Annotated in this window: 54 protein-coding genes and 1 riboswitch (2 of these 55 running past the window's edge); of the genes, 35 read left to right on the top strand and 19 right to left on the bottom strand. The window is 60.0% G+C overall.

What is annotated here, in order from left to right; all coding sequences use genetic code 11:
* A protein-coding gene (locus ABOK31_RS25900) for an ABC transporter ATP-binding protein (RefSeq protein ID WP_349959592.1) crosses the window boundary here: on the top strand, positions 1–1,606 show its 3' portion. The gene continues 116 nt to the left of window position 1, outside the view; 1,606 of the gene's 1,722 nt are visible here — the last part of the coding sequence; its start codon lies off the left edge, out of view; its stop codon occupies positions 1,604–1,606.
* 128 nt (positions 1,607–1,734) lie between these two features.
* Positions 1,735–2,922 carry a galactarate dehydratase gene (locus ABOK31_RS25895; RefSeq protein ID WP_174173130.1) on the top strand — a complete coding sequence of 396 codons (1,188 nt, stop codon included), beginning with the start codon at positions 1,735–1,737 and terminating at the stop codon, positions 2,920–2,922.
* Between the two features lie 88 nt (positions 2,923–3,010).
* On the opposite strand, the gene ABOK31_RS25890 is transcribed toward ABOK31_RS25895, so the two are convergent.
* The 3 genes from ABOK31_RS25890 to ABOK31_RS25880 all read right to left on the bottom strand — a co-directional run bounded on the left by ABOK31_RS25890 (position 3,011) and on the right by ABOK31_RS25880 (position 5,168).
* Entirely contained in the window at positions 3,011–4,321 is a 1,311-nt protein-coding gene (locus ABOK31_RS25890; protein ID WP_349959591.1) for an MFS transporter, read from the bottom strand.
* A gap of 92 nt (positions 4,322–4,413) precedes the next feature.
* Positions 4,414–4,620 carry a KTSC domain-containing protein gene (locus tag ABOK31_RS25885; protein ID WP_075854101.1) on the bottom strand — a complete coding sequence of 69 codons (207 nt, stop codon included), beginning with the start codon at positions 4,618–4,620 and terminating at the stop codon, positions 4,414–4,416.
* Between the two features lie 116 nt (positions 4,621–4,736).
* A complete protein-coding gene (locus tag ABOK31_RS25880; RefSeq protein ID WP_349959589.1) occupies positions 4,737–5,168 on the bottom strand; it encodes a VOC family protein in 432 nt (143 codons plus the stop codon).
* A gap of 70 nt (positions 5,169–5,238) precedes the next feature.
* Between ABOK31_RS25880 and ABOK31_RS25875 the strand changes: the two genes are divergently transcribed.
* From ABOK31_RS25875 to ABOK31_RS25805, 15 genes are all read left to right on the top strand, one after another.
* Positions 5,239–5,820 (top strand): TetR/AcrR family transcriptional regulator, encoded by a 582-nt coding sequence (locus ABOK31_RS25875; protein WP_174173133.1) that lies wholly within the window; start codon positions 5,239–5,241, stop codon positions 5,818–5,820.
* 202 nt (positions 5,821–6,022) lie between these two features.
* Positions 6,023–7,009: a BMP family protein gene (locus ABOK31_RS25870; protein WP_174173134.1), complete on the top strand. Its 987-nt coding sequence runs from the start codon at positions 6,023–6,025 to the stop codon at positions 7,007–7,009.
* Between the two features lie 15 nt (positions 7,010–7,024).
* Positions 7,025–8,449 carry an amidase gene (locus ABOK31_RS25865; RefSeq protein ID WP_349959588.1) on the top strand — a complete coding sequence of 475 codons (1,425 nt, stop codon included), beginning with the start codon at positions 7,025–7,027 and terminating at the stop codon, positions 8,447–8,449.
* Complete coding sequence (locus ABOK31_RS25860) at positions 8,446–9,972, top strand: ABC transporter ATP-binding protein (protein WP_349959586.1); 1,527 nt, start codon at positions 8,446–8,448, stop codon at positions 9,970–9,972. The genes ABOK31_RS25865 and ABOK31_RS25860 overlap by 4 nt, the downstream gene beginning before the upstream one ends.
* Positions 9,962–11,011: an ABC transporter permease gene (locus tag ABOK31_RS25855; RefSeq protein WP_349959585.1), complete on the top strand. Its 1,050-nt coding sequence runs from the start codon at positions 9,962–9,964 to the stop codon at positions 11,009–11,011. Before ABOK31_RS25860 ends, ABOK31_RS25855 begins: the two co-directional genes overlap by 11 nt.
* The gene (locus ABOK31_RS25850) at positions 11,008–11,949 is read left to right on the top strand and encodes an ABC transporter permease (RefSeq protein WP_174173138.1); all 942 of its coding nucleotides are present in this window, start codon (positions 11,008–11,010) and stop codon (positions 11,947–11,949) included. Before ABOK31_RS25855 ends, ABOK31_RS25850 begins: the two co-directional genes overlap by 4 nt.
* Positions 11,950–11,964: 15 nt before the next feature.
* Entirely contained in the window at positions 11,965–13,257 is a 1,293-nt protein-coding gene (locus ABOK31_RS25845; RefSeq protein ID WP_349959583.1) for an amidohydrolase family protein, read from the top strand.
* A 256-nt stretch (positions 13,258–13,513) separates the two neighbouring features.
* Entirely contained in the window at positions 13,514–14,398 is an 885-nt protein-coding gene (locus ABOK31_RS25840; RefSeq protein ID WP_349959582.1) for a dihydrodipicolinate synthase family protein, read from the top strand.
* 21 nt (positions 14,399–14,419) lie between these two features.
* Positions 14,420–15,079 (top strand): GntR family transcriptional regulator, encoded by a 660-nt coding sequence (locus ABOK31_RS25835; protein ID WP_349959581.1) that lies wholly within the window; start codon positions 14,420–14,422, stop codon positions 15,077–15,079.
* Positions 15,080–15,139: 60 nt separating this feature from the next.
* Positions 15,140–16,471, top strand: coding sequence for a sugar ABC transporter substrate-binding protein (locus ABOK31_RS25830; RefSeq protein WP_349959580.1), 1,332 nt, complete (start codon positions 15,140–15,142; stop codon positions 16,469–16,471).
* Positions 16,471–17,406 carry a sugar ABC transporter permease gene (locus ABOK31_RS25825; protein ID WP_349959578.1) on the top strand — a complete coding sequence of 312 codons (936 nt, stop codon included), beginning with the start codon at positions 16,471–16,473 and terminating at the stop codon, positions 17,404–17,406. The genes ABOK31_RS25830 and ABOK31_RS25825 overlap by 1 nt, the downstream gene beginning before the upstream one ends.
* 1 nt (position 17,407) lies before the next feature.
* Positions 17,408–18,223 (top strand): carbohydrate ABC transporter permease, encoded by an 816-nt coding sequence (locus ABOK31_RS25820; RefSeq protein WP_174173145.1) that lies wholly within the window; start codon positions 17,408–17,410, stop codon positions 18,221–18,223.
* 31 nt (positions 18,224–18,254) lie between these two features.
* Positions 18,255–19,313, top strand: coding sequence for a sn-glycerol-3-phosphate ABC transporter ATP-binding protein UgpC (gene ugpC, locus ABOK31_RS25815; protein ID WP_349959577.1), 1,059 nt, complete (start codon positions 18,255–18,257; stop codon positions 19,311–19,313).
* Positions 19,310–20,254 (top strand): sugar kinase, encoded by a 945-nt coding sequence (locus ABOK31_RS25810; protein ID WP_174173147.1) that lies wholly within the window; start codon positions 19,310–19,312, stop codon positions 20,252–20,254. The genes ugpC and ABOK31_RS25810 overlap by 4 nt, the downstream gene beginning before the upstream one ends.
* A 322-nt stretch (positions 20,255–20,576) precedes the next feature.
* Entirely contained in the window at positions 20,577–22,298 is a 1,722-nt protein-coding gene (locus tag ABOK31_RS25805; protein WP_349959576.1) for an ABC transporter ATP-binding protein, read from the top strand.
* A gap of 78 nt (positions 22,299–22,376) precedes the next feature.
* On the opposite strand, the gene ABOK31_RS25800 is transcribed toward ABOK31_RS25805, so the two are convergent.
* Complete coding sequence (locus tag ABOK31_RS25800; RefSeq protein WP_174173149.1) at positions 22,377–23,789, bottom strand: XRE family transcriptional regulator; 1,413 nt, start codon at positions 23,787–23,789, stop codon at positions 22,377–22,379.
* Between the two features lie 206 nt (positions 23,790–23,995).
* Here ABOK31_RS25800 and aceA point away from each other — a divergent pair, with 206 nt between their 5' ends.
* Both aceA and ABOK31_RS25790 read left to right on the top strand, forming a co-directional pair.
* A complete protein-coding gene (gene aceA / locus ABOK31_RS25795; RefSeq protein WP_174173150.1) occupies positions 23,996–25,285 on the top strand; it encodes an isocitrate lyase in 1,290 nt (429 codons plus the stop codon).
* A gap of 26 nt (positions 25,286–25,311) precedes the next feature.
* The gene (locus ABOK31_RS25790) at positions 25,312–25,557 is read left to right on the top strand and encodes a hypothetical protein (RefSeq protein WP_349959575.1); all 246 of its coding nucleotides are present in this window, start codon (positions 25,312–25,314) and stop codon (positions 25,555–25,557) included.
* A 68-nt stretch (positions 25,558–25,625) separates the two neighbouring features.
* Here the strand turns inward: ABOK31_RS25790 and ABOK31_RS25785 are convergent, their stop codons facing one another.
* Both ABOK31_RS25785 and ABOK31_RS25780 read right to left on the bottom strand, forming a co-directional pair.
* Entirely contained in the window at positions 25,626–26,588 is a 963-nt protein-coding gene (locus tag ABOK31_RS25785; protein ID WP_174173152.1) for an asparaginase domain-containing protein, read from the bottom strand.
* A complete protein-coding gene (locus tag ABOK31_RS25780) occupies positions 26,585–28,036 on the bottom strand; it encodes an amino acid permease (protein ID WP_349959574.1) in 1,452 nt (483 codons plus the stop codon). The genes ABOK31_RS25785 and ABOK31_RS25780 overlap by 4 nt, the downstream gene beginning before the upstream one ends.
* 275 nt (positions 28,037–28,311) lie before the next feature.
* On the opposite strand from ABOK31_RS25780, the gene ABOK31_RS25775 reads away from it, so the two are divergent.
* Positions 28,312–29,739 (top strand): aspartate ammonia-lyase, encoded by a 1,428-nt coding sequence (locus ABOK31_RS25775; RefSeq protein ID WP_349959573.1) that lies wholly within the window; start codon positions 28,312–28,314, stop codon positions 29,737–29,739.
* Here the strand turns inward: ABOK31_RS25775 and ABOK31_RS25770 are convergent.
* On the bottom strand, positions 29,711–30,424 hold the full coding sequence (locus tag ABOK31_RS25770) for a FadR/GntR family transcriptional regulator (RefSeq protein WP_349959572.1): 714 nt from the start codon (positions 30,422–30,424) through the stop codon (positions 29,711–29,713). The two genes, ABOK31_RS25775 and ABOK31_RS25770, sit on opposite strands and share 29 nt — an antisense overlap.
* Positions 30,425–30,613: 189 nt before the next feature.
* Between ABOK31_RS25770 and ABOK31_RS25765 the strand changes: the two genes are divergently transcribed.
* Positions 30,614–31,795, top strand: coding sequence for an MFS transporter (locus ABOK31_RS25765; protein WP_349959571.1), 1,182 nt, complete (start codon positions 30,614–30,616; stop codon positions 31,793–31,795).
* A 183-nt stretch (positions 31,796–31,978) separates the two neighbouring features.
* Here ABOK31_RS25765 and ABOK31_RS25760 read toward each other — a convergent pair whose 3' ends face one another.
* From ABOK31_RS25760 to ABOK31_RS25735, 6 genes are all read right to left on the bottom strand, one after another.
* Positions 31,979–33,199 (bottom strand): DUF1501 domain-containing protein, encoded by a 1,221-nt coding sequence (locus tag ABOK31_RS25760; RefSeq protein WP_349959569.1) that lies wholly within the window; start codon positions 33,197–33,199, stop codon positions 31,979–31,981.
* A 2-nt stretch (positions 33,200–33,201) separates the two neighbouring features.
* A complete protein-coding gene (locus ABOK31_RS25755) occupies positions 33,202–34,743 on the bottom strand; it encodes a DUF1800 family protein (protein ID WP_349959567.1) in 1,542 nt (513 codons plus the stop codon).
* A gap of 75 nt (positions 34,744–34,818) precedes the next feature.
* Positions 34,819–35,268: a periplasmic heavy metal sensor gene (locus tag ABOK31_RS25750; RefSeq protein ID WP_174173159.1), complete on the bottom strand. Its 450-nt coding sequence runs from the start codon at positions 35,266–35,268 to the stop codon at positions 34,819–34,821.
* Positions 35,265–35,717 (bottom strand): hypothetical protein, encoded by a 453-nt coding sequence (locus ABOK31_RS25745; protein WP_349959565.1) that lies wholly within the window; start codon positions 35,715–35,717, stop codon positions 35,265–35,267. Before ABOK31_RS25745 ends, ABOK31_RS25750 begins: the two co-directional genes overlap by 4 nt.
* The gene (locus ABOK31_RS25740) at positions 35,710–36,282 is read right to left on the bottom strand and encodes an RNA polymerase sigma factor (protein WP_349961311.1); all 573 of its coding nucleotides are present in this window, start codon (positions 36,280–36,282) and stop codon (positions 35,710–35,712) included. The genes ABOK31_RS25745 and ABOK31_RS25740 overlap by 8 nt, the downstream gene beginning before the upstream one ends.
* Positions 36,283–36,650: 368 nt before the next feature.
* Complete coding sequence (locus ABOK31_RS25735) at positions 36,651–37,484, bottom strand: EF-hand domain-containing protein (RefSeq protein WP_349959564.1); 834 nt, start codon at positions 37,482–37,484, stop codon at positions 36,651–36,653.
* A 498-nt stretch (positions 37,485–37,982) separates the two neighbouring features.
* Between ABOK31_RS25735 and ABOK31_RS25730 the strand changes: the two genes are divergently transcribed.
* Positions 37,983–38,624 carry a TetR family transcriptional regulator gene (locus ABOK31_RS25730; RefSeq protein ID WP_174173163.1) on the top strand — a complete coding sequence of 214 codons (642 nt, stop codon included), beginning with the start codon at positions 37,983–37,985 and terminating at the stop codon, positions 38,622–38,624.
* Between the two features lie 235 nt (positions 38,625–38,859).
* Here the strand turns inward: ABOK31_RS25730 and ABOK31_RS25725 are convergent, their stop codons facing one another.
* Positions 38,860–39,951 (bottom strand): porin, encoded by a 1,092-nt coding sequence (locus tag ABOK31_RS25725; protein ID WP_174173164.1) that lies wholly within the window; start codon positions 39,949–39,951, stop codon positions 38,860–38,862.
* 369 nt (positions 39,952–40,320) lie between these two features.
* Between ABOK31_RS25725 and ABOK31_RS25720 the strand changes: the two genes are divergently transcribed.
* The 8 genes from ABOK31_RS25720 to ABOK31_RS25685 all read left to right on the top strand — a co-directional run bounded on the left by ABOK31_RS25720 (position 40,321) and on the right by ABOK31_RS25685 (position 46,565).
* On the top strand, positions 40,321–40,470 hold the full coding sequence (locus tag ABOK31_RS25720) for a hypothetical protein (protein ID WP_350019285.1): 150 nt from the start codon (positions 40,321–40,323) through the stop codon (positions 40,468–40,470).
* Positions 40,471–40,569: 99 nt separating this feature from the next.
* Positions 40,570–41,313, top strand: coding sequence for a hypothetical protein (locus tag ABOK31_RS25715; protein WP_349959562.1), 744 nt, complete (start codon positions 40,570–40,572; stop codon positions 41,311–41,313).
* A 133-nt stretch (positions 41,314–41,446) separates the two neighbouring features.
* Positions 41,447–41,579, top strand: a riboswitch (TPP riboswitch).
* Between the two features lie 92 nt (positions 41,580–41,671).
* Positions 41,672–43,498, top strand: coding sequence for a phosphomethylpyrimidine synthase ThiC (gene thiC / locus ABOK31_RS25710; RefSeq protein WP_349959561.1), 1,827 nt, complete (start codon positions 41,672–41,674; stop codon positions 43,496–43,498).
* Between the two features lies 1 nt (position 43,499).
* Complete coding sequence (gene thiO / locus ABOK31_RS25705; RefSeq protein ID WP_349959559.1) at positions 43,500–44,477, top strand: glycine oxidase ThiO; 978 nt, start codon at positions 43,500–43,502, stop codon at positions 44,475–44,477.
* Positions 44,468–44,665 (top strand): sulfur carrier protein ThiS, encoded by a 198-nt coding sequence (gene thiS, locus ABOK31_RS25700; RefSeq protein ID WP_174173168.1) that lies wholly within the window; start codon positions 44,468–44,470, stop codon positions 44,663–44,665. Before thiO ends, thiS begins: the two co-directional genes overlap by 10 nt.
* A 3-nt stretch (positions 44,666–44,668) precedes the next feature.
* Positions 44,669–45,442 carry a thiazole synthase gene (locus ABOK31_RS25695; RefSeq protein ID WP_349959557.1) on the top strand — a complete coding sequence of 258 codons (774 nt, stop codon included), beginning with the start codon at positions 44,669–44,671 and terminating at the stop codon, positions 45,440–45,442.
* Positions 45,439–46,050 carry a thiamine phosphate synthase gene (locus ABOK31_RS25690; protein WP_349959555.1) on the top strand — a complete coding sequence of 204 codons (612 nt, stop codon included), beginning with the start codon at positions 45,439–45,441 and terminating at the stop codon, positions 46,048–46,050. The genes ABOK31_RS25695 and ABOK31_RS25690 overlap by 4 nt, the downstream gene beginning before the upstream one ends.
* A gap of 161 nt (positions 46,051–46,211) precedes the next feature.
* Positions 46,212–46,565, top strand: coding sequence for a hypothetical protein (locus ABOK31_RS25685; protein ID WP_174173171.1), 354 nt, complete (start codon positions 46,212–46,214; stop codon positions 46,563–46,565).
* Between the two features lie 101 nt (positions 46,566–46,666).
* Here ABOK31_RS25685 and ABOK31_RS25680 read toward each other — a convergent pair whose 3' ends face one another.
* Positions 46,667–47,527 carry a DUF1989 domain-containing protein gene (locus ABOK31_RS25680; protein WP_349959553.1) on the bottom strand — a complete coding sequence of 287 codons (861 nt, stop codon included), beginning with the start codon at positions 47,525–47,527 and terminating at the stop codon, positions 46,667–46,669.
* 126 nt (positions 47,528–47,653) lie between these two features.
* Between ABOK31_RS25680 and ABOK31_RS25675 the strand changes: the two genes are divergently transcribed.
* Positions 47,654–48,514 (top strand): LysR substrate-binding domain-containing protein, encoded by an 861-nt coding sequence (locus ABOK31_RS25675; protein ID WP_349959552.1) that lies wholly within the window; start codon positions 47,654–47,656, stop codon positions 48,512–48,514.
* A 41-nt stretch (positions 48,515–48,555) separates the two neighbouring features.
* Here the strand turns inward: ABOK31_RS25675 and ABOK31_RS25670 are convergent, their stop codons facing one another.
* A complete protein-coding gene (locus ABOK31_RS25670; RefSeq protein WP_349959550.1) occupies positions 48,556–49,560 on the bottom strand; it encodes a LacI family DNA-binding transcriptional regulator in 1,005 nt (334 codons plus the stop codon).
* 68 nt (positions 49,561–49,628) lie between these two features.
* Positions 49,629–50,513 (bottom strand): LysR family transcriptional regulator, encoded by an 885-nt coding sequence (locus ABOK31_RS25665; RefSeq protein ID WP_349959548.1) that lies wholly within the window; start codon positions 50,511–50,513, stop codon positions 49,629–49,631.
* A gap of 115 nt (positions 50,514–50,628) precedes the next feature.
* On the opposite strand from ABOK31_RS25665, the gene ABOK31_RS25660 reads away from it, so the two are divergent.
* Complete coding sequence (locus ABOK31_RS25660) at positions 50,629–50,814, top strand: 4-oxalocrotonate tautomerase (RefSeq protein ID WP_174173176.1); 186 nt, start codon at positions 50,629–50,631, stop codon at positions 50,812–50,814.
* Positions 50,815–50,860: 46 nt separating this feature from the next.
* Here ABOK31_RS25660 and ABOK31_RS25655 read toward each other — a convergent pair whose 3' ends face one another.
* Positions 50,861–51,127: a hypothetical protein gene (locus ABOK31_RS25655; protein WP_349959546.1), complete on the bottom strand. Its 267-nt coding sequence runs from the start codon at positions 51,125–51,127 to the stop codon at positions 50,861–50,863.
* Between the two features lie 144 nt (positions 51,128–51,271).
* Positions 51,272–51,733 carry an Lrp/AsnC ligand binding domain-containing protein gene (locus tag ABOK31_RS25650; RefSeq protein ID WP_174173178.1) on the bottom strand — a complete coding sequence of 154 codons (462 nt, stop codon included), beginning with the start codon at positions 51,731–51,733 and terminating at the stop codon, positions 51,272–51,274.
* A gap of 183 nt (positions 51,734–51,916) precedes the next feature.
* Here ABOK31_RS25650 and putA point away from each other — a divergent pair, with 183 nt between their 5' ends.
* The 3 genes from putA to ABOK31_RS25635 all read left to right on the top strand — a co-directional run.
* Complete coding sequence (putA, locus tag ABOK31_RS25645; RefSeq protein ID WP_349959543.1) at positions 51,917–55,621, top strand: trifunctional transcriptional regulator/proline dehydrogenase/L-glutamate gamma-semialdehyde dehydrogenase; 3,705 nt, start codon at positions 51,917–51,919, stop codon at positions 55,619–55,621.
* A gap of 304 nt (positions 55,622–55,925) precedes the next feature.
* Complete coding sequence (locus tag ABOK31_RS25640; RefSeq protein ID WP_349959540.1) at positions 55,926–56,882, top strand: LacI family DNA-binding transcriptional regulator; 957 nt, start codon at positions 55,926–55,928, stop codon at positions 56,880–56,882.
* A 45-nt stretch (positions 56,883–56,927) separates the two neighbouring features.
* Positions 56,928–56,948: the 5' portion of a sugar ABC transporter substrate-binding protein gene (locus tag ABOK31_RS25635; protein WP_174173180.1), read on the top strand. It continues 1,218 nt past the right edge of the window; the window shows 21 of its 1,239 coding nt (coding positions 1–21); it begins with the start codon at positions 56,928–56,930; the stop codon falls past the right edge of the window.

Here is a 56,948-nt window from a genome sequence, read left to right as displayed (position 1 = left end):
CATCGAGCCTGGAAAGACGCTCTGCGTCGTCGGAGAGAGCGGCTCGGGCAAATCGGTCACCGCACGCTCGATCCTGCAGATCGTCGACGCCCCTGGCCGCATCACCGGCGGTTCCATCATTTTGAATGGCGCTGGCGGCAGTTCGGTCGATCTCGTCAAGCTCAATCCGCGCGGGCGGCAGATCAGGTCGATCCGCGGGCGCGATATCGCCATGATCTTTCAGGAGCCGATGGCATCGCTTTCGCCGGTCCATACGGTCGGCGACCAGATCATGGAAGCGCTGCGCCTCCACACGAAAATGAGCAAGGCCGAGGCACGAGCCGAAACGATCTCACTTTTGAAACAGGTGGAAATCCCCTCCCCGGAAAAAGCGATCGACCGTTACGCTTTTCAATATTCGGGCGGCATGCGCCAGCGCGCCATGATCGCCATGGCGCTTGCCTGCAGGCCGCAGCTTCTGATCGCCGACGAGCCGACGACGGCGCTCGACGTGACGACACAGGCCGAAATCCTCGACCTTATTGCCCGGCTGCAGAAGGCCAACGGCATGGCGGTCCTGTTCATCACTCACGACATGGGCGTGGTCGCCCAGATCGCCGACGATGTGCTCGTCATGCACAATGGTGTCGTCAAGGAATACGGCCCGGTCGAGCAGATCTTCCATGCGCCGAAGGATGATTATACTCGCATGCTGATCGGCTCGGTGCTGAAGCTCGAGAGGAAGGCCGAGATTCGATTGGCGCGGCCGCCGCTCGACAAAACCGCTGCCCCGATCCTCGAGCTGCGCAACGTGTCGATGGCCTTTGGCGAGGTCCGTGCCCTCGACGATGTCTCGATCTCGCTTTTGCCGCGCGAAACGCTCGGCATTGTCGGCGAGAGCGGGTCGGGCAAGACCACGATGGGCCGCTCGATCATGCGCCTTATCGATCCGAGCGCCGGCGAAATCCTCTATCGCCGTACCGATGGCGACGTCACCGACTTGGCAAGCGCCAAAGGGACGGTCCTTGCGGCAGCGCGCCGCGAATTGCGCATGGTGTTCCAGGACCCGTTCGGTTCGCTCAACCCGCGCATGACCGTCTCGCAGATTATCGGCGAGCCATTGCTCGTCAACGGCATCGCCAAAGGCCGGGCGCTCGACGAGCGCGTTTGCCATCTGATGGAGCAGGTCGGGCTCGATCCGAGGGCGCGCGAGCGCTATCCTCATGCCTTTTCCGGCGGCCAGCGCCAGCGCATCGGTATCGCCCGCGCCATAACACTCAATCCGCGCGTGATCGTCGCCGACGAGGCGACATCGGCTCTCGATGTCTCCGTGCGCTCGCAAGTGCTCGATCTCCTGATGCGCCTGCAGGATGAGCTCGGTCTTGCCTATATCTTCATCAGCCATGATATCGGCGTCATCCGCTATATGTGCGACCGCGTCGGCGTCATGTACAAGGGTCGGCTGGTCGAGGTCGGCGATGCCGACAAGGTCTGCAATTCACCAGAACATGCCTATACGCAGGCATTGATTTCGGCGATCCCGCGCCCCGATCCCCGCGATCGGGATCGCTCGCGACGTTTCCGCTATGTCGAGCCCGAAACCGTGAAGAACGGCAGCGCAGCGTGATGGCTCCACTCGGTAGCGCCGTAACGCCCATGTGCCGCGGATCAGACTTCGCCGTGGCGCCGCAACGATTCCCCCACCTGCGGCACCTCCCATGCCGCATTCATAACCACCGATAGAAGGAAGATAAGATGAAGATCGACCGCATGCGGGTATTCATGACCCGCGACAAGGATCGCCCGCGCGTCATCGTGGCGCTGGATACGGATGACGGACTGACGGGCTGGGGCGAGTGCTACAATCACGGCCCCGATTTGGCACTGCCGCCGATCCTCGATTATCTCTACGGCTTCATCGCCGGCCAGGATCCGAGCCGCATCGATTATCTCATCAACCTCTTGATCCAGCAGAGCCGCTTCCCGCCGGGCGCGCTTGGCCTCTCGGCCATTTCCGCGCTCGACCATTGCCTTTGGGATCTCTCGGCAAAGGCCCTGAATGTTCCGGTCTATAAATTGCTCGGCGGCGCGGTGCGTGATCGCATCAAGGTCTATGCCGGCGTCTATACCGCACCGGACGCACCGGCTGCGCGCGACGAGCTCGACCGCTTGAATGCCGAATGGGGCTTTACCGCATTCAAACTTAGCCCCTGGCGCATCGACATGCACGCCCATCGCTGGGGCAACGTCGTCAAGGCATCGGCAGACTATTTCCGCTCGCTGCGCGAAACCGTGCGTGATGATTATGAGATCGCCTTCGACGCCCATGCGAAGATCTTCGAGCCGGTTGCAGCCCGCCAGCTCGGCAATGCGCTCGCACCTTATGACCCGCTCTTTTACGAAGAGCCGTTGCGCCCCGAAAATATCGAGATGTGGGGCGAGCTGAAGCAGGGTCTCAATTGCGTATTGGCGACGGGCGAGTCCCTTTATAACCGCAACGAGTTCCTGCGTCTGCTGCAGGTCAAGGGCGCCGACCTCATCCAGCCGGATATCTGCGTCGTCGGCGGCATCAGCGAGATGCGGCGCATTGCAACGATCGCCGAGGCGCATTTCGTCGGCGTTGCTCCGCACAACCCGATGGGACCACTCGCGACCGCCGTCAACGTGCATTTCTCGGCTGCCGCGCAGAACTTCAAGATCCTCGAATATCGTTTGCCCAAGGGTCAAGCCTATGTCTATGGCGGCAACGAGGTCGAACAGCGACAGGGCGAAACCCGTTATGTCGTCGATCCTTATCTGCCGAAGGACGGCTATCTCGAGCTTCGGCCCGACCGACCCGGTTGGGGTGTCGAGATGGATGAAAAGGCAATGGAAGAGGAAGGCTACATCCATTGGCAACGGCGCGTGCCTAAGCGCCCGGACGGTTCCTACGCCTTTGCGTAAGCTTGGTATCAGCAGCGATCTGAAAAATTGGGGCGGCCATCAGGCCGCCCTTCTCATTTGGAAGCTGCCTTTGCAAACCTGAGCGCAATCACTTCACGCGGGCTGCGTTCGGATTGCCAAGATCTTCCGGCTGCGGCGCACGCGGTATCATGCGTCCGATCACAAGGACCAACAGCACCGCAATCAGAAGGCAGGCAGCCAGGAAGAACATCGGTGCGATCGTGCTTCCTGTGGAATCCTTGATCCAAGGGACGACGTTCTGGGCGATGAAGCCGCCGAGATTGCCGACGGAATTGATCGCGGCAAGGCCCGCTGCGGCACCCGCTCCCTGCAGGAAGCGCGAGGGAAGACTCCAGAATACCGGCTGGCCCGCAAAGATGCCGGCGGCGGCAACGGAGAGGAAAGCAAATTGCAGCGTGTGGTCTGGAATAACGGCGGATAAGACCAGGCTCGCGGCACCGATCAGTGCCGGAATGACAATATAGGGCGTCTTGGACTCAGCCCTATCAGCCGCCCGCGGGACGGCATAAAGAGCGATGGCGACGAGAATCCAGGGGATGATGTTCAGGAATCCGTTCGTCGTATTGCTGACACCGAAATTCTTGACGATGGTCGGCAGCCAGTAGCTGAGACCATAGGCTGCCAGCGGAAAACCGATATAGCAAAGCGACATCAGCAATACGCGCGGATTGATCAGCGCCTTGAAGCCATCGGCGGCGTTCTGCTCCATGCCGGAATTTTCCGCCGCGATCCGATCCTTCAGCCAATTCTTTTCCGTATCGTCGAGGAACGTCGCCTTGGATGGCAGGTCCGGCAGATAAAACAGGGTGATGAAGCCGGCAATGATGGCGGGAATGCCGGTCACCAGAAAGACCCATTGCCAACCGGCAATACCATAGAGCCCATTCAAATCCAGCAGCACCCCGCCGAGCGGTGCGCCGATCGCATTGGCAAAGGCGCTGAAAATCATGAAAAGCCCGACCATCGTGCCGCGATAGGCCGAAGGATACCAAAGGGTCAGCAGATAGAGCACGCCTGGAAAGAAGCCGGCCTCGCAGGCACCGAGCAGGAAGCGCAGAATATAGAACATGGTCGCATTCTGCGTATAGGCCAGTGCGACCGTCACCGCTCCCCAAGAGATCAGGATACGCGCGAACCACTTGCTGGCTCCGAACCTGTCGAGAAGCAGGTTGCTCGGCACCTCGAAGATGAAATAGCCGATAAAGAACAGCGACGCGCCAAGGCCATAGGCATATTCGCTCATGCCGAGCGCATCGACCATCTCAAGCTTGGCGTAACTGACGTTCTGACGGTCGATATAGGCGATCAGGTAGAGGATGCCCAGAAAGGGCATGAGCCTCCAGGTGATCTTGGATATAAGCTGCTTCTCATCAATCACGCCTCTTCCTCCCTGAAAGATGGTTATGATTGATATAGATAGCGCAACTCAGCGTTTATCAATGCGCCAAGAAACAAAGCTCATCTCGCGCTTCAAGCGACGCGTTCGAACTGGGTGCGGATATGCTCGATATAGTGCTGGCCGGGCGACGACGCCTTCACCATGGCGATCGCCGCCTTCTGCGGAACGCCGGTGAATTGACGCTCCTCGCCATTTCTGAAGCGGATATAAAGCCGCCCGTCGTCCGGGCGAAAATAGACTGATTTGATGATTTTTGACGAAACCGGGAGCTCTTGCATGGGTCACCTTACCTTTGGCCGGTTTTGTCGCATGAAAAGCGAAATATTGGGTGAAGCGACCTAGTTAATCAAAGATAGAGTTGCATCGTTCGATTTTATCGATTGCACCCAACACTTTAACGATCCTGCGGCAAGGCATTCTCGGCATAGAGAGATGCGAACTCCGCGCTTGGCGGTATCGGCTTGATAATGTCGATCAAAACACCGTTCGGATCGGACGTTATGAAATGACGTTGACCGAAATCTTCGTCGCGGATGGCCAGCAAAATGGGCAATCCGGCTTCCCGCGCATGGTCATAGACCGTGTCGACGTCTTCCACTTCGAAATTGAGCAATAGTCCGGCCACCCGACCGCGCCCTCGCGGCGGAATCGTCTCATGCCGGCCATCCAGAATGGCAAGATTGATGCCGCTGTCTTCGGCCGATTGCAGATGGACGTACCAGTCGCTCGCGAAGTTTTCCTGAAAGCCGAAATGCTCGATGTAAAAGGCTGCGGTCTCCGCCACCTGCTCAGTTATGATGACAGGATAGTAGCTTGTTACCTTCATGCTTCACTTCCTCCCCGAAAAGACATACAATCTGTCTGTATTCTTTTCAAATAACATACAGGCTGCATGCATGCAAGATCCTCGCTCCAATCGTGAGAGAACCGAAAAGACCAAGGCTGCACTCATCGCGGCCGCACGCGCCTTGTTCGTGGAAAAGGGCTATGCCGAGACATCGACGCCGGAGATCGTTGCCGCAGCCGGCATCACTCGCGGAGCGCTCTATCATCATTTCGAGGACAAGCGTGCCCTCTTCCGGGCCGTCGTCAGGGAGGAGGCACTCGCAGTGACTACCGCCATAGAGAAGGCAACGCCTGACCATCTTGCGCCCCGCGCTGCCCTGATCGCCGGCAGCAATGCCTATCTCGAAGCGATGCGGGTTGTCGGCCGCACGCGACTTCTGCTGATCGAGGGGCCAACCGTCCTCGGCTTCGTCGACATGAAGCAGTTGGACGAAGAAACCACCACACTCACGCTGAAGCACGGGCTAGAAGCGGCGCTTAGTCGTGGTCGCGGACCAGATATTCCCGTCGATGCGCTTGCCGATATCCTGTCTGCCGCATTCGATCGTGCTGCCCTTGCCGTCGATGCGGGCGGCGATGCAGATCGCTATCGCACAGCCATTGCACATATGATCGAACGTATTGCAGGCTGATATTATGCTTGAGCGCCAGACCACAAGCGGTGCTAGCCTGAAAGACACTTGAATATGGGCCGCTGGGGCTATCTGTTAATACATGCGACGATCGGATATCGAGCGCTCTCGCATATTATTTAAGCACGGCTATTGCTTGACACTTTTTTAGCCCCCTCCTATGATTTTTTACCAAACGATCAAAAAGCAGGGGAACTAAAAAATGACCAATGAAATCATGATATCACGCCGCGCTATCATTGCGTCCGGCATCGCTCTCGGTGTCAGTGCGCTGGCGCCAGCCGCTCGCGCTGCTGCGCCGCTCAAGGTGGCGGGCATACACGCCTCGCCGGTGGAAAACGCCTGGAATTCCTGTCTTCACAAGGCGCTGCAGGACGCAGCCAAGGAAGGCGTCATCGAATATGTCTTTTCCGAGGGTGTTTCCGGCACCGACTATCCGCGCGCCATGCGCGAATATGCCGAACAGGGTAACAAGCTGATCATCGGCGAGGCCTATGCCGTGGAGAAGGAAGCACGTCAGGTCGCCGCCGATTACCCGGATACCGCCTTCGTTCTCGGCTCGAGCGGCGAGGCTGCCGGCAGCAATTTCGGTGTCTTCGGCACCTGGAACTATGACGGCGCCTATCTCGCCGGCATGCTGGCAGGCAAGATGACCAAGTCGAACGTCGTCGGCTCGGTCGGCGCCATCCCGATCCCCGAAGTCAACATGCTGATTAATGCCTTTGCTGCAGGCGTCAAAGCGGTCAATCCCGACTGCAAGCACCTCGTCTCCTTCATCGGCACCTTCTTCGATCCACCGAAGGCGCGTGAAGCAGGTCTCGCACAGATCGACGCTGGCGCCGACGTTCTCTTTGGTGAGCGCATCGGCACGGCGGACGCCGCCAAGGAGCGCCATATCAAGTCCGTGGGATCGCTGATCGACTACACACCGCGCTATCCGGATACCGTTTTTGCCAATGCCATGTGGTACTTCCGCCCCATTCTCAATGCGGCGATCGCCGATGTTGCCGCCGGCAAGCCGGTCGGCCGCAGCTACACGGCTTATGGCCTGATGAAGGAAGGCGGCAGCGACATCGTCTATGTGAAGGGCGTTGCCCCCGCAGAAGCGGAAGCTGCGATGGAGAAGGTTCGTGCCGACATCAAGGCCGGCACCTTCGAAGTGCCGAAGGTTATGGATCAGCCGAAGTAACCGCCAGGCTCGATCATGAGCAGCTCGTTATTCGCCGACGCCACTGAGCTGGCCGGCGCCATCAAATCCGGCAAGCTCACTTGCACGGATGCCATGCAGGCGGCTCTAGCCGCCTGCGCCAAGCACGAAGCGCTTGGCGCAATCACCTATCTCAACCCCGAGACGGGACTTGCCGCCGCGCAAGCCCTGGATCGGGAGGCATCGGAACGCCCGGAGCGCTTTGCGCAACGCGCGTTTGCCGGCGCGCCGACCGTTGCCAAGGATCTCGGCGGCCCCTTTCCAAGGCTGCCGGTAACGGCGGGGTCGCGCCTGTTCAGCCGTGTCGGTAAAGGTTCAGACAGCGATCTGGCAGCCCGTTTCCGCGACGCCGGCCTCTGCGCCTTCGGCTTGACTACCAGCCCGGAATTCGGCTTCTCGCTCGCATCGGAGCCGGCAATCGGTCCGATCTGTCGAAATCCATTGGATCGAAACAGGACCGCCGGAGGCTCCTCGGGCGGTGCCGCCGCCGCAGTCGCGGCCGGCATCGTGGCGATCGCGCATGCGACGGATGCTGGCGGCTCGATCCGCGTGCCGGCCGCCTGTTGCGGCCTCGTGGGATTGAAGCCGACGCGCGGCGCCGTGCCCGCCGGCCCCTCCTTCGGAAATCATCTCGGCGGCATCGCCAGCGAGCTCGCCGTCACCCGCTCCGTGCGCGATACCGAGCGGATCTTCGAGGTCGTGCGAGGTCGAACAAGAGGACCGTTCGCGGATATCGTCCAATCCCCGACCAAGACGGCTAAGCTGCGCGTTGGACTTTTGACGGACGCCGGACAGCACTACGCGATCGGACCAGACCGGGCGCAAGCCGTTGAAGCCGCGGCCGGCTTTCTGGAGAAGCGTGGAAACGATCTGGTTTCCCTCACCTGGGAGCAGATGGAAAGTGCCGTTCAGGCGAGCGCCCGCGCCTTTGGCGATATCATTTCCGTCAATATCGCCGGCTTGGTCGACGATCTCGGACTGGATATTCTTGCGGCCGAGCCGATGACACAGGCATTCATTGCACGCGGACGCGCGATGACAGCGACGAGGCTCTGGAGTTCGCTCAACGGAGCCGTTCAGGCAAGCCGCACTCTCTGGGATATTTTCGACGCGATAGACGTCATCATTATGCCGATGCTGGCGACGGCGCCCCCACCCATCGGATCCTTTCCGACCGATCATTCCGACACGGAATTGCACCTCGAGCGCATGACGGCTTTTGCCCCCTTTGCATCTCTGGCCAATATTTCCGGCTTTCCGGCACTGACGCTGCCCTTCGGCGAAGATGCCGACGGATTGCCCTTGCCGATCCAGATGATGGCGCCGATGGGTGAAGAAGCCTTGCTGCTTCGCCTTGCGGCCGAACTGGAAGCAGAGCAACGTTGGCAGCACCGCTTTCCGATTGCAGGATTTCCGGCATGACCGCACCCGTTCTCACCATCGAAGGCGTCAGCAAGCGTTTCGGCAGCACCATTGCCAACGACAATATTTCCCTCACCTTGGCGAAAGGCGAGATCGTCGCTCTGCTCGGCGAAAACGGCGCCGGCAAGACAACGCTGATGAGCATCCTTTTCGGCCACTATGTGCCTGACACCGGGCGCATCCTTGTCGATGATGCGGAATTGCCGCCGGGCAAGCCACGCGCCGCGATCCGGGCCGGTGTCGGCATGGTCCACCAGCACTTCTCGCTGGCGCCCAATCTGACCGTGCTGGAAAACGTCATGACCGGCACGGAACAGCTCTGGTCGCTCAGATCTCAAACGATGGCAGCCCGCAAGAAATTGCTATCGATCTCCGAGCGCTTCGGCCTGAAGGTCGATCCCGATGCACGCCTCGGCGACCTTTCGGTCGGCGAGCAGCAGCGGGTGGAAATATTGAAAGCGCTCTACAATGATGCCCGCATCCTGATCCTCGACGAGCCGACCGCAGTTCTGACGCAGATCGAAGCGGAGAAGCTGTTCTCGACGCTGAAGCAGATGGCGGCACAGGGCCTGTCTCTGATCTTCATCTCCCACAAGCTCGATGAGGTCATGGCCACGGCCGACCGCATCATCGTCCTGCGCGGCGGCAAGGTCGCCGCCGAGCGGCGGGCGGCCGAAACCAGCAAATCCGAGCTTGCCGAGCTCATGGTCGGCCATCGCGTGACGCGCCCGACCCGCGAAGCGGCAACGCCAGGTGAAATTGCGCTGGAAGCTCGCGATATCACCGTGAAAATTGGCGGTGTCGAGCGATTGAAACATGTGAGCTTTCATCTGCATGCCGGTGAGGTTCTCGGCATCATCGGCGTATCCGGCAACGGCCAGGCGACTTTGGGCCAGATCCTATCGGGCACGCTCGCCCGTTCATCCGGCGAGCTTCTATTGTTCGGAGAATCTGTCGGCGATCTCGACGTCGCCGCGGTCATCGATGCAGGCATCGGGCGCATTCCGGAAGACCGAAACCGCGATGGCGCGATTGGCGAAATGGCGATCTGGGAAAATGCCGTGCTGGAGCGCCTGTCCTCCTATTCGAAGCACGGCCTGGTCGACCGCAGCGCCGGCATGGCCTTTGCGCAGAAGATCATCGAAACGTTCGATGTGCGCGGCGGCAATGCAGCAAGCCGCATCCGGCTGCTATCCGGTGGCAACATGCAAAAGCTGATCCTTGGCCGCAATCTTTACGACCGCCCGCGCATCCTCATCGCTGCCCAGCCCGCACGAGGACTGGACGAAGGAGCGGTTGCCGCCGTTCACGGGCGCATTCTGGAAGCCCGTCGCCAGGGGACCGCCGTTCTGCTGATTTCGGAAGACCTGGACGAAGTCATTGCCTTGGCCGATCGCATCCAGGCGATCGTCGGCGGCCGCCTCTCCGCGCCGGTCGACGCTGGTGAAGCGGATGCACGCCTGCTGGGCCTGATGATGGCCGGAGAATGGAAAGAGAAGAGCGGAGCCGACAATGCGGTTTGAACGGCGCGAACACCGCCCAATCCACATGATGATCCTTGCCCCTCTGCTCGCGATCGTCGCAGCGCTCGCCTTAGCCGGCATCCTGATTGCGATTGCGGGCGCTCCGGTCCTGGAAGCCTACCGCAGAATCCTTTTGGGCGCCTTCGGTTCTCGGCTCTCGGCCACGGAGACGCTGACCCGCGCGACGCCGTTGATTTTGACGGGGCTCGCCGCCGCAGTCGCTTTTCGCGCCCGCCTCTGGAACATCGGCGCCGAAGGGCAATTCTATTTCGGCGCCATCGCCGTTGCAGCCTTCGGGTCGAAGATGCTCGCCGGAGTACCCGGACCTATCCTCATCCCGCTCCTGATGGTGATCGGCGCCATTGCCGGCATGATCCTGATCCTGGTGCCTTTATGGCTGCGACTTCGCTTCTCCGTCGATGAAGTCGTGACGAGCCTCATTTTGAATTTCATCGCCGTTCTCTTCGTCTCCATGCTGATCGACGGCGTGCTGAAAGACCCGACGGCATTCGGCTGGCCGCAGTCCCAGGCTCTTGTCGACCACGCCATGCTGCCAAAGCTGATCGCGCGCTCGCGCCTCCATATCGGTTTTGTGATTGCGATTGTCATTGCAGCGATCGTCTATTTCGTCCAGTCGCGCACCGTTTTCGGCATGCAATCGCGGGCGGCCGGCCTCAACCCGTCGGGCGCCGTCTTTGCAGGGGTTCGCCTCGGCTCGACCCTCGTCAAGGTCGCCTGTCTTTCGGGCGGACTTGCAGGCCTTGCCGGCGCGATCGAAGTGATGGGCGTCAAAGGCTATGTCACTACCGATCTGTCGCCCGGCTTCGGCTATGCCGGCATCGTCGTTGCGATGCTTGCAAACCTCAACCCGCTTGGGGTGGTGCTTGCGGCGATCTTCACCGCGACCATGTTCGTCGGCGCTGACGGCATGAGCCGCAGCCTCGGCATTCCCACCTATATCGCCGACGTCACGGTCGCCCTGTCGCTGCTGACCATGCTGATCGCCTTGTTCTTTACGCAGTACAGGATCCGCCGATGAGCACCCTGATCGACATCATTGCTTCAGCCGGACTTTGGGCTGCCGTATTGCGGATTGCAACGCCCCTGATCTTCGGCACGCTCGGCGCGCTGCTTTGCGAGCGAGCCGGCGTCCTCAATCTCGGCATCGAGGGCATCATGACCTTCGGCGCGATGATCGGCTGGCTCTCGGTTTATCATGGCGCGGACCTGTGGACCGGCCTCCTTGTCGCAGCGATCGCCGGCGGTATTTTCGGGCTTTTGCATTCGGTACTGACGGTCACGCTTGGCCTGTCGCAGCATGTCTCTGGCCTCGGCGTCACGCTTTTCGCATCCAGCTTCAGTTATTATGTCTTCCGGCTAATCGTGCCGGTTGCCGGAACGCCGCCAACTATCACGCCGTTCCAACCGATCGCCATTCCAGGGCTTTCCACCCTGCCCTTCATCGGTCCCGCGCTTTTCACACAGACGGCGCCAACCTATCTGGCGATCCTGGTCGCGCTCGTCATGGCCTATCTCATCTTCCGCACGCCGATCGGGCTTGCTATCCGCATGACCGGCGAAAATCCACATGCAGCGGAGGCTCAGGGCCTCAATCCGATGAGGATCCGCTATGGTGCCATCATTGCGGGCAGCGCCCTGATGGGCATGGGCGGCGCCTTCCTGACCTTGTCGGCCTTCAACAGCTTCTTTCCGACCATGGTGCAGGGCCGCGGCTGGATCTGCATCGCGCTCGTCGTCTTTTCATCCTGGCGGCCGGGCCGAGCGCTGTTCGGCGCCCTGCTCTTCGCCTTCTTCGACGCTTTCCAACTGCGCCTGCAGACCGCAGTCCAGGGCGTGCCCTATCAGATCTTCCTGATGACGCCATATATTCTGTCCATTGTCGCCCTTGCCATCATGAGCAGGCGAGCGCGCGTGCCGCAGGCGCTGATGCAACCCTATCGCCGTGGCGAGAGATAATCCGAGGAGCCTTTCATGTTCGATCTGATCATTCGCAATGCCAATCTGCCCGATGGCCGCAAAGGCATCGACATCGCGGTCAAGGATGGCAAGATCGCAGCAGTCGAAGCCTCGATCACCGCCGAGACGAAGGACGAAATCGATGCGACCAACCGGCTGGTGAGCCCACCCTTTGTCGATCCGCATTTCCATATGGACGCAACGCTTTCACTCGGCCTGCCGCGTATGAATGTTTCCGGCACGCTTCTGGAGGGCATCGCCCTTTGGGGGGAATTGCGCCCGATCGTGACGAACGAAGAGCTCGTCGAGCGTGCGCTGCGCTATTGCGATCTGGCCGTCACGCAAGGACTGCTGTTCATCCGCAGCCATGTCGACACCTCCGATCCCAAGCTGGTGACGGCTGAGGCGCTTCTGGAGGTGAAGGACAGGGTCAAACCCTATATCGACCTGCAGCTCGTGGCTTTCCCGCAAGATGGCTATTACCGTGCCAAGGATGGCGTAGCTTCCCTTGAACGCGCGCTTGACATGGGCGTCGATATCGTCGGCGGCATTCCGCATTTCGAGCGCACCATGGATGAAGGCAGAGCGTCGGTCGAAGCGCTGTGCAGGATTGCCGCCGACCGCGGCCTGCCTGTCGATATGCATTGCGACGAGACCGACGACCCGATGTCTCGCCACATCGAGACGCTCGCGGCAGAAACGGTCCGCTTCGGGCTGCAGGGCCGCGTTGCCGGTTCGCATCTGACCTCGATGCATTCGATGGACAATTATTACGTTTCCAAGCTTATTCCCCTGATGGCGGAAGCGAAGATCAACGTCATTCCCAATCCGCTGATCAACATCATGCTGCAGGGCCGGCACGACACCTATCCCAAGCGTCGCGGCATGACGCGCGTGCGCGAATTGATGGAAGCCGGGCTCAACGTTTCCTTCGGCCATGATTGCGTGATGGACCCCTGGTATTCGATGGGCTCGGGCGACATGCTCGAAGTCGGGCATATGGCCATCCACGTCGCGCAAATGGCCGGCATCGAAGACAAGAAGAAGATCTTCGACGCACTCACGGTCAACTCCGCCAAGACGCTTGGCCTTGAAGGTTACGGCCTGGAAAAGGGCTGCAATGCCGATTTCGTTGTGCTGCAGGCCGTCGATACGCTGGAAGCGCTCCGCCTGAAACCCAATCGTCTTGCCGTCGTCAAGCGCGGCAAGGTCATCGCCCGCTCAGCACCTCGTATCGGCGAACTCTTTCTCGATGGCCGACCGTCAAAGATCGATGGCGGGCTCGACTACGTGCCTGTCGGGAAATAGCCTCTCTTTTGCCTGATAGGCTATACCATTGCGATGTCGCTGATCGTGCTTCTTCACACGGCCGAGCTTAACATCGTCTGTTCCAAGGTTTCGATGGCAAGAACATGCCGCATATCCGATATTCGTCGCGGCGGACGTTCCTTCGCCGCCCTTTTTTCACAGCAGTAAATCACATATTCGTCACTGAAACGAACTTCACTTTACAACTAACATGTCAGTGTGATACGCACTAATCCCACAAGATCGGGAGGATCGTATGAGTGAGAATTTTGGCCTGTCGGCCGCCCTGACAACGCCCTTCGATGCGGATGGCGAGATCGCAATTCCGGGCGTGATCGAACAGGCGAAGCATAGTCTTGCCAATGGCTGCAAAAGCGTCACGCTTTTTGGCACCACCGGCGAAGGCGCCTCGATCGGGATGCAGGAGCGCCAGCAGGTTCTCGCCGCCATGATGGCCGCCGGTATCGCGCCTGAACAGATCGTCATGGGCGTGCTCGTCGATGCTGCCGAAGATGCCGCAGCCCAGGCTGGGCATGCGCTGGCACAGGGCGTCCGCAATATTCTTCTCGCACCGCCCTCCTACTTCAAGAACGTCAGCGACGATGGCCTCTTCAAATGGTTCGCAGCCGTTTTCATCATGCTGGGCACGCATGCCCGCGACGTGATCGTCTATAATATTCCGTCGGTGACGATGGTGCCGCTTTCCATTTCCCTCGTCGGCCGCCTGCGCACGGCATTTCCGGATGTCGTCGTCGGCGTCAAGGATTCCTCCGGCGATTGGCCCTATACCGAGGAATTGCTGAAAACCCATGGCGATCTCATCATTCTGATCGGCGACGAGAGGCACTTGGCCCGTGGAGTTCGCCTCGGCGGACAAGGTGCCATCTCCGGCATGGCAAATCTCCTTCCCCGCGAAGTCCAGGCTATGGCGGAAAAGGGCATCGATGACGCCAATGTCGAGCGCTTCGTCGAGCAGCTGCTGAACTATCCGATCATTCCCTCGATCAAGGCAATTCTCGCCCGTTTGACGGAAGACGATAGCTGGCTTGCCGTGCGCCCACCACTCGTGGCATTGAACAGTCAAGATTCTGACACGCTCTTTGCTTCCTTTGGCGCCTTGTTTCGCGCCAAGGCGGCCTAACCGAACAGCCCGGAGCTGCCGATGGACGGACCAGGCGAACAGCCGACGTTGAGAGAGAAGGCCTATGAGAGCTTCACGCGCCATCTTTTGGCGCGCGACGTTCGCCCTGGGCAATTCATCTCGCAACGACGGCTGGTCGAATTGACGGGACTGACGCTTGGCGCGATCCGCGAATTGATCCCGCGCCTGGAAGCGGAAGGGCTGATCAAGACGGTTCCACAGCGCGGCTTGCAGATCGCCCATATCGATCTCGACCTGATCCGTGAGGCCTTCCAGCTTCGTCTTTTTCTGGAGAAGGAGGCCGTCGCGCTGTTCACCTATTCGGCCTCCGACGAGACGATTGCCAAGCTTTTGAAGGACCATCGCGATATTGCCGATGCGATCCGTTCCGGCGACAATTCGCAGGAACTGGAGATCCATGCGCAGTCGGTGGATTGGGGCATGCATGACGCGTTCATCGACGCGCTTGGCAATACGATCATCTCGAATGCCTATCGGGTCAATTCGATCAAGATGCGGCTGATCAGCCAGGACAGGTTCCGCATCAACGGCCATGTCGGTCCCGTCATGGAAGAGCATTTGAAAGTGCTTGAGGCCATTGAGCGACGATCCGCCGAGGAAGCCGTTACCGCTCTCGTATCCCACATCAGCGGAGCACGGGATCGCGCATTGAAGATGTAAACAGCTTTGCATAACGACGCCGCGAATGAGGAGATTCTCGGCCAAAGGAGGAGGAACGGAATGTCATCATCATTTTTCAATCCGACACGTCGCGGCTTCATGGCCGGCACGGCAGCACTCGGAGCAGCGAGCCTTTTCGGTGCGCGCACCGCCTCGGCCGCCGTCGACTGGAAGCGCTTTTCCGGCACGACGCTCGAGGTCAATCTGATCAAAAGCCCGCGCAGCGAAACGATCCTCAAATATTTGAGCGAGTTCGAGGCGCTGACGGGCATCAAGGTCAACGCCGAGGCAACGCCGGAACAGCAGCAGCGCCAGAAGACCACGATCGAGCTCAGCTCCGGCAAGCCGAGCTTTGACGTCGTGCATCTGAGCTATCACGTCCAGAAGCGCCAGTTCGAAAAGGGCGGCTGGCTTGCCGATATCAGCGGCTTCATGAAGGACCCATCGCTCACCGATCCCTCGCTGACGGAAAGCGACTTTGCCGAGGCAGGCCTGAAGTTCGCCAAGGACTCCTCGGGCGTCATGCGCTCGCTGCCCTTCTCGGTCGACTACTGGATCATCTACTGGAACAAGGCCTTGTTCGAGAAGAAGGGCCTTGCCTATCCCGAAACTTTCGAAGATATGGCCAAGGCCGCCGAGGCGCTGACGGACAAATCGACCAACACTTATGGCTTTGTCGCCCGTGGCCTGAAGAACGCCAATACGCCGGTCTGGACGACCTTCATGCTCGGCTATGGCGCGACGCCACTTTCGGCCGACGGTAAGCTCCAGACGGAATCGCAAGGGGCCGTGGATGCTGCCAAGCTCTATCAGCGCCTGATGACGAAATCCGCACCTCCCGGCGTTTCGGGCTTCAACTGGGCAGAAGCGCAATCGGCCTTCCTGCAGGGCAAGATCGGCATGTGGCTCGATGGCGTCGGCTTTGCGCCGCCGATCGAAAACCCGGAAAAGTCGCGCGTCGTCGGCCAGGTCGGCTATGGCATCATGCCGAAGGGGCCGAATGCACAGGCAGCCGCCACGACCGGCGATGGCATCGGCGTCACTGCCGCCAGCCAGAAGAAGGAAGCCGCCTACCTCTTCTGCCAATGGGCGATCTCGCACGACATGGGCGCGCGCCTCTTGCAGGCCGGCGCCGGCGTTCCCTTCCGCCAGTCCATTCTGGAGGATCAGAAGGTTCGCGAGGGCGTGAAGATGCCGGGCGCCTGGCTCGATGCCGTCGCCGGCTCCGCCAAGGTCTCCCAGCTGGCATTACCCGTTATCATCCCGGTCACCGAGTTCCGCGACATCTATGGCGTTGGGCTGACGAACATGATCGGCGGTGCAGATCCGGCAGTCGAACTGAAAACAGCAACCGCCCAGTTCGAGCCGGTGCTGGCACGAAGCGAGGGATAATGGCCTCCGTGAGTATCGAAGATAACGCCGCCAAAGCGGCTGAAGGAAGGAGCAAGCCGCATCGGCTTGCTCCCAACTACTGGCCCTTCGTCGTTCCCGCGCTGATCGTGATTGCCGCCGTCATCGTCTTTCCCTGGGTCTTCACCCTGTGGATGAGCGTGAACAAATGGACGCTCGGCCAATCGCAGAGCTTCGTCGGCTGGGACAATTATGTCCGACTGGCGACCGACATGCGCTTCTGGGAATCGCTATGGCACACGGTGCTCTATACCGTGCTGTCCGTCGTCGGCCCGTTGATCTTCGGCACGCTGGCCGCGCTGATCTTCGATGCAAACTTTCCGCTGCGCGGATTCCTGCGCGGCATCTTCGTCATGCCGATGATGGCAACACCCGTCGCCGTGGCTCTGGTCTGGACGATGATGTTCCACCCACAGCTCGGCGTGCTCAACTACCTGCTGTCCCTGGTCGGGATCGGACCGCAGGAATGGATCTACAATCAGTCCAGCGTCATTCCTTCGCTCGTTCTGGTCGAGGTCTGGCAATGGACGCCGCTGGTCATGCTGATCGTGCTCGGCGGCCTCGCCTCCGTGCCGCGCGAACCCTATGAAAGCGCCGAAATCGATGGCGCCAATGCCTGGCAGAAATTCCGTTATTTGACGCTGCCGATGATCTCACCCTTCCTGATGATCGCCGTCATTATTCGCGGCATCGACGCGATCAAGAGCTTCGACATCATCTACGCGATGACGCAGGGCGGCCCGGGAACGGCATCCGAGACGATCAACATCTACCTCTATAATACCGCCTTTTCCTATTACGACATCGGCTATGGCTCGGCCATGGCGGTGGTGTTCTTCATCCTCATCGTCGCGCTCTCCTTCATCCTCCTGATGATGCGGCAGCGGACGAAATGGACGGACGCGGAGGGACATTGAGATGAAGCGCTCGACACTCAACCGCATCGGCCTGTTCTTCGTGGCCCTGGTCATCGTCTCGCCGGTTGTCCTGTTCTTTCTCTGGATGATCTCGCTGTCGCTGAAATATGAGATCGACAACGGGGCCTATCCGCCGATCCTCATTCCCGATCGCATTGCCTGGACGAACTACGTCAATGTCTTCCAGGAAAACAACTTCTTCCTTTATTTCTGGAACTCCATTCTTGTGACGGGAGCAGCCACCCTGCTCGCGCTTATCATCGGCGTGCCGGCCGGCTATGGCATTGCCCGGCTGAAGGCGGAAAAATCGGCAATCGTCATCATGATTGCCCGCATGACGCCGGGTCTTTCCTTCCTCATCCCGCTGTTTTTGCTGTTCCAATGGCTCAATCTGCTCGGAACGCTCTGGCCGCAGATCATCATCCATCTCGTCGTCACGGTCCCCATCGTCGTCTGGATCATGATCGGTTATTTCGAGACGACGCCGATGGAGCTCGAGGAGGCAGCAAGCATCGATGGCGCAACGCCATGGCAGGTTTTCCGTCTGGTCGCCTTGCCGATCGCCCGGCCCGGCATCGTCGTCGCGTTCATTCTCTCCGTGATCTTCTCGTGGAACAATTTCGTCTTCGGCATCGTGCTTGCGAGCCGCGAGACCCGCACATTGCCCGTTGCCGTCTACAACATGCTCTCCTTCGAGCAGGTGAGCTGGGGACCGCTTGCTGCGGCCGCCTTGATCGTGACGCTGCCGGTTCTCGTGCTGACGATGTTCGCGCAGCGCCAGATCATCGCCGGCCTGACGGCCGGCGCCGTCAAATGACCCGCCTCACCTTTTGGACAGGATCACATTCATGGCACCCGTCAACATACAGAATATCCAGAAGCGCTACGGTCAGGTGAAGGTCATTCACGATATCAGCGTCGATATCGCTGACGGCGAATTCGTCGTCCTCGTCGGCCCCTCGGGCTGCGGCAAGTCCACGCTGCTGCGCATGATCGCCGGGCTCGAAGAGGTCAGCGATGGTGAGATCCGCATCGGCCGGCGCGAAGTCAGCCATCTTCCGGCGCGCGATCGCGACATTGCGATGGTGTTCCAGAACTACGCGCTCTATCCGCATATGACGGTGGCCGAAAACATGGGTTTTGCGCTGAAGCTGAAGAAGGCAAATACTTCGGAGATCACCGCCAAGGTGCAAAAGGCTGCCGCCATCCTCGGCCTCGAAAATCTGCTGGATCGCCTGCCTCGCCAGCTTTCCGGCGGCCAGCGCCAGCGTGTCGCCATGGGGCGAGCGTTGGTGCGCGATCCGCAGGTTTTCCTGTTCGACGAACCGCTCTCCAATCTCGACGCAAAATTGCGCGTGCAAATGCGCGGCGAGATCAAGTCCATGCATCAGCGCATCGGCACCACGACGATCTACGTGACGCATGACCAGGTGGAGGCGATGACCATGGCCGACAAGATCGTCGTGCTGCATGGCGGCCTCATCGAGCAGGTCGGCGCGCCGCTCGATCTTTACGATCGACCCGCCAACCTTTTCGTCGCCGGCTTCATCGGTTCGCCCTCGATGAACTTCATCGACGGCAAGATCGAGGAAGGCGTCTTCCGCAGCGACAAAGGTCTCATCCTGCCCTTGCCGGAAGGCTTTCCGATCGCACAGCACGGTGGGCGTCCGCTCGTCTACGGCATCCGGCCCGAACATATCCGCGCTGCGGCAAGCGGCCTGTCCGCCCGTGTCGGCATTGTCGAAGGCACGGGGTCTGAGATCTATGCCAAGCTCGATTGCAGCGGCGAGGAAATCTCCTGCCTGTTCCGCGAGCGGCTGAACATCCGCTTCGGCGACAAGATCGAAATCGCCATCGACCCGACAAGTATCCATCTTTTCGACAAGGCGAGCGGAAAGCGGCTTTGAACGCTCCATCGATCCTCGATCCGCCGGCCGGCGATCCCAAGCATGTTCTATGCGTCGGCGCTGCCGTTCTGGATACGCTCTTTCGCGTCCGCGCCCTCCCCCAAGGTCAGGGGAAGGTGCTGCCTTACGACATGCTGCAGATCGCCGAAGGCATGGCCTCGAGCGCAGCCTATGCCATTGTCCGGCTCGGCGGTAAGGCAAGCCTGTGGGGTGCCGTTGGCCGCGACGATACTGGCGAGCGCATTATCCGCGATCTGGATGTCGCCGGCATCAATGTCAGCGGCATGTCGCAGGTGGAGGGCGCACGCTCCGCCGTCTCGACCATCCTGGTGGACGATGACGGCGAAAGGCTGATCGTTCCCTTCTACGATCCAAAGCTGCACCATACGGTGAAGGAATTCACGGCCGAAGATATCGCTGTATTCGATGCCGCGCTGGTCGACGTACGCTGGCCAGCATTGGCACTGCAGGTTCTCAAAGCTGCCAAAGCGATGGGCAAGCCGGCCATTCTCGACGGCGACGTGGCGCCTGACGGCATCATCGAGCAACTGGCGCCGGAAGCCACCCATATTGTTTTCTCCGAACCGGCTGCGCATCGCCTGACGGGAACGAGCGATGTGTCCGAGATGACGCATCTTCTGAAACAGCGCTTCAATCATGCTTTCATCTGCGTGACGGCAGGGGCGGCCGGTAGCTACTGGTTCGGCGAACAAAACAACGAAGTCGCGCATTGCCCGACCATTTCCGTCAAGGCCGCCGATACGCTCGCCGCCGGGGACATCTTTCACGGCGCCTTCGCTCTCGCAATCGCGGAAGGAATGCCGCCGGCAGATGCAATCCGCTTTTCCTCCATCGCTGCCGCCATCAAGTGCGAGATGTTTGGGGGAAGATCCGGGGCACCGACGCGGGCCGACGTGATCCGCCGATCTCATTCACTTTGAAAGCTAGAACGAGCCACATTCTCGTCGGCACATATTGCGAGTTCATGGTTGCAGGCAGAGATCCGTCACGGAGCAGCGCCGCCATTCAAAACGCACATCTTTCCGCCTCCAAACCGCAGTCTCCGCACGGCAGCAGTTACTCATCGTTATAAAGGTGACAAGGTTGCACGCCTCGGTTATACCAAACGCGCGACTCAAGCAGGAGGATCGCCAGATGAGAAATTTCGGCACCCACTGACGCTGAACGGCGACGCCGAATTCGGGCTGTCGTTCGGTCCGTTCTTGTCTCTTCTATCCTCTTCAATGCCCATGGAGGGCATTCATGCTACGTCGTTTCTTTTTCTATTATGCCCGCTACAAGACGCTGTTCTTCCTTGATTTCGGCTGCGCCGTGCTCGCGGGCCTGCTGGAACTCGGCTTTCCGCTGGCCATCAAGCTCTTCATCGATCAGCTCCTGCCAGGGCGCGACTGGGGTCTCATTTTTGCAACGGCAGCTGTGTTGCTTGTCGTCTATGCTGTGGCGACGGGCCTCTCGGCGATCGTCAACTATTGGGGCCATGCGCTCGGCATCTCGATCGAATCCGACATGCGCCGCCAGGCCTTCGATCATATCCAGAAGCTCTCCTTCCGGTACTTCGATAACAACCGCACCGGTCATCTGATCACCCACGTCACCAAGGATCTTGAGGAAGTGGGCGAGATCGCCCACCATGGCCCCGAGGACCTGTTCATCGCGATCATGACCTTCATCGGCGCTTTCCTGCTGATGTTCAGCGTTCATTGGAAGCTGGCGCTGCTGACGACGACCATCGTGCCGTTCATGACCTGGCTCGTCAGCCGCTACGGCTCGAAGATGACGCTGAATTCGCGCAGCCTGTTCGGCAAGGTCGGCAACTTCAATACGCGGATGCAGGAAACTGTCGGCGGTATCCGGGTGGTCAAGGCTTTCGCCAATGAACGGTATGAAAGCCAGCTGTTTGCCAGCGACAACGAGGACTACAAGGCGACCAAGCTCGATGGTTACGCCTATATGACTGCAAGCATCGCGCTTAGCTATTTCAGCACGCGTCTGGTGCAGCTTATCGTGATGATGGGCGGAACCTGGTTCGTCATATCGGGCGAACTGAGCTATGGCGGCTTCATCAGCTTCCTGCTGCTCATCAATGTCTTCTTCCGCCCGATCGACAAGATCACATCGGTGATCGAAACCTATCCCAAGGGCATTGCCGGCTTCAAACGCTTCCTGTCGCTGATCGATACGGAACCCGATCTTGCCGACCGGCCGAATGCGATCGCAGTCGATTATTTGAAGGGTGATATCGCCTATAAGCATGTCGGCTTCGGCTATTCCGACCATGTTGAAATCTTCCAAGATCTTTCTCTGACGATCGCGCCTGGCGAGACCGTCGCTTTCGTCGGCGCTTCGGGCACCGGCAAGACGACGATCTGCTCGCTGCTGCCGCGCTTTTACGACGTAACAGCCGGCAGCATCACGATCGACGGCATCGACATCCGCGACATGACGCAGGCCTCGCTACGCAACCAGATCGGTATCGTGCAGCAGGACGTCTTCCTGTTCGGCTCGACCATTCGCGAGAACATCGCCTATGGAAAGCTCGGCGCGACCGACGAAGACATCATGACGGCGTTGCAGCGCGCCTCGCTGGACGAATTCGTCCGATCCCTGCCCGCCGGCCTCGATACGCCGACGGGCGAGCGCGGCGTCAAGCTTTCCGGCGGACAGAAGCAGCGCCTCGCGATCGCACGCATCTTCCTGAAAGATCCGCCGATCCTCATTCTCGATGAGGCCACGTCCGCGCTCGATACAGCAACCGAATACGCAATCCAGCAGGCTCTATCGGAGCTTGCGAAAGGCCGCACGACCCTGGTCGTCGCTCACAGATTGTCGACGATCCGCAACGCCGACCGCATCATCGTCATGGGCGACAACGGCATTGTCGAACAGGGATCGCATGATGAATTGCTCGCCCGCCACGGCGCTTATGCGCGGCTGCATAATGCACAATTCGGGCTTTATGCCTGATTTGCCCGCACGAGCGGATAAGAAAGGAGCCGAGGCTTGGCGCCCGGCTCCCCTTCTGAACGACAATGATCAACGCAGTCACTGAAAATCGAATACACTCAGACCGGCCACCATTTCATCGAGACCAAGCGGACGCGTAACCGGCGGTTCGGCTCTTGCCAGACAGCCCTGACGTTCGCATAGGCGACAAGCAGGACCGATCATGACCTGATTGGTACCCAGCGCCTTTCCATAGATCACCTCGTCGCGATGGGCGATATCGCAGCCGATGAGAAGTGCCGTGCGGCGCACCCTTTCTCCGAAGTCGGCCCGCGGTCCCTCGATCGTCCTCGATACGGTCAGAAAGCCGGTACCGTCAGGCATCTGGGCAGCGTCCACCAATATCTGTCCGGGCTGAGCGAAGGCGGCGTGGATATTGAGCTTCGGACAGGCACCGCCGAAGCGCGCCTGTGGAAAGCCTTGTGCCCCGGCCTTGCGCAGGCGATGGCCGGCATTGTCGATCTCCATCAGGAAAAACGGAATGCCAGATGTGCCTGGACGCTGCAGGTTGGTCAGCCGCGTGGCGGCCTGCTCGTAGGAAACGCCGAAACGGGCACCTAGACCATCGATATCATAATGCATTCGCTGCGCTGCCGAGAGATAGGCGCCATAGGGCATAAGAAGCGCATGGGAAGCATAGCGCGCCAGCTCGAAACGGGCGATACGGTTGGCCTCAGGCGTCGAAAGCGCAAGGGTGTTCAGCTCGACGGCGATCTCCTCACGCAGGGCTAAAAGAGAAACTTCAGTCGCAATCTCCCGGATCTGATCGAAGGGCGACAGACGCTCCGACAAGAAAAGCCGCATCGAATGCCGGTCGTAGCGCCGCCGCAGGCCAGGCATGGAGCGGACCGGCAATAGGCGCACCGCTATGCCATGCTCACCCTTCAACCATGCCTTCAGCGCGCCTACGATATCGTCACCGGGCGACAGGCGTTCATGAAAGGTCTCTGCCGCATCTTCGATGCGAGCAAAGAAATTCGGACGCGACTGCAGCCGGTCGTGAACCTCGTCGAGCGGCAGACGCGGTCCGGCGACATCGGCAACCCTGCCCTCGCGCGACAGGAGCTCGGCGAGATCGGATAGCCTTGCCGCCTGCTCGCGATAGGCGCGGTAGAGCCGGATCATGCCGTTTGCCGCATTCGGCGCCGCGTCGGCAAGTTCGATCAGCTCCTGATCGCCTGGAATCTCCCCTGCAAGCAATGGGTCGGCAAAGACTTCCCGCAACTGCCCTGCGCTGCCGCCCTGCTCACCCTGCAATTCGTCGAGGTCGACCTTATAGACCGACGCCAGCTTCAACAGCAGTTGCACGGTCAGCGGCCGCTGATTGCGCTCGATGAGATTGAGATAGGACGGCGAGATATCAAGGGCCTGCGCCATCGTCGTTTGCGTCAGACCGAGACCCATGCGGATTCGTCGAACCTTCGGACCGGCAAAGATCTTGCGCTCAACCATATGTCATACCTTTTACAATTTTCCAGCCAACAATTTTTTACAATATTTACAACTTTACTGTGGACCAATGTCAACGATAACACATCATAACCCTTTTATCTAACGGGATTTTCTAGTTTCTCTCGCTCCCACAGCATCAATATTGTAAAACTAGTCATGCAATCGAGATCGATCGGAGGATCGAGAGGAAGTATCGGGAGAATCGCATGACAGATTTTTACAAACTGGTTCCCAGCGCCCCTGCCGGGCGTTTCGATGGTGTCGAGCGCCCCTATCAAGCCGCGGATGTGGAGCGGCTGCGCGGATCGATCACCATCCGCCACTCACTGGCCGAGATGGGTGCGAACCGCCTATGGCAGCTCATTCACAAGGAAGATTTCGTCAATGCGCTCGGTGCGCTCTCGGGCAACCAGGCTATGCAGATGGTTCGCGCCGGCCTGAAGGCGATCTATCTTTCGGGATGGCAGGTCGCAGCCGACGCCAATACGGCGTCCGCCATGTATCCGGATCAGTCGCTTTATCCCGCCAATGCAGGCCCGGAACTGGCGAAGCGCATCAATCGCACCCTGCAACGCGCCGACCAGATCGAGACCGCTGAAGGCAAAGGGCTTTCCGTCGACACCTGGTTTGCACCGATCGTTGCAGATGCCGAAGCGGGCTTCGGCGGCCCCCTCAATGCCTTCGAAATCATGAAGGCCTATATCGAGGCGGGAGCTGCGGGCGTCCATTTCGAGGATCAGCTGGCATCGGAGAAAAAGTGCGGCCATCTCGGCGGAAAAGTGCTCATTCCGACGGCTGCTCATATCCGCAATCTCAATGCGGCGCGGCTTGCCGCCGACGTCATGGGCGTGCCGACCCTCGTGGTTGCGCGCACCGATGCCGAGGCCGCCAAGCTTCTGACGTCTGACATCGACGAGCGCGACCAGCCCTTCGTCGACTACGATGCCGGCCGCACGGTGGAAGGCTTCTATCAGGTCAGGAATGGCATCGAGCCCTGCATCGCCCGCGCCGTCGCCTACGCGCCCAATTGCGATCTCATCTGGTGCGAGACATCGAAGCCGGATCTAGAGCAGGCGCGTAAATTTGCCGAGGGCGTGCATCGGGTCCATCCCGGCAAGCTGCTGGCCTACAATTGCTCGCCGTCATTCAATTGGAGGAAGAACCTGGATGACGCGACGATCGCCAAATTCCAACGCGAGCTGGGTGCGATGGGCTACAAGTTCCAGTTCATCACGCTTGCCGGCTTCCACCAGCTGAATTTCGGCATGTTCGAGCTTGCCCGAGGCTACAAGGCCCGCCAGATGGCCGCCTATTCCGAATTGCAAGAAGCGGAATTTGCGGCCGAAGCCAATGGCTATACCGCCACCAAGCACCAGCGCGAAGTGGGCACTGGCTATTTCGACGCGGTCTCGCTGGCGATCACCGGCGGCCAGTCATCCACGACGGCCATGCACGGATCGACCGAGCATGCCCAGTTCAAACCGGCAGCAGAGTGATATCGGGATCACAGAAGGAGAATGAAATGGCATCGATAGCACGCGTTCGCGAGAGGGCCGAGGAGCAGTCTCTCACCATGAATGCCGACCAGCAGGCCGTCATCCGCATGTTGGCCAATGAGTTGCATCGTCTCAACCAGGCCGTCATGAATGCCGTCGAAGCCGGTGTTTCGGTCGAACTCGTCCGCTCGGCCCGCCACCATGGCGGCAACGGCAACTGGGGTGATCTCCTGATCCCCGTCGTCGTCGCCAAGGCTGCGCACACGGCCTGACGAAGACACTACCCAGCCAATGTTCGGGCCGCGCCGTCATCGACGGCCGGCCCTTTTTCATGGCGCGATCAGGGCGTCGCGCTGCCGCTGAAGTCCGCAAACGCGTGCTCGATCGCCTCGGCGCCGGCACCGGATGCGACAAGCGCCGCCAGCAGGATTCTCGCCTGCCCCGGGCGCAGTGTGGAGGAATGAATTGCGCCGGCTTCGGCAAGATCATGTCCGCCACCACCACCGCCATAGCTTGAAACAAGGAACCCATCCGGCACGCGGCTGGAGACCACAACCGGCACGCCGACACCGGCACAGCGCCTGATGGCTTCGACCAGACGCGGATTGGCGTTGCCCGAACCGAGGGCCGCCAGAACGATACCATGCGCGTCGGCCCTGAGACTCGCATCTACATGTACCGAATCGCACCCCGGATAGATCGCAACGATATCGACACGCACGCTATCGAGGGCTGCCGCAAGGCGCGGGCTTGGCGGATTTTCGAGCGGCCGCGACTGCCTGAAGGCATCGCCGACATCCGAGGACCGCTTATAGAGTCCCCATGCGGGCAACAGCCGGCCGCCGAAACAGACGAGCACGCCACGGCCCGCATTCGTCGGCTCGATGGCGGCGGTAACGGCCGCTGCGAGGTTGGCAGGGCCATCGGCTCTGGGGTGATCGGCAGTGAATTGTGCGCCCGTGAACACGACCGGCTTGCTCAGTCCATGCTGCAGATGAACGAGCAGCGCCGTCTCTTCCATCGCGTCCGTGCCATGCAGAACGACGATGCCGCTGACCGCGGCATCGCCAAGCAATTCACCGACCTTGTCGCTGATCCCCTGCATGTCGGCGAGTGTGAGGCTCGCCGAATCCTTTGCCATCAGTTCAATGGGCTTGAGATCGACAGGCATGTCGGGAAGCAGCGCCAGCAGGCTTTCTCCCGTCAATGACGGGATGCTGGCGCCGCTGTCGGTGCGTTCGCTTGCAATGGTACCGCCGGTGGCAATGACTGCCACCAGCGGATTGACTTGCGCTGCCGTCACGACTGGCCCCGCTCGGCCGCGAGCCGATAGATGCGGTCACGCAACAGATACCAGCCGATGACGAGGGCCGGCGCGATCAGGACGAGGGACGCGATCGTCCAGGTGCCGACCGGATAATCGAGCGCCATCAATACCAGCACCGCAAAGAGGAAGATGAGCGTCAGGATACCGGTATAGGGCGCGCCGAACATGCGGAAATCCGGACGCGCCATCTCGCCGCGCTTGGAAAGCTTCCAGAGCTTCAGCTGGCACAATACGATCACGCCCCAGGCCGAAATGATCCCGAGTGCCGAGAGATTAAGGGCGATCTCGAAAGCAGCCGACGGCACGACAGCGTTCAATGCCACACCGATGACGGTGACGGCGGCCGTCACCGCAATGCCGCCATAGGGCACGCCGGCCTTGTTCATCTTGGCAAGCGCTGCCGGCGCCGAGCCGGAGACCGCCATCGAATGCAGGATGCGGCCGGTGGAGTAAAGGCCTGCATTCAGCGAGGAGAGCACGGCAGTCAGCACGACGAGGTTCATGATGATATCGGCGCCTTGGATGCCGATCGTCCCGAAGAAGGTGACGAACGGGCTCTCACCGGCCTTATAGGCCGTGTAAGGCAAAAGCAGCGACAGAAGCAGCACCGAACCGACATAAAAGATCAGCAGGCGCGCGACCACCGTGCGGATCGCACCCGGCATCACCTTGCGGGGATCCTCGGTTTCACCTGCCGTCGTGCCGATCAGCTCGATCGACGCATAGGCAAAGACGACGCCCTGAATGATGACGAAGGCGGGCAAAATGCCATTGGGGAAGAAGCCGCCGCTGTCGCTGATGATGCTGAAACCTGCTGAATGACCGGCAATCGGAGTGCCGGAGACGACAAAATAGATACCGATGACGAGGAAGCTGGCCAACGCCAGAACCTTGACCAGGCTGAACCAGAATTCCAGTTCGCCGAAGACCTTTACCGACAAAAGGTTCATGGCCAGCACCACCATCAGCGCAACCAGCGCAAAGACCCACTGGTCGATGCCGGCAAGCCAGGGAACATAGTGCTTGAAGAAGTTCATGTAGAGGGCGACGGCCGTCACATCGGCAACCGACGTCATGGCCCAATTCAGCCAGTACATCCAGCCGACCGCAAAGGCCATCTTCTCACCGTAGAATTCGCGGGCGTAGGAGACGAAGGAGCCGGAGCTCGGGCGGTGCATGATCAGTTCGCCGAGCGCGCGCAACACGAGGAAGGCGAAGAAACCGCACAGCGCATAGACGAAGATGAGCGCGGGGCCGGCTGCGGCTAGACGTCCGCCCGCACCAAGGAAAAGACCGGTGCCGATCGCGCCGCCGATGGCGATCATCTGGATCTGCCGTGGCTTGAGCGCCTTATGATAGCCAAGATCCTCATTGACCGGCGGCCGGCGATCCGCCGGGATATTTTGAATGGGGTCGACTGACATTGCTCCTCCCTTGAGCCGTTTGTCCGTGGACGGGTCCGGGGTGCTCGTTTGCACCCGACAGGATGCCGTTGCCTTCATCAGGCCGCCGATCGAGCCTAACGATCGCCGGTCATGCTGTAATGCTGTATGACAGATTTTTCCTCTTAGTGATAGAAACACCACCCTGTCAAGCCGGTTGCCACCTTATTGACGCAGTTCGATACAGCGGATAACAGACTAATAATCTGTCTTACAGCTTGACAGATATGACTTGATTTCGACCATAGGAGGATAATGTGGTCAAGACGCGAAGCGAGTATGACCTGCTGGGCGAAAAGGATATTCCGGCTGAGGTTTATTGGGGGGTACACACGGCAAGAGCGGTTGAGAACTTCCAGGTCACGGGAACGCCGATCGGACGCTATACGCATCTCATCCGCGGCCTAGCCTTCGTCAAAGAAGCAGCGGCCGTCGCCAATCATGAACTCGGCTTGCTCAGCAAGGAAAAGCTCGACGCCATCGTGCGCGCCTGCCGCGAAATCCGCGCCGGAGAGCTTCACGATCAGTTCGTCGTCGACGTCATTCAAGGTGGCGCCGGCACCTCCACCAACATGAACGCCAATGAGGTCATCGCCAACCGCGGGCTCGAATTGCTCGGCCATGCCAAGGGTGACTATGCTCACCTTCATCCGAACGATCACGTCAATCTCAGTCAGTCGACCAACGACGCCTACCCGACGGCCGTCAATGTCGCGCTGATCGAAGCGATCGATGATCTGGCGACAGCAATGGAGACGCTCCAGCAAGCTTTCGAGTGCAAGGCCAAGGAGTTCGACGGCATTTTGAAGGTCGGTCGCACTCAGTTGCAGGATGCCGTGCCGATGACGCTCGGCCAGGAATTCAGAACCTTCGCCGTCATGCTCGGGGAAGACCGGTCCCGCCTGATCGAATCGGCAGCCCTGCTGCATGAGGTCAATCTCGGTGCCACCGCCATCGGCACCGGCCTCAATGCGCCTGCCGGCTATGCAGCACTTGCGTGCACTCATCTGGCTGAGTTGACAGGCCGCCCCCTGGTCACGGCAAGCGACCTCATCGAAGCAACGCAGGATCCCGGCGCCTTCGTCCATCTCTCCGGCGTACTGAAGCGTGTCGCAGTGAAGCTGTCGAAGACCTGCAACGACCTGCGTCTGCTATCGTCCGGGCCGCGGGCCGGCATCGGCGAGATCACGCTGCCGGCGATGCAGGCGGGTTCGAGCATCATGCCCGGCAAGGTCAATCCGGTGATCCCGGAAATGGTCAATCAGGTGGCGTTCTCCGTCATCGGCAACGACATCACCGTGACCATGGCGGCGGAGGCAGGCCAGCTGCAGCTCAACGCCTTCGAACCGATCATCGTGCGTTCGCTGTCGGAAAGCATCGTGCATCTGACCGCGGCCTGCAATATCCTTGCCGAGCGCTGCGTCGCTGGCATCACGGCCAATCCGGCTCTGATGGCACAGCGCCTGCAGGAATCGATCGGCCTTGCCACGGCGCTCAATCCGTTGATCGGCTATCAGGCGGCGACCAAAGTTGCCCGCGAGGCGCTGGCAACGGGACGTACGGTGCCGGAAATCGTGCTCGACCATGGATATCTGACTGCCGAGCAGCTCTTCGAGGCGCTCCGGCCGGAGCGGCTCGCCAACCTGCCCGCCGCTCTCAATGATGCGGCTGACCCTCGCCGATGATGGTCGTCACAACCTGCTTGACCTGACCGAGATGGGCTTCCATCGCCGCGATGGCCTCCTCTTCCGATCCCGCCGCAATCGCCTCGACGATGCGGCGGTGCTCGACATTCGAGGCAACGCGGCGCTGCGCCATCATATTGACCAGCTCCGATTGCCGCATCAGCGCATCACGGGCATCGGCGACGATCTTGGCAAACACGGCATTTCCCGAGGATTGCGCGATCGTCGAATGGAATTCCGAGTCCAGGTTCACCCACTTCAAAGGATCTTCTTCCCGATCCATCTCATCGCAGAGTTCTAGCAGACGCGTCAGCTGCTGCTCCGTGCGCCGCAACGCCGCCCAGCCAGCGGCCGGAACCTCGATGAATGGACGCGCCTCTATCAGGTCGCGGGCTGAATAACCGCCGTAACGGAGCTCCGGACCTGACGTCGAGGTCACGACATATGTGCCGCTGCCGGTGCGCGTCTGGGTGAGACCGAGTGTCTGAAGCGAACGGAGCGCCTCACGAATGATCGGGCGGCTGACACCATAACGCGTCGCAAGCTGCGACTCGGCGGGCAGCCGTGTCCCGACCGCCAACCGTCCCGATGTGATTGCCGAACGAATATCCTCAAACACTGCCTCGGCAGCGTTTTTCCGACTGATCGGACTTGTATAAGATAACCAATCAGCCACCTCACTCATGACAGCCAAACTTCACAAACATTCTTCGCTTGTCAAGGATCGGTCCAAGAAATGGTGCATGTCCGCCTGGCTCAAAACCATTCGAAAGAGCCGGCTTTGTGTGGAGAGTATTGCCGGCGACAACTCGCACTTGATGTCCCCTTCATGGCAATATAAAGAAATCCTTATTCCTTTATATCGGAGCTGGACGTGCCCTTACCCCTCTTCGCCCTGTTTCTGGCTGCGTTCGCTTTCGGCACGACCGAATTTGTCATCGCCGGCATTCTTCCAGATGTCGCTGAGGGCTTAGGCGTCTCGATCCCTTTTGCCGGCTATCTGGTTTCCGGCTATGCGTTGGGAATTGCGCTCGGCGGACCTTTCCTCACCATGGCGACACGGCAGGTTTCGCGCCGTACCATTCTGCTCGCCCTTACGATAGCCTTTTGCCTGGGGCAGATCGCCTGCGCGCTCGCACCTGACTTCGCCACCATGCTCCTCTTTCGCGTCGCAACCGCCATCGCTCATGGCGCCTATTTCGGCATTGCCATGGTGGTTGCGGTCGGTCTCGTCCCGCAGGCATTTCGAGGACGCGCCGTCTCCGTCATCCTTGCAGGTTTGACGGTGTCTAATATCATCGGCGTCCCGGTCGGTGCGGCAATCGGTGGACTTTGGGGATGGCGTACGACTTTTTGGGCAATGACCTTGGTCGGCATTCTCGCATTGGTCGCGATATGGGCCTTGATCCCGCCAACGAAAGCAGAACCTCAGCAAGCCAGCCATTTGGGCCGTGAAGTGCGCGTTCTCGGCCGCCAGCAGGTCTGGACTTCACTCATCATGATGCTCGCCCTGATGATCGGCCAGATGGTGCCGTTTACCTACATAACACCGCTCCTGCGCGAAGTGACGGGCCTCGATGCCATGCTTATTCCCTGGGTGCTTCTGCTCAATGGCGTCGGGGCAACACTGGGCGTTTTCATTGGTGGCCGGCTGTCGGACTGGAAGCTGATGCCGTCGCTGATTGTCATGCTCGCCGTTCAGGCCGCCGTACTTGTCGCCCTTTACCTGGTGAGCCCCTATCCCTTGCCGATGAGCCTGACGATCTTCGTTTGGGGTGCCTTAAATTTCGCCATCGGCACTCCTATCCAGGCTCGCATCCTGATGTGGACCGCCGATGCGCCAAGCCTGGCTTCCTCGCTTATCCCGTCAGGCTTCAATATCGGCATTGCGATTGCAGCAAGCGTCGGTGCCGCCCTACTCGAGAGCGGATATGGCTATCGCAGTTTGCCCGTACTTGGCGCAGGCGCACTTGCCTTGGCCTGCGTGGTCGCCATCCTCTCGGCAGCGCGCGAGAGGCGTAGCGGCGTCCTCCCGCCGCATGCAGCTCTCACCTGATTTCGCCGGCTTCCAGATTTGGCGTGTTTGGCCAGGACATAGATCGCTTGCCAGCCCAAAGCGGTCGCTCGCATTCATGCAACGGGCCGCACCGCGCAGTGCCCGATCTATGCGCCAACTTCGTTGGCCGGCAATCTCTATTTGAAGGCAGCGGCCCTTAACACCGGGCCGCTGGTGCACCGATCAGACGATCAGCCCTTTCATCGGCAGGACATGGTCGGATCCGGGAAAGACATCCCGCGTCAAGACAGCCGGCGAGGCCCCCAACAGATCGACCGCGATCCCCTTGACGACAGCGCGCAGATCCGTGGTGGCGGCAAGATCGCGGCCATCGCGCAGCTGCGCCTGCTTGAGACCAGGCCAATCGGCAATCACCCGACCGCCCTTGATCGCGCCGCCTGCGAGGAAGGCGGCGGTGCCAGTGCCATGATCGGTGCCCTGCGTGCCATTGACCTGTGCGGTACGGCCGAATTCGGTCGCAACGAAGATGGCGGTATCCTTCCAGGCTGGGCCAAGTTCCTGCTGGAACGCCGCAAAGGAATTATCGAGCCCGACAAGAAGCTTGTTCAGCCGGTCCACCTCGCCGGCATGGGTATCCCATCCTTCGAAGGCCAATGCCGCGACGCGGGGGCCGTCGTCCTGCGCCAACAGCCGGGCGGCACCTCTCGCCATCTGTTCCATGCCGGTGGGGTCGCCGGGGCCGCCTCTTGCCTTGACATCAAGACCAGCGGCGATCTTGCCGGTCGAAATGCCTTCGGCGAGGATCTTTGCAAATAGCGGGTCGGTGTGATTGTAAAGATCCATCAGACGCGGCGGCAGATCGTCACTGACCGGCTGCAGATTGGACGGCGACCAGCCGAGCACCGGCGCCTTGCCGCGAATGACGAGCGGTGCGTTGGCACCGACGGACAGTCCACGAATCTCCGATGCGCCAGGAGAAACCTTGTCGCCCTTCGGCAGGCCCTCCAGCATCCGGTTCAGCCAGCCGGATTCAACGCGACCAGGCATTTCATAGCCCGATTCGAGCACGTCCTGGCCGTCGAAATGCGACCGGTCGCGATAGGGTGTCGCGCTGGCATGCACGACTGCTGCCTGCCCGGCTCGATAGAGCCGGTTGAAATTCGGCATCGACGGATGCAGCGCGAAGAAACTGTCGAGCGGAAGAGCCGCCTCCGGGCCGCTCGTCGTCATCGCGATCGACTGCCGCAGCGCCTGATAATCGGGGTCGCCGACCGGCGGAACAGCGGTCAGGCCATCGAGCGCACCACGCAGGATGATCGTGATGAAACGCGGGTCGCGTCCGCCGGCGGCATGGGCAAAGCGTGGGATGAAAGCCCAGGCAAACAAGGCGCCTGAAGCACCAAGCACGGCACGACGGGTGGGGGTCATGAGTTCGCAGGTCATGGTCAGCGCCTTTGAAATTCGGGGGAAAGATAAGCGATCGTCAGGCCTTGATTGCGGGTCTCCGCGCGCGATACCGCCTGCAGCGTTTCCTTCGAGAGAAGCGGCCCCAGGCTGTCTGAAACGAAGCGGCGCGGATCGATCTGGGGCGGCACCGCATTGGCGATCATATTGGCGACATCCATGCGCATGCTGAGGCTCTCGCTGGAGGCCCATACATCGACGGTATCGGCAAAGCCATTGGGACCCGCCGGCGCCCAGAAGGGCTGACCCATGGCGGTCAAAGCGCCGAGAATGACATTCGGCTTCGGCGTCTCGCCGCTTGCCCGCAGAAGCGCGGTCATGAATTCCAGCGGTGAACGCACCTTCGAAAGTGTCGGGTTCCATGCATCTTCGGAGCCGATGAGCGCCCGATAGACGGCCGAAAGATCACCGTCGGTCTTGCTGAAGGTCGCAGCGACGGCCTGCACGAGTCCCGGCGGCGGCGTGTCGGCAACGAAATGCCGGACAAGCTTGGTGGCGATATGCTGCGCCGTCGCCGGATGGCGGGCGAGATCGCGCAGCGCTTCACGCCCCTGCCCCACACCATTGTCGGCATAGGTGAGACCGAGCAACGTCTGGTCGCCGGGCTCGTGGGCGCCGGCGTTGAAGACGAAGGTGCCGGGTGTCCCAAGCTTGCCCTCGGCGCGTGCCACCGTCCAGCCCGTGATGATCTTGGCAAGCGTCGTCACGTCGGCCTGCGTGTAGCCGCCGTTGACACCGAGCGTGTGGAGCTCCAACGTCTCGCGGGCAAGATTCTCGTTCAGACCACGCTTCTTGTTGGCGTTAGCCTTGGAGTTCGGCCCGATCGATTGCTGGTTGTCGAGATAGCCGAGCATGGCCGGATGGGTCTCGACAGCAAGCAGCATATCGGCGAAACGCCCAAAGACGTGCGGCCGGATCGCTTCGCGCTCGAAGGCGCCGGCAACGATATGAACTTCCTCGCTCTTCGAGACGGCGACCGCGAAATGATTTGCCCAGAACATAGCAAGACGCTCGCCAAAGCCGATCAATGGCTGCCGGATGGTGCCGTTGAAGCGGGCATCCACTTCCGCCAGCAGGATTTGCTGTGGAAGGTAAGGCATTGCGGGCTTTTCCAGCTTCTCGACTGCTTTGCCGATGACAGCCGCCATGGCTTGGTTGTTCGGCTGAGTGGCCATTGCCTGGCTGCTCGGTTGCCCTGCCATGGCGCCGGAAGGCTGTACCGGCGGCTTCTGCGGCTGTTGCGGGCCTTGCATCTGCTTGTCCTGCGGCACGGCGGCGACAGCGGCCGAAGCCTGCTGTCTGGCTTCCTTGCGCTGTTCCTGGAATGCGTAGAGAGAAACGAGAAGATCGGCTGTCGATTGTAGCTGAGGCCCGACCGGAACCGGGACGAAGCGCTCGGTTATTTCTTCCAGCAGCGCACCGCGCGGATCGGCTGCGATCGACGTGGTGCCGTTATGGTCTGCCCCTAGCCCAAAGCGGGAAAGAGCGAGCGCGGCATAAACATCATTGGACTGCTCAGCCATGGCCTTGGCAACTCCTGATTCAAACATGCTCCTTTAACGCAGGCCTGGTTTCGATCCGTCGCTCGGCAACTATGATCATTTTGTGGCGGCTGCCTTGGGGACGACACGGCGGACCAGGCTTCCGGCAAGTGCCCGGCGCTCGTCATAGGAGAGCCCTGCTGCGAAATCGACCGCACGCTGCTCCAGCTTCGCCCTCAAGGCGATATCGGCGTCGCGCGCCCTTGCCAGCGCCGCCGAGAGTGCCTCTTTGTCCAGCGTCGGCTGCCCAAGAATGGAGGCGGCGTCGACCTTGGCCTGCTGTGCCTCGAGAATGATCTGACGTTCGTCCTTGCGTGCCTCATTGAGCGCCGCGCGCAAAGCCTTCTTCTGCGCCGAAGGCAATTGCTCGCCGGCTAGCGGCATCATTCCGGCCCGCGCCTGCGTCTTGCGTATCCAGGTCAGCCCGCCGCCGGCCAATGCCCCGATCAGGAAGGTGTTCAGCACCAAAAGAGAAATGACCACTATTCGAAAGCTGCGATCCGTCATTGGCTGTCCTGCTGCGCTATACCCGCGTCCGGCCCGATATCGCCGAACATGGTCGTGGTTCCGTCGGAGACGACTGAGGTATCGGACGTCAAGCTCGGGGCCAAGATGGCGATGGCAATGCTGCCGGCAAGCGCGCCGGCTATGCCGACCCCCACGAGGCCGATGCCGGCAGAGCCGAAGCGGAACCAGTTTCGTATCGTCAGGCGGCGAACGAGCTTTGCGAGGATTCGCTCTTCCAGGCCAGCGTGGCGAGGCTTCACGACGTAGGTGTCGAGCAATGCGTCGAGATCGGCCGCGCGTACCAGCATTTCGGTGGCGGCGTGGCTCCTGGCAAAATCCCGTGCGGCCGCGCGCTCCGCCTGCGGCCATCGGCCGATATCGCCGCCATAGGCCGCGGTCAGCGCCTCAAACCGTTCGGCATTCATCGGACCCGCGATATTCTCAACCATCGCCCTGTTCCTTCAACAAAAGCACCTGCAAGGAGCGCCTTCCACGCGCAAGCAGGCTTTCCAGTGCGTCGACGCTGACATCCATGACCTCAGCTGCCTCGGCATTCGACAGCGCCTGATAGTAAACCAGAATGATCGCCTCACGCTGCCTGGGCGCGATCATCTGCATGGCCCGCTCCACGCGCTTGGACGGATCGTCCTCGCTCATCAAACCCGCATCCGGCGCCGGCCCTTCATACTCGATATCGGGTGGATGCTCGGCAAGAACGTCTTTGCGACGCCGCAGGCGATCATAACAAAGGTTGGTCGCCACGCGATGCACCCAGGTACTGAAGCGGGCATTGCCCTGGCGCCAGCCGCCGGCATTCCGCCAGACGCGCAGGAACGTCTCCTGCGCCACATCCTCGGCCTCGGCGGCATCGCCAAGCATGCGGGTCGCCACGGCAACGATGCGCGGCAACTGCCGTGTTATCATCATGCGCATCGCTGGAACATCGCCCGCAGCGATACGACCGAGCAGGTCCTCATCCGGGTCGCCACTCTTGGGCACGCGATCCCACTTCATCGACAATCGCTACCGCTCCAGTTTCCTGCGATACCGGCATGACATGCGGGCCTTGACCTTTTGGCCGGCAGATCCCGCCTCGCCGCCAACTCCGGCAAGCGGCGCCATTCAGATCGCAGCATCTCGGTCAGCGTATCATCCTTCGACATCAAACACAGGCTCACAGGGATTGAACGCTGCACTTGCCGAATTCCGTCGCTTTCATGTCGAGGGTTTTCGAATTTTCTTTTCGAGCCCAAAGGCCATCTATCAGCTAAAAATATCAGGCAAAAACAGAAGAGCCGGCTCACCCGGAGGCGGGAGTTTGAACCTCCCCTACCCGGGCTTGCCGGCACTTCGCATGGTGAAATGCGAAAGCTCAAGCTCGATCAGAGCGTCAGCAGATCGCTCGTCGTCTGATCCTGTTCATTGTTCGAGTAGAAGCTTCCGAAATCCGGCATCTGCGATTGCTGTGCCTTCATGGCCTGTTCGAACTGGGTCTGCGTCAACGACCCGGAACCAGACGTGTCGAGGCTCTTGAACAGCGACGTTGCCTGATCTTCGCTTACGTCGGAAGGACGGGCAGCCACGAATTCGGATTCGCTGACGCTGCCGTCGCCGTTCGTATCCATGGAGGAAAACGCGGCAGAGAGGTCATCGTCGCTCATCTGGCCACCCGGCGGTGGTGGGGGTTGCTGCTGGCCCGCCTGCATGGCTTTCGCAAGCTGCGCTTCGGTGAGAGAGCCGGTATTGCTGGTGTCGAAGCTCTGGAACAATTGCTGCGCCTGAGTTTCGCTGACGTCCGACGGGCGCGCGGCCACGAATTCCGCCTCGCTGACATTGCCGTCGCCATTGGTGTCCATGGCGCTGATCATATCGCTTTGGCTGCTATCCTGGGTACCGGTTGCGGAAGCCTGCTGAGTGCTTGACGTCGAACTGGTGGAGTTGCTGTCGGAATCCGATGTCGAGCTATCGCTGCCGGTGCCGGCCTGCATATTGAGAATCATGTTCATCAGCTGCGCGACGAGCTGTTCTGCCGAAGCGATCTGAGACTGATCGTCCGAAGACGAAGAGGAGCTCGTGCCGGAAGAGCTGCCCGACGAATTGCCGGAGGAGCTGTCAGACAGCAGGGATGCGATGGAATCATCAGCCGTCGACGCTGTCGAGCGCGAGGTCTGGTATTGATAGTAATTGCTCGATGAGATCGAGTAGATGCTCGTCATTGGGGCCTCCAGATACGAGCGTTGAGAGGAACTCAGATGGCTTATGCTTACGCGACTTGAACACAATCGATGCCAGGCCCGGCCGCGTTGAGGCGGAGGCATGGCTTCGATAATCGATATGAGCGGATGGACTTGCGGATGCCCCGATCAAACGCGTCTTGCGCCCCAACTTGACCGACGCATCTTTTCCAGAGCAAGCGTACCCGGGATCACCCCACCAATATCTCTGTCGCCATCATGGCTATATTGGCATCTGCACATTTTCGATTTTCACTTCCCAACGTGGGGAAATTGCACAAGGAAACTTGCGCGTGGCTTATAGACGCTTGACGAACACATCCTGTTGCGATTTTCTTCCTCAATTTTTAGGGAATATATAAATTCCGCCACTCTGTTGAGCATTGCTGGTATATGGGCTCCAGCACTTGAGCGGCATTGATGGAAAACAATACGAAGAAGAGGGGCACAGCTTGAACATCGGTTTCTGTGGAGAGGTGAATGAGGCGAACTAAGGAGGAGGCGGCTGAAACGAGGAACGACATTTTGCAATCTGCAAAAGCTCTGTTTCTCGACAAGGGCTACGAGAATGTCAGCCTGGAAGAGATAGCCGTAGCCGCCGGTGTCACGCGGGGGGCAGTGCACTGGCATTTCAAGAACAAGCAGGGGCTGATGTTTGCGATTCGCGACGAGGCCCAGCAACCGTTTCAGGAATTGGCGGAGCGGATGTCCAAGGAGCTGCCGCCCAATCCACTCGACCTGATCGCCGATACCATAGCTGCGATATTCGACGACGTTCACGGCGATCCGCGCAAGCGCAGCATGTTGAAGGTGATGATGCATCTCGACATGGCATTTTGCGACGGGACAACAAGCCGGGCGAGCTCATTCCGGCATGACATGCATGAAAATTTCGAACGCATTTTCACCCTGATGGATGAAAAGACGAAACTTCCGGCTCCCTGGACGCCGGATACGGCCGCTTCCGCGCTGACGGCGGTCATCGGCGGCCTGATCACCGAATGGACGCTCGACCGGGGCAGTTTCGAGCTAGTCCCGTGCGGACAGATGTTCATAAGGATGGTGCTGAAGACCTGGTTCCCACTGGCCCAGACGCAGGAACTGGCGATTACCGCGATCTGACGATTCCGGGAAAAGCGCATAGCGGTTTTCCCTTCGGAATCTATGAAAACCAACGGGAGCGGCTTTAAGCTTCTGCCGAGAGCTGAACCGATTCCCAAAAGCTGGAAATAAAAAAGGATCCGGAGGGAAAGCCAGATCCTTTGCTTTGATCGGAGGTCAACCGATCGATGAAAGAAGCCTGACGGATTGGAACGTCAGGCTTCTCTTACCCGGCATTGAGCCGGATAATTCAATATTAGAAGGCGCGTTCGAAGCGCAGGATACCAGCCCACTGATCCTGGTTCACAGAATCGAAGTTGGTGTAGGAGACTTCCGGCTCGATGAGCAGGTTCTTGACCGGGTTGAACTTGAGGTTCGTGGTCGCTGCGAAGATCTTCGAGTCGGTGTAGGCGAGCTGGAGGTTCCACTTCAGCTTTTCGTTGATCGGAACGCCAACGCCGCCCCAAACTGCCCAGTCACCCCAGCCGCACTTCGACGGATCGTTAACAGGGCAAGCCGAACGATCGAGGTTGGTGCCTGCATACTTGTTCAGCTTGTCGCCGTTGGTGTTCCAGCCGCCCATCAAGAAGGCCGAGAACGTACCGAAGTCAGCATCGACGCGAGCCTTGACAGCGCCTTCTTCGACGATCGAGTCGTAACCGCCGACGACCTTGAAGCCCCATGCGCCGGACTTGAAGCCAGCACCGGCAACAACGTCAGGAGCGTAGTGGTTGCCCTTGTCGTCAGACCACCAGCTTGCGCCGTAAGAAGCGTCCGAGCCGCTGGAGTTCGAGTCTTCAACCGAGACCATGGCCGTGAAGCCGTTGCCGGCATCGTAGTTGTAGGTCAACTGGTTGAGTTCGTACGGACCGTCATAGATCACGTCGTCGTTGATGACGTCGCCGGCATAACCGATATAGGAATTATACTGCGAGTCTGCCTTACCGACGAGGAAACCACCCAGGCTGATGTTGGCGAACAGCAGCTTCGTGGAGGTGGAGTTGCCGTCGTTCCAGTCCCAACGGATGACCGTGTTGGTCTTCAGCGGGCCGTATTCGGTGTCGGTCGCGGTGTCGACGCTCAGCTCTGCACGGGTATGCCAGAGCGTGCCGTTCTTGCTGTTCGGGTTGTAGGCATCATACCACTCGCCTTCGGTACGGACGCGGCCGCCGATCTTGAGGCAGGTTTCGGTGCCCGGGATGAAGAAGTAGCCAGCGCCGTATGCATCGCAGATACGGACGTATTCCAGCGGCTCCGGCTCAGCGGCAACGATGGCGTCGGCCGCATGGGCACCGGAAACTGCTGCCAGCGCAGCAGCGGAGCCGAGAAGAAGGCTCTTGATGTTCATAATTAAACTCCTGGTTGTAATATGCACTTCTATTTTACCGCGAGCGCAGAACTGGAGCACACCCTGAAGGTCGGTTTGGTCTAAACACGACCGGGCAGCCCGGCAAATACGCACCTGATGTTGGCTTGAGTCCCCTCGAACCTTCATGATTACCCCCGCGGTAAAAGGTTTTGAAATGCCTCTACCGATCCGACCGATTGCTCGACCGTAAGACAACTTATGTCCTGTATTGGATTTACAAACAGCCCGTATGTTTGTCAATTATGTGAAAAGCGCTGAGACGTTAGTCTTGGCCGATGTTGCTTAAATGCAACTCGCGACCGCAGGCCACAGCGGCATCCGGCATGGATCGCAAAGAGGTACGTGTCCATGAAACGCTTGCCAGCCAGGAGTGTCGCCATATCTGATGCCAGCGCGATGTCGGCGATCGATAATGATATCGCAACCCCATCCGATCGTGGCCCGGCCATCGAGAATTCCGCGGCAAAATGGCGGGGAGGCCTTGGCCAGCCGGCTTGAGCAAAGTTCAGCAATAAAATTCAACAATTCGCTACACACAGAAATATTGAATTTTTCTAGATTCCGCCGAGTCGCGCCATCGGAGAGGGAAAATCGCGAATGAATGAGAACCGGCTGATCTTCATAGCGACCCCCTGCTTCGGCGGCCTCGTCACCAAGGACTATATGCAGTCCATTTTTTCACTGATGCAGACAGGCGCGCAGGCCGGCATACAACTGACGCTTGCTCTGCTCGGCAATGACGCCCTGATCACCCGCAGCCGCAACACGCTTGTTTCGTCCTTCCTGAACGATACGACGGCGACGCATATGCTCTTCATCGACGCCGACATCAGCTTCGAGCCCGATCAGGTCATGAGACTGCTGGACGCCGATAAGGATGTGGTCGCCGCCATGTATCCGATCAAGGACTATGATTGGGGTACGGCCGCCCGCACCAATTCTCGCGACGGCGAGGCACTTGCCGCCGCCGCGCTTCACTATGTCGGCACGCCGCTTGTCGGCCAGGTCGCGGAGCGAGACGGCGATTTCGTCAGCGCCGTCTATGCCGGCACGGGCATGCTTCTGATCAAGCGCAACGTCATAGAGAGAATGATCGCCGCCTATCCGGAGCTGCGCTACAACGCAATCCATGCCTATCCCAGCACCAAACGCTCGCCTGGCACGCAATACGCCCTGTTCGAATGCATGGTCGAGGAGGGCACGGGAATCTATCTCAGCGAGGATTTCGCCTTCTGTCATCGCTGGCGAGCCCTCGGCGGCAAGATCTGGCTCGATACCGCCAGCAAGCTTTCCCATACCGGCCCTCATCGTTTCGTCGGCAATACCGCACCACGTTATTGAGGCGCGGCAAGTCGACATAACGATCCACACGATAAAGTTGTAAATTCGACGAACGCGGCAATGGTCAATCTTGCGAAAAATGCGACCATCGCTGCGGGGTTGACAGAGGACAAGGGTAAGGCATAGCCTTTTTGACATTCACCAGGGGGGTCCCGGCAAGGGGCTGAGATACTGCTGAACAATACGGCTTTGCCGATTGTGGGCGCAGTGACCCGTTGAACCTGATCCAGTTCATACTGGCGTAGGGACGGTGCAAGCGCTCAAAGGCTTCGGATTCCCGCGTGGATTCCATGCCGGCGTCTTTCCATCATTCCGGCTGATTGACTGGGTCTCCAACTGCAACTTGGAGCCTCAAACCATGAATATTGCCGCAAAGAACCTCACCCCGACCGTCACGACAGGCCCGCTGCCGGCGTCCAGGAAAATCTATGTTCCTGGGGACATTCACGCAGACATCCGCGTGCCGATGCGCGAAATCAGCGTCCATCCGACATCGGGCGAGCCGCCGGTTGTCGTCTACGATTCCTCCGGTCCTTACACGATCGAGGGCACAGATATCAGCATCGAGCAGGGCCTGCCGCAGCTGCGCCGCGACTGGGTGCTCGCCCGCGGCGATGTCGAAGCTTATGAAGGCCGGCATGTGCGCCCCGAAGACAATGGTTTTGTGACTGGCGAACGGCTGACGCCGGAATTTCCGGCAAAACGCCAGCCGCTGCGGGCAAAAGACGGCAAGGCCGTCACCCAGCTTGCCTATGCGCGCGCCGGCATCATCACGCCAGAGATGGAATTCATCGCCATCCGTGAGAATCTCGGCCGCAAGGCAAAGTCCGAAGCGCTCGTCCGCGATGGCGAAAGCTTCGGCGCCCATATTCCCGATCACGTCACGCCGGAATTCGTTCGCCAGGAGGTCGCGGCCGGCCGTGCGATCATTCCGGCCAACATCAATCACCCGGAAAGCGAACCGATGATCATCGGCCGGAATTTCCTCGTGAAGATCAACGCCAATATAGGCAACTCCGCCGTCACCTCCTCGATGGCGGAAGAGGTCGAAAAGATGGTCTGGGCCGCGCGCTGGGGCGCCGATACGGTCATGGATCTCTCGACCGGCCGCAACATCCACAACATCCGCGAATGGATCATCCGTAACTCGCCGCTGCCGATCGGCACCGTGCCGCTCTATCAGGCGCTGGAAAAGGTCGGCGGCATCGCCGAGGAGCTGACCTGGGAGGTCTATCGTGACACGCTGATCGAGCAGGCCGAACAGGGCGTCGACTATTTCACCATCCATGCCGGCGTGCGGCTGCACTATATTCCCCTCACCGTCAATCGCGTTACCGGCATCGTCTCGCGCGGCGGCTCGATCATGGCCAAGTGGTGTCTCCATCATCACCGCGAGAGCTTCCTTTACGAGCATTTCGAGGAAATCTGCGATATCTGCCGCGCCTATGACGTCTCCTTCTCACTTGGCGACGGCCTGCGTCCCGGCTCGATTGCCGACGCCAACGACGCCGCGCAGTTCGCCGAGCTCGAAACGCTCGGCGAACTGACGAAGATCGCCTGGGCTAGGGATTGCCAGGTGATGATCGAAGGCCCCGGTCATGTGCCGATGCACAAGATCAAGGAAAACATGGACAAGCAGCTCGCCGTCTGCGGCGAGGCGCCCTTCTACACGCTCGGGCCGCTGACGACGGATATCGCGCCTGGCTACGACCACATCACCTCGGGCATCGGCGCCGCCATGATCGGCTGGTTCGGCACGGCGATGCTCTGCTACGTCACGCCGAAGGAGCATCTCGGCCTGCCCGACCGCAACGACGTCAAGACCGGCGTCATCACCTACAAGATCGCCGCCCATGCCGCCGATCTCGCCAAGGGTCACCCGGCCGCACAGGTGCGTGACGATGCTCTGTCGCGCGCCCGGTTCGAATTCCGCTGGGAAGATCAGTTCAACCTGTCGCTCGACCCGGACACCGCCCGCAGCTTCCACGACGAAACCCTGCCGAAGGAAGCCCATAAGGTGGCGCATTTCTGCTCGATGTGCGGTCCGAAATTCTGCTCGATGCGGATTTCGCACGACATTCGCGCCGAAGCGCAAAAGGAAGGGCTGGAAGCCATGGCGGCCAAGTACCGGGAGGGTGGCGATCTTTATATGCCGGTCGACACCGCCACCCACCCGGCCGAGTAAGATGCGTATCCTCGTCAAAGGGGCCGGCATTGCCGGCCTCACGGTCGCCCACGAGCTGATCCGGCGCGGAGCAGAGGTCACGATCTTTGAGCCAAGCCGAAACTTCCACCGTGCCGCCTCCTGGCTCGCCGGCGGCATGCTGGCGCCGTGGTGCGAGCGCGAAAGCGCCGATGAGGCCGTATTGGAACACGGCCGCGATTCGGCCGATCGGTGGGAGGCGATTCTGCCCGGCAAGGTCGTCCGCAACGGAACGCTCGTCGTCGCGCCGAACCGCGATCAAAACGAGCTTAAGCGATTCGCCGGCCGCACAGCGGACTATCGCTGGGTGGACGAAGGCGAAATCGCCGCCCTCGAGCCTTCGCTTGCCGGCCGGTTCCGCCAGGGCCTTTTCTTTCCACAGGAAGCGCATCTCGATCCCCGCAAGGTCCTGCAATCATTGAAGGACGATCTGTCTGCAAAAGGTGTCACCTTCATCGACGAACTTATGGATGACGATGGCTTTTCTGAAATCGTCGACTGTACGGGAGCTGCCCGCATCGGTCGCATCCGTGATTTGCGCGGGGTTCGCGGCGAAATGCTCTATCTGCAAAGCGAGGAGACCTCGCTTTCACGGCCTGTCCGCCTGCTGCATCCACGCTTTCCCGTCTATATCGTGCCGCGCGGCAAAGGCCTGTTCATGATCGGCGCGACGATGATCGAGACCGACTTCAATGGACCGATCACCGCCCGTTCGCTGATGGAGCTCTTGAACGCAGCCTATGCGTTGCACCCGGCCTTTGCCGAAGCAGCCGTGGTCGAAACAGACGCCGGCATCCGCCCTGCCTTTCCTGACAACCTTCCCCGCGTAACACGCGAGGGAAGAACCGTCTGCGTCAACGGCCTTTATCGCCACGGCTTCCTGCTGGCGCCGGCGATGGCCGAAGAAGCCGCCGATCTCATCTTTTCCGGACACAACAACAGGAGCCGCCGATGCGCCTGATCATCAATGGCGAAGCACAGATTGTCGAAGCAACCACGCTTTCGCAGCTTCTCGCCGCACTCGAATATGAGGGTGAGTGGCTGGCAACCGCCGTCAACGGCGAGCTCGTCCATAGCGACGAGCGCAACGACCATACCCTAGCCGACAATGACAGGATCGAAATCCTCACGCCAATGCAGGGAGGCTGACCCATGCTCGAACTTTACGGAACCCAAATCGCATCGCACCTCCTTCTCGGCACGGCGCGCTATCCCTCCCCGGCGGTGCTGGCGGAAGCAGTCAAACGTTCGCAAACCGGGATCGTAACCGTATCGCTGCGCCGGGAAACCGCGGGCGGACGCAATGGCGGCGCATTCTTCGAGATGATTCGCGGGCTTGGCGTTCGCGTTCTTCCCAATACCGCCGGCTGCCACGGCGTATCCGAGGCGGTACTGACGGCGAAAATGGCGCGCGAAGTCTTTCGGACCAACTGGATCAAGCTCGAGGTGATCGGCAACCACGATACATTGCAGCCCGATGTCTTCGCGCTGGTGGAAGCGGCAAAAATCCTCACCGACGAGGGATTCGAGGTCTTTCCTTACACGACGGACGATCTCGTCGTCGCCGAGCGGCTGCTGGAAGCCGGATGCAAGGTGCTGATGCCCTGGTGCGCGCCGATCGGAACGGCGGCAGGACCGCTCAATCTCTCAGCTCTGCGCTCGATGCGGGCACATTTTCCCGAGGTGCCGCTGATTGTGGATGCCGGCATCGGCAGGCCGTCGCACGCGACCACCGTCATGGAACTTGGCTTCGATGCCGTGCTCTTGAATACAGCGGTTGCCGGCGCGGGCGACCCGGTCGCTATGGCGGAAGCCTTTGCCAAAGCGATCGATGCCGGCAGGCAAGCCTTCGGCGCCGGCATGCTGGAGCCGCGCGACATGGCCGTGCCGTCGACACCCGTGATTGGAAAGGCGGTTTTTGCGTGACACTCGATCCCTTCTATCTGATCGTCGACAACGCTGCCTGGATAAGGCGGCTCGTGCCACTCGGCGTCAAGCTGGTGCAGTTGCGCATCAAGGATCGTTCAACGGCTGAGATCCGTGTGGAAATTTGCGAATCGAAGGCGATTTGCGCCGCGCATGAGTGCCAATTGATCGTCAACGACTATTGGCAGTTGGCGATCGAGGAGGGTTGCGATTTCATCCATCTCGGCCAGGAGGATCTTGCCTTTGCCGACCTCCCGGCCATTCGCGCGGCTGGATTGAAGCTTGGGCTATCGACGCACGACGAGGCGGAATTGGCGACAGCGCTTGCGGCCGAACCCGATTACATAGCGCTTGGGCCGATCTATCCGACCATCCTCAAGGCAATGCCCTGGGCACCCCAGGGTCTGGAGCGCATCGGCCGATGGAAAGCCCGCATCGGCAGCCTGCCGCTTGTGGCAATCGGCGGCCTGAGCGTCGAGCGCCTTGCCGGTGTATTCGAGCACGGCGCTGATATTGCTGCGGTCGTGACCGACATCACACGCAATCATGACCCCGAATCGCGAACGCTCGAATGGATCAAAGCTGCGCGACGATTGCCTCCAAATTGACAAGATTGCGGCGGCAGAAGCCATGCTAACGCGCGATTTTGCCGTCTATTGCCCGATGAACGGGGCATTCATAAAATATTCAGCTGAACATAATCATGCTTAAGACGTTGATTAGATGACTCGCGTATTCGCTGAGCATAAAGGCTGCTTTGGAGGTAGTCATGATAAAGAAGACGGTTCTTACGGTTTTGCTGGCCGCTACGGTCGTAGGCGGCGCATTGGCGCCCGTCAGCAGCGCACAGGCGCAGTATTACGATGGCCGCCCACCCTATCGCGGTGACTGGCGTGGCCATGACGATTGGCGTCGCCATCATCACCATGGCAATGGCGGTGCTATTGCCGGCGGTGTTGCCGCAGGTCTCCTCGGCGGCCTGATCGTCGGCGGTGCCCTTGCCAACAGAGGCCCGGTGTACGAAGCACCGCCCCCGCCGCCGAGATGCTGGTTCGAGGACCGTCAGGTTCAGAACCAGTATGATGACGGCTGGCACTACGAGCGCATTCGCGTTTGTAACTAACCGATCAACGATGCTTCTGTCCTGAATGGGCGTATCGTTTGATTGATGATTTGGATTTGCCGGCGGCCAAAACCGCCGGCAAACTGCTTTTGGCTGGCAAATTATAGTCCGTGCGTCCTCGGATAGGCATTGGGCTCCGGAAATATTCGCCCGACAAGGCTTTCGGTCTCGGGCCGCCAGATTTCGACCAGCAACGGATAACAGGGCACCGTGTCGCTCGAATGCTCGCTGCCACAATCACCACCCGGGCAGGCTGAGAGTGCGCCGAGAAGATCGATCTCCGCGAAGAACTCAATGAAATCGCCCGGCCGCACGGGGCTTGCCTTCATGAAATATTGGTGCGTGTCGCGGGTAAAACCTGTGCACATGAACACGTTCAGCACATCGTGTACATGGAACTCCGCCTCCTGGATGGGGATGTTCATTTCCTTGGCGAGCGCACGCGACAGGTTCGAATGGCAGCAATGATGATAGTCATCACCTTTCAATAGCCGGTTCGTGTAGGGATCGCAGCGCGTGCCGATGACGTCGTGAACGCCGGCTCCATCCGCGTCCCAGACGTACCAGCCAAGCGTATCATGGGTGATCGTCGCCATCGGCCGCAGATAGGGTAGCGTGCTCCATAGCCGATCGCCGACACCGACATGGGTGGCGTGCAAAGCCCGCGTCTTGCCGCTGAAGAAGCGCTCGGAAAGATCCTCTGCATTCCACAGATTGAGATCGCCGACCTGCGATCCTTCGACGCTGACGATACGGAAGAAATGTCCCTTCGGCACGCGAAAACTACCACCTTCGCGCGGGGCCACGATGACTTCGGCAATCTTGGTCATGGTTTGCCTTGCCGCACGCAGCACATCCATATCAGCCGGCGGCAGCGCGCCGTTCGGATAGACGACAACGGGTGGTTTCCCGCGCCGCTCCTCGGCATCGGCGGGAACGGGCATATCAAAAATATTGTTCATGTCGGTTTTCATTCCTCACCGATTTGAAAGGGAGACATTCGTTTCAGCAGCACTGTAAGGATACCTGGCCCTTGCGCAACGGTGATCGGGCTTGCGCTTTGGCTAAGTCTTACTTAGCCTTGTGGAATGCAACATGTCCCGCTCGCCTCCCTTCGCGCCTTCGAGGCCGCCATTCGTCACGAGAGCTTCGCCAAGGCGGCGGCTGAACTCAAGCTCACCGCCGCGGGTGTTAGCCAGCATGTGCATACCCTGGAGGAATGGCTCGGTATCAAGCTCTTTGCGCGTCATGCCCGCGGCGTCACGGCAACAATGGCGGGCCGTGAATTTGGGGCTGCCGTTGCAAACGGCCTTGGGCATATCGACATCGCTGCCCGGCAGCTGCGGTTTGCCAGCAATAGTCGGCCGGTCAGTGTGGCCTGCATTGCTTCCGTCGCCACCCGCTGGTTGATACCGCGATTGCAGGCATTCAAGAAGGAATACCCCGAAATTCAGATCAATATCGTCTACGCACTCGATGCGAAGACGCCGGAGGCGGCGAGCGTTGATCTGTTGATCCGCCATGGATCAAGGCCGGCGGTCAATGCAGTTTCCCTATTGCCCGCCGAAACGCGGCCAACCTGTTCGGTGGAGTATGAGCGCCGTCACGGACCGATCGGAAAACCAGCCGATCTCCTCGATCTCGACCTCCTGCACGACGAAACGACCGCCGCCTGGACGCGCTGGTTTGCACTTGAGAATATCCATAGACCTCTAAAACCCGGTCCGATCTTCGCCGATTTCGGATTGATGATCGGATCCGTTATCGGCGGCCAGGGCATCGGGCTGTGTCCGACCGCCTTGATCTCAGACGAATTGGCAAATGGCACATTGGTCACCCTGTCCGACACGCCGTTGGATACGGACAAAAGCTACTGGTTGCTGCCGGCCGGCCGCCTTTCCAGCGAAGCGGAGATATTTCGCGACTGGCTGATTTCCGTTAGCAGATAGGCTGCGAAGGGCACGAAATCCGGAGTTGCGACAAGCCTGAATCAGAGGCCTTCGGCCGTAACCGTCAGAAAACGGACCGGCTCGGGGTCGATATCGGTGTCGATGAGACCCAGCCGCTTCAACGTCAGATCAATGGCGCGACGCGCCTGAACCTCCGGAGCCTGATCAAGAACGATCGTCATCAGCCCCTCTTTGAGATAGGAGCGCGTCGCATCGGACAATTCGTGCCCGACCCAGAAGACCGGCCGCTGACGATATCGACGCAAAACCGTCGCGATCGCGGCATTGTCGCCGCCGGCGCTGTAGAGGCCGGCAATGTCGGGATATCTCGCAAAGGCACTCGTCAGCAGCTCGATCGTCTTCATTTCATCGTCCTCATCGAACATGACTTCGACGAAGCGATGCGACGGGTTTGCATGATCATGCAGATAGTTGGAAAAGCCGCGGATACGTGCCTTGTGGTTCTCATAGGTGCCGCTGTGGCAGAGCGCGACGAAAGTGCCGGAGATATTCGCCTGCATGCGCGCCATGTAGAAGGCTGCGGTGCGACCAGCCGCTTCATTGTCGATGCCGACGTAAGGCAGTTCCAGCGCCGGTCGCGTCATGATCTGGACGACGGGTGTGCCACCGCTCGAAGCCTTGCGGACGCTGCCGACCACATCGGGGTGACCGGGCGCAACGACGATCAATGCGGAGCGCCGTGCCTGCGGATTGGCGATGTGGCGCGAGAAGTCGGCGGGATCGTCTTCCCTGGCAAAGGTTCGCTGGATCTGGATATCCTTGTCGAGCAGGGCAGCGATCCGCTCGAAAGCGCGATTGAGCCTTGAGTAGAAATAGGTCTCGGGCCGGAGCAGCACGACCTCGATGCGCACCAGACCGTGCCTGGTGCCGGCAAGCGGCGCGCGGTAGCCGAGCCGCTTGGCCGCGATGAATATCTTTTCCGCCGTCTCCGGCAAAACGTTGCCACGGCCGTTAAGCGCACGCTCGACGGTGGCCGCTCCCACACCCGCAGCAGCCGCCACATCCTTCAGCGTGACCTTGACCATGCTCCCCTCGCTTCCAATCCATGATCAGATTTGATCACGGAATCGCAGCCGATGAAAGAGGGTGAATATCAGCCGAAGCGGGCAACGAGAAAGTCGATGGCGCTACGCAGCATAGCCGTCGGACGTCGATCCGGCGCATAGACCAGGTGCATGGGCGTCGGCTTGTACGACCAAAGAGGCAATACCGCCTCAAGCCGGCCGGCATCGAGATCAGCAGCCAAAAGCAATTCCGGCTGCAACGCGATACCTGCTCCGTGCAGGGCGGCAACACGCAGAGCTCCACCCTGATTGGTGGTGAATCTGCCCTTGATGGCGATCTCGCGCGTTTCCCCTTCCGGACCGACGAGATGCCAGCGCCCCTGAAGTCGCCAATAGGAATGGCCAAGGCACATGTGATTGACGAGATCGTCCGGACTTTGCGGCCTGCCGCAGCGATCAAGATAATCCGGCGATGCCGCAAGAATGCGCCGATAGGGTTTTAGCGGACGCGCCACGAGACTGGTGTCAGTCAAGTCGCCGATATGAATGCCGAGTTCGTAACCTTCGCCGATTAGATCATGCGGATTGTTGTCGAGCGCCAGATCGACACTGACGTCGAGATTCTCATGCAGATAGTCGACAAGCGCCGGCACGAGGCTTTGCGTCCCGAAACTGACGGGAGCGACGAGCCGCAGGCGGCCGCGTGGCGCCGATTGCAGTTCGGATGCCGATTGCTCGGCCAGATCGACCTCTGCCAGCACCGTTTTGCAACGCTCGTAGTAGAGCTTGCCGACTTCGGTCAGCTGGTGACGCCGTGTGGTGCGATGAAGCAGACGTGCACCGAGCCGCTGTTCGATCGTCCTCACATGCTTGGCGACCATGGCTGACGACACCTGGCTGACATCGGCTGCCGCGGCGAAGCTGCCATGCTCGACCACCCTGACGAACATCGCCATTCCGGCCAATTTGTCCATGATTGCATACCTATAGGTTCGGAATGAAGCAAATAGGAGCGTATTTATCGCCGGTTGGTTTTGCAAGATAGTTCATGGCGCCTAACGTCAGGCGACATTTTCTCAAGGAGTTACCATGCCCATCCTGCGCTTGGAAATGCATCCCGGCCGCACACAAGACCAGAAGCGCGCCTTCGTTCGGGAAGCGACGAGAGCCGCCGTCGAAACGCTCGTCTGCCCGCCAGAATCGGTGGAAATCATCATCACCGAGATATCGAAGGACACCTGGGCGACGGCAGGCAAGCTGAAATCGGATAGCTGACACGACCCAATTTCATGATCGTGGCCTGGCGGTTCTTATGCGACCGTCAGGCCTCGTTTGGCGCCAGGCTCTGCCTACCCCAAGCTTCGGCCCAATCCATCAGGCGCGCCATCTCCTGCCTGAGAGCATGCGAATGGATGATATCGGCAGCGTGGTTCAGATTGATGCGCGGATTGTAGAATGCGCCGATCTCTTCACCGCTTTCCCGCCTTGCCGCCTCCAGGCGAAGCTTCATTTCCTCGACCTCGGCCTTCACGGCAAAGTATCGCTTCATGACCTCGACAAGGTCGCGGTCGCCTGCACTGGTCTCCATGCGTACTCCATCCTACTTATTTTAGCGTCTCGCAATGATCCGATTCGAATGGCGAAATCTAGGTCATTGTTTAGCCGGCAAGATGGCTTGGAGAGTGGCAGCCTCATCAGCTGTGCAACGAAGTGTATGAAATAAAACGCGGATTCACGACCAGTTTTCCTTGACCGACTGCATGACCACATTGGTCGATGTACTGGCCACAAACGGCAGACTGGAGATCTTTTCACCGAGAACGATGCGGTAGCGGCGGATATCAGAGGTCCTCACCTTGAGGAGATAATCGAAGCGGCCGGCGATCATGTGGCATTCTTCGATCTCCTTGATCTTCTTGACGGCATTGTTGAAGCTGAGCAAAGCTTCCTCGCGGGTATCCGTGAGCTTCACTTCGGCAAAGGCGACATGGTCGAGGCCAAGCTTGATCGGATTGAGGATGGCCTTGAAGCCGTCGATATAACCGGAATCGATCAATTTCTTCAGACGTGCCTGGCATGGCGTCTTGGAAAGGCCGACCCGCTCTGAGAGCTCAGTGATCGACATGCGGCCGTCTTCGACGAGTGCGTCGATAATCTTTTGGTCGAACTGGTCAATTTCACTGGATTTGGTCATTTTTGCAGGCATTCCCATTTGAAAATACGTCTATTGAAGTTCAATATGACTGAAAAAACGCAGTTTCAAGGCGGAACGCTTTTTTGGAATGCACTATGTTCTCGTCGAAGCAACGGGAGGGCTGCGTGTGGCAATCGCTGACGTCCACTCAAGCCATCGGGACCCTTGCACCTTGAGGTTATCATGACTGTCTCTGCCAAGCTCGCCACCGAAGAACCAGCTCCAGACGCTGCCCCATTTTCGCATTTCGCGCCTCCGATCCGTGAGCAAAGCCCGCTCCGCCAAGCAATCACCGCCGCCTATAGACGTCCCGAAACCGAGTGCCTGCCGGTCCTGATCGAGGCGGCCACCTTGCCGGAGGCTACCCGCGATGCGGCAAAGAAGACCGCGAAGAAGCTGATCGAAGCGCTGCGCGCCAAGCACAGGGGCGATGGTGTCGAAGGGCTGGTGCAGGAATATTCCCTTTCAAGCCAGGAAGGCGTTGCGCTCATGTGCCTCGCCGAGGCGCTGCTGCGCATTCCCGATACGGCAACCCGCGATGCGCTAATCCGCGACAAGATCGCCGGCGGCGACTGGAAGTCACATATCGGTGGCGGCCGCTCGATGTTCGTCAACGCCGCAACCTGGGGTCTCGTCGTCACCGGCAAGCTGACTTCAACTGTCAGCGAAAGCGGACTGTCCGCCTCGCTGACAAAGCTGATCGCGCGTGCCGGCGAGCCGGTCATCCGCCGTGGCGTCGATATGGCCATGCGCATGATGGGCGAGCAGTTCGTCACCGGCGAAACCATCGATGAAGCGTTGAAGCGCGCACGAGCGCTGGAAGCAAAGGGGTTCCGCTATTCCTACGACATGCTCGGCGAAGCCGCGACAACGCATGCCGACGCCGAGCGCTACTATCTTGACTACGAGAACGCGATCCATGCGATTGGCAAGGCATCGGCCGGGCGCGGCATCTATGAAGGCCCCGGTATCTCCATCAAGCTTTCCGCGCTGCACCCGCGCTATTCGCGCTCGCAGGCCGACAGGGTCATGGGCGAGCTTCTGCTGAAGGTGAAGGCGCTGGCGCTGATTGCCAAGCGCTACAATATCGGCCTGAACATCGACGCTGAAGAAGCCGATCGGTTGGAACTCTCGCTCGATCTGCTGGAAGAACTGTGCCTCGATCCGGATCTTTCCGGCTGGGACGGCATTGGCTTCGTCGTGCAGGCCTACGGCAAGCGCTGCCCCACCGTCCTCGATTTCATCATCGACCTTGCCCGCCGCTCCAAGCATCGCCTGATGGTCCGCCTCGTCAAGGGCGCCTATTGGGACGCCGAGATCAAGCGCGCGCAACTGGATGGCCTCGAAGGCTTCCCCGTCTATACGCGCAAGATCTACACCGACGTCTCCTATATCGCCTGCGCCAAAAAGCTGCTGGCGGCAACCGACGTGGTCTTCCCGCAATTCGCCACTCACAACGCCCAGAGCCTGGCCACCATCTATCAGATGGCCGGAGACGATTTTTCCGTCGGCAAGTATGAATTCCAGTGCCTGCATGGCATGGGCGAACCGCTTTATGAAGAGGTCGTCGGCGCACAGAATCTCAACCGACCCTGCCGCATCTATGCCCCCGTCGGCACGCATGAGACGCTGCTTGCCTATCTCGTCCGGCGCTTGCTTGAGAATGGCGCCAACTCCTCCTTCGTCAACAAGATTGCCGATCCCTCAGTGCCGGTCTCCGAGCTGATTGCCGATCCCGTCGAGCGCGTGCGCGCGATGACCGTTGTCGGCGCGCAGCACGACAAGATCGTTCTCCCGGTGGACCTCTTCGGTGCCGCGCGGCAGAACTCCGGCGGCATCGACTTGTCGAATGAAACCGCACTTACCGAGCTATCCAAGCAGTTGCAGACCTCTGCGGCCAGTGATCGGATCGCAAAGCCACTTCTTGCCGATAGCTCCGAACGCGGCGTGGCCCGCCCCGTTCTCAACCCTGCCGACCATGCCGACGTCGTCGGCCACGTCACCGAACTCGAACCACAGGATGCGCCTGATGTCATGCGGCTCGCAGCAACCGCTGCCGAGCGCTGGGCAGCCGTGCGCCCCGACGAGCGCGCCGCGATCCTTGAGCGCGCCGCCGATCTCATGCAGAGCGAGATGCCCGTTCTTGTCGGCCTGACCATCCGCGAAGCCGGCAAATCCGCCGCCAACGCCGTCGGCGAAATCCGGGAAGCGATCGACTTCCTTCGCTATTATGCCGCTCAGGCCCGCAAGGTGCTGACGCCGGAGAGCGTGCCGCTTGGCCCTGTCGTCTGCATCAGCCCATGGAATTTCCCGCTGGCGATCTTCACCGGCCAGGTTGCGGCAGCTTTGGTTGCCGGCAATCCCGTCGTCGCCAAGCCGGCTGGCAATACGCCGCTGATTGCCGCGCAAGGTGTCCGCATCCTGCATGAGGCGGGCATTCCCCGCGACGTGCTGCAATTCGCACCCGGCAGCGGCAGAATGGGTGCCGCCCTCGTCGGCGCTCCCGAAACCGCCGGCGTCATGTTCACCGGCTCGACGGAGGTTGCCCGCTTGATCCAGGCGCAGCTTGCCGAGCGCCTCTCCAAGTTCGGCAAGCCGATCCCGTTGATCGCCGAGACCGGCGGCCAGAATGGCATGATCGTCGACTCCTCGGCCCTTGCCGAACAGGTGGTCGGCGATGTCATCGCCTCGGCCTTTGACAGCGCCGGCCAGCGCTGCTCGGCATTGCGGGTTCTCTGCCTGCAGGAGGAGGTGGCGGATCGTACCCTGACAATGCTGCGTGGCGCGCTTCGCGAACTCTCGGTCGGCAAGACCGACCGGCTTGCCGTCGATATCGGCCCGGTCATAGACGACAACGCCAAGCGCGGCATCGATGACCATATCGAGCGCATGCGCCAGCTCGGCTGCAACGTCGAACAGCTCGATCTTCCCTCGACCACCGACAGGGGCACTTTCGTTGCTCCGACAATCATCGAGTTGAAGAGGCTGAGCGATCTCAAGCGCGAAGTGTTTGGCCCCGTCCTCCATATCATCCGCTACAAGCGCAAGGGGCTCGACAAGCTGATTGCCGATATCAATGCCTCCGGCTACGGCTTGACATTCGGCCTGCATACTCGCCTTGACGATACGATCGCCCATGTCACCGAGCGCGTGCGCGCCGGCAATCTCTATGTCAACCGCAACATCATCGGCGCAGTCGTCGGCGTCCAGCCCTTCGGCGGGCGCGGCCTTTCCGGCACCGGCCCGAAGGCCGGTGGTCCGATGTATCTGCGCCGCCTAGTCGCCTCCTCCACCGAAGCGCTGCGCGACGCCTCGGTACAGACCGATCCGGCTGCACAGCAGTTCATTGGCTGGCTCGAAAGCAAGGGTGCCGCGGATGCGGCCAAACAGGCCCGTGCCGTCGCCGCCCAGTCGTCGCTCGGCTTTAATACCGAGCTTCAAGGTCCGGTCGGCGAACTGAACCTCTATGCGCTGCATCTGCGTGGCAGGATCCTGCTCGCTCCGCAGACGGCACTTGGCCTCCATGTTCAGATCGCTGCCGGGCTTGCGACAGGCAATTCGATCGTCATCGATGCGGCATCCGGGCTGCAGGACGAGCTTCGCAACCTGCCGGCACCAGTCGCAAACCGCATCTCCTGGACAAAGGATTGGGCAGCAGACGGACCTTTCGCCGGCGCGCTCATCGAAGGTGATGCCGAAAGGGTCCAGCAGGCGATCAAGGTGATTTCGGCAATTCCGGGCCCGTTGGTTCTGACGCAGGCGGCCTCGAGCGAAGAAATCGCCAAAAGCGCCGACGCCTATTGCCTCAACTGGCTGCTTGAAGAAGTGACGACGTCGATCAACACTGCCGCAGCCGGCGGCAATGCCAGCCTGATGACGATCGGATAACACCACCAACAATCTGAAATTGACGCGGCGGCCGGACCGACAAGGTCTCAGCCGCCGCATTTGTCTTCACTATACGCATTCGATGGGCATTCCGCGGTGACCTGCACATCCACGACGCCTTCACCCCGCTTCTCTCAGCCTCCTCCCCTTCCACGCAAAAATTTTTGAGAAAAGCTTTTCTCTAGTTGACTCTTTGATTGAGAAAAGCTTTTCTCAGAGAAACTCGAATGGGAGAAGACATCTGGAAAATCAGCGTGCGAAGAGCGGACGCGCAACGATTCACGACGTTGCGGCGGCTGCGGGTGTGAGCATTTCAACGGCATCCAAGGCCTTGAACAATACCGGCCGTATGGGCGATGAGACCCGCGAAAGGGTCAAGCGCGCCGCCGCCGACATCGGCTTCCGTCCAAATGCGCTCGCCAAAGGATTGCTCAGCAATCGCACGTTTACGATCGGTCTTCTGACCAACGATACATACGGGCGCTTCACGCTGCCGGTCATGGCCGGCATCACGGAGGCACTCGTCGATCACGGCGTCTCGGTCTTTCTTTGCACGATCGAGGACGACCCGGCACTTGGAAAGGTTCATGTGGACGCCATGTTGGACAAGCATGTGGACGGCATCATCGCCTCGGGGAAGCGGATCGACCGCCGCCTGCCAGTCGATCTGTCCAATCTGCCGGTCCCGGTCATCTATGCATTCACCGAGGGCGCGCCGGGAAGCGTCACCTTTTGCGCAGATGACTACCAGGGAGCCGCGCTTGCTGTCGAATGGCTGCAAGAGCTTGGCCGGCGCCGGATTGCGCATGTGACCGGCCCGGACAGTTTCGTTTCGGTGCGGGAGCGCGCCAGGGCCTATCGCGATCTCGCCGGGGACAAGTTGCCGGTCATGTACGGCATGTGGTCGGAGGCCTGGGGTCACGACGCTGTGGCACGGCTATGGAGTATGGCCGGAGAAAAGCCGGATGCGATCTTCTGTGGCAACGACCAGATCGCCCGCGCAGTCGTCGACGCGCTTCGCGAGCGCGGCGTACAAGTGCCGGAGGATGTCTCGGTAGTCGGTTTCGACAATTGGGAGATCGTTGCCGCCCAGACGCGGCCGCCGCTGACGACGGTCGACATGAATCTTAAAGCCCTCGGCCGCGAGGCCGGGCTCACGGTTCTGGCTCTCGCGGAAGGACGCGACGTCGAACCTGGCATCAGAACTTTGCCGTGCGAACTTGTCGTACGGCAATCATGCGGGGGAAGCCCCCGTCGTTGATTAAAGGAAAAGGGGCTGACGGGAGTAGCCCCATGGGAGGAGAACATGATGAAGCGATTTCTGGCC

Origin of the sequence: Rhizobium sp. ZPR4, assembly GCF_040215725.1 — a bacterium.
In the GTDB taxonomy this organism is placed as follows: Bacteria; Pseudomonadota; Alphaproteobacteria; order Rhizobiales; family Rhizobiaceae; genus Rhizobium; species Rhizobium rhizogenes_D.
Note: the sequence above shows the minus strand (reverse complement) of the source record. Positions and strands in the feature narration are given on the sequence as shown.

Bases quoted from the DNA above. Each gene is read 5' to 3' on its own strand.
- ABOK31_RS25895 (WP_174173130.1), top strand. From the start codon at position 1,735: ATGAAGATCGACCGCATGCGGGTATTCATGACCCGCGACAAGGATCGC.
- ABOK31_RS25885 (WP_075854101.1), bottom strand. From the start codon at position 4,620: ATGCAAGAGCTCCCGGTTTCGTCAAAAATCATCAAATCAGTCTATTTT.
- ABOK31_RS25880 (WP_349959589.1), bottom strand. From the start codon at position 5,168: ATGAAGGTAACAAGCTACTATCCTGTCATCATAACTGAGCAGGTGGCG.
- ABOK31_RS25875 (WP_174173133.1), top strand. From the start codon at position 5,239: ATGCAAGATCCTCGCTCCAATCGTGAGAGAACCGAAAAGACCAAGGCT.
- ABOK31_RS25870 (WP_174173134.1), top strand. From the start codon at position 6,023: ATGACCAATGAAATCATGATATCACGCCGCGCTATCATTGCGTCCGGC.
- ABOK31_RS25865 (WP_349959588.1), top strand. From the start codon at position 7,025: ATGAGCAGCTCGTTATTCGCCGACGCCACTGAGCTGGCCGGCGCCATC.
- ABOK31_RS25860 (WP_349959586.1), top strand. From the start codon at position 8,446: ATGACCGCACCCGTTCTCACCATCGAAGGCGTCAGCAAGCGTTTCGGC.
- ABOK31_RS25855 (WP_349959585.1), top strand. From the start codon at position 9,962: ATGCGGTTTGAACGGCGCGAACACCGCCCAATCCACATGATGATCCTT.
- ABOK31_RS25850 (WP_174173138.1), top strand. From the start codon at position 11,008: ATGAGCACCCTGATCGACATCATTGCTTCAGCCGGACTTTGGGCTGCC.
- ABOK31_RS25845 (WP_349959583.1), top strand. From the start codon at position 11,965: ATGTTCGATCTGATCATTCGCAATGCCAATCTGCCCGATGGCCGCAAA.
- ABOK31_RS25840 (WP_349959582.1), top strand. From the start codon at position 13,514: ATGAGTGAGAATTTTGGCCTGTCGGCCGCCCTGACAACGCCCTTCGAT.
- ABOK31_RS25835 (WP_349959581.1), top strand. From the start codon at position 14,420: ATGGACGGACCAGGCGAACAGCCGACGTTGAGAGAGAAGGCCTATGAG.
- ABOK31_RS25830 (WP_349959580.1), top strand. From the start codon at position 15,140: ATGTCATCATCATTTTTCAATCCGACACGTCGCGGCTTCATGGCCGGC.
- ABOK31_RS25825 (WP_349959578.1), top strand. From the start codon at position 16,471: ATGGCCTCCGTGAGTATCGAAGATAACGCCGCCAAAGCGGCTGAAGGA.
- ABOK31_RS25820 (WP_174173145.1), top strand. From the start codon at position 17,408: ATGAAGCGCTCGACACTCAACCGCATCGGCCTGTTCTTCGTGGCCCTG.
- ugpC (WP_349959577.1), top strand. From the start codon at position 18,255: ATGGCACCCGTCAACATACAGAATATCCAGAAGCGCTACGGTCAGGTG.
- ABOK31_RS25805 (WP_349959576.1), top strand. From the start codon at position 20,577: ATGCTACGTCGTTTCTTTTTCTATTATGCCCGCTACAAGACGCTGTTC.
- ABOK31_RS25800 (WP_174173149.1), bottom strand. From the start codon at position 23,789: ATGGTTGAGCGCAAGATCTTTGCCGGTCCGAAGGTTCGACGAATCCGC.
- aceA (WP_174173150.1), top strand. From the start codon at position 23,996: ATGACAGATTTTTACAAACTGGTTCCCAGCGCCCCTGCCGGGCGTTTC.
- ABOK31_RS25790 (WP_349959575.1), top strand. From the start codon at position 25,312: ATGGCATCGATAGCACGCGTTCGCGAGAGGGCCGAGGAGCAGTCTCTC.
- ABOK31_RS25780 (WP_349959574.1), bottom strand. From the start codon at position 28,036: ATGTCAGTCGACCCCATTCAAAATATCCCGGCGGATCGCCGGCCGCCG.
- ABOK31_RS25770 (WP_349959572.1), bottom strand. From the start codon at position 30,424: ATGAGTGAGGTGGCTGATTGGTTATCTTATACAAGTCCGATCAGTCGG.
- ABOK31_RS25760 (WP_349959569.1), bottom strand. From the start codon at position 33,199: ATGACCTGCGAACTCATGACCCCCACCCGTCGTGCCGTGCTTGGTGCT.
- ABOK31_RS25755 (WP_349959567.1), bottom strand. From the start codon at position 34,743: ATGGCTGAGCAGTCCAATGATGTTTATGCCGCGCTCGCTCTTTCCCGC.
- ABOK31_RS25750 (WP_174173159.1), bottom strand. From the start codon at position 35,268: ATGACGGATCGCAGCTTTCGAATAGTGGTCATTTCTCTTTTGGTGCTG.
- ABOK31_RS25745 (WP_349959565.1), bottom strand. From the start codon at position 35,717: ATGGTTGAGAATATCGCGGGTCCGATGAATGCCGAACGGTTTGAGGCG.
- ABOK31_RS25740 (WP_349961311.1), bottom strand. From the start codon at position 36,282: ATGAAGTGGGATCGCGTGCCCAAGAGTGGCGACCCGGATGAGGACCTG.
- ABOK31_RS25735 (WP_349959564.1), bottom strand. From the start codon at position 37,484: ATGACGAGCATCTACTCGATCTCATCGAGCAATTACTATCAATACCAG.
- ABOK31_RS25730 (WP_174173163.1), top strand. From the start codon at position 37,983: ATGAGGCGAACTAAGGAGGAGGCGGCTGAAACGAGGAACGACATTTTG.
- ABOK31_RS25725 (WP_174173164.1), bottom strand. From the start codon at position 39,951: ATGAACATCAAGAGCCTTCTTCTCGGCTCCGCTGCTGCGCTGGCAGCA.
- ABOK31_RS25720 (WP_350019285.1), top strand. From the start codon at position 40,321: ATGAAACGCTTGCCAGCCAGGAGTGTCGCCATATCTGATGCCAGCGCG.
- ABOK31_RS25715 (WP_349959562.1), top strand. From the start codon at position 40,570: ATGAATGAGAACCGGCTGATCTTCATAGCGACCCCCTGCTTCGGCGGC.
- thiC (WP_349959561.1), top strand. From the start codon at position 41,672: ATGAATATTGCCGCAAAGAACCTCACCCCGACCGTCACGACAGGCCCG.
- thiO (WP_349959559.1), top strand. From the start codon at position 43,500: ATGCGTATCCTCGTCAAAGGGGCCGGCATTGCCGGCCTCACGGTCGCC.
- thiS (WP_174173168.1), top strand. From the start codon at position 44,468: ATGCGCCTGATCATCAATGGCGAAGCACAGATTGTCGAAGCAACCACG.
- ABOK31_RS25695 (WP_349959557.1), top strand. From the start codon at position 44,669: ATGCTCGAACTTTACGGAACCCAAATCGCATCGCACCTCCTTCTCGGC.
- ABOK31_RS25685 (WP_174173171.1), top strand. From the start codon at position 46,212: ATGATAAAGAAGACGGTTCTTACGGTTTTGCTGGCCGCTACGGTCGTA.
- ABOK31_RS25680 (WP_349959553.1), bottom strand. From the start codon at position 47,527: ATGAACAATATTTTTGATATGCCCGTTCCCGCCGATGCCGAGGAGCGG.
- ABOK31_RS25675 (WP_349959552.1), top strand. From the start codon at position 47,654: ATGCAACATGTCCCGCTCGCCTCCCTTCGCGCCTTCGAGGCCGCCATT.
- ABOK31_RS25670 (WP_349959550.1), bottom strand. From the start codon at position 49,560: ATGGTCAAGGTCACGCTGAAGGATGTGGCGGCTGCTGCGGGTGTGGGA.
- ABOK31_RS25665 (WP_349959548.1), bottom strand. From the start codon at position 50,513: ATGGACAAATTGGCCGGAATGGCGATGTTCGTCAGGGTGGTCGAGCAT.
- ABOK31_RS25660 (WP_174173176.1), top strand. From the start codon at position 50,629: ATGCCCATCCTGCGCTTGGAAATGCATCCCGGCCGCACACAAGACCAG.
- ABOK31_RS25655 (WP_349959546.1), bottom strand. From the start codon at position 51,127: ATGGAGACCAGTGCAGGCGACCGCGACCTTGTCGAGGTCATGAAGCGA.
- ABOK31_RS25650 (WP_174173178.1), bottom strand. From the start codon at position 51,733: ATGACCAAATCCAGTGAAATTGACCAGTTCGACCAAAAGATTATCGAC.
- putA (WP_349959543.1), top strand. From the start codon at position 51,917: ATGACTGTCTCTGCCAAGCTCGCCACCGAAGAACCAGCTCCAGACGCT.